Source organism: Anaerophilus nitritigenes (genome assembly GCF_004138215.1).
Taxonomy (GTDB): Bacteria; Bacillota; Clostridia; order Peptostreptococcales; family Thermotaleaceae; genus Anaerophilus; species Anaerophilus nitritogenes.
On record NZ_RYYS01000020.1, the window covers coordinates 57,672 to 115,342 of the forward strand.

General features: G+C 30.5%; 54 protein-coding genes, 1 pseudogene, 2 riboswitches and 1 other annotated feature (2 of these 58 cut by a window edge). Of the genes and pseudogenes, 44 read left to right on the forward strand and 11 right to left on the reverse strand.

Features of this window, described 5'->3' with window-relative positions; translation table 11 throughout:
• The 13 genes in view from cbiE to EK368_RS02560 are tightly spaced (at most 60 nt apart) and all read left to right on the forward strand, a layout consistent with a single transcriptional unit that may run on beyond the window.
• A protein-coding gene (gene cbiE / locus EK368_RS02500; protein ID WP_129596160.1) for a precorrin-6y C5,15-methyltransferase (decarboxylating) subunit CbiE crosses the window boundary here: on the forward strand, nucleotides 1–182 show its end. Its footprint begins 448 nt before the window's first position; only the last 182 of its 630 coding nucleotides appear in the window; the start codon falls outside the window, past its left edge; the stop codon is at nucleotides 180–182.
• On the forward strand, nucleotides 166–756 hold the full coding sequence (gene cbiT, locus EK368_RS02505) for a precorrin-6Y C5,15-methyltransferase (decarboxylating) subunit CbiT (protein WP_129596161.1): 591 nt from the start codon (nucleotides 166–168) through the stop codon (nucleotides 754–756). Before cbiE ends, cbiT begins: the two co-directional genes overlap by 17 nt.
• Nucleotides 756–1,508: a precorrin-4 C(11)-methyltransferase gene (gene cobM / locus EK368_RS02510; protein WP_129596162.1), complete on the forward strand. Its 753-nt coding sequence runs from the start codon at nucleotides 756–758 to the stop codon at nucleotides 1,506–1,508. The genes cbiT and cobM overlap by 1 nt, the downstream gene beginning before the upstream one ends.
• Nucleotides 1,505–2,566 carry a cobalt-precorrin 5A hydrolase gene (cbiG, locus tag EK368_RS02515; RefSeq protein ID WP_129596163.1) on the forward strand — a complete coding sequence of 354 codons (1,062 nt, stop codon included), beginning with the start codon at nucleotides 1,505–1,507 and terminating at the stop codon, nucleotides 2,564–2,566. Before cobM ends, cbiG begins: the two co-directional genes overlap by 4 nt.
• Entirely contained in the window at nucleotides 2,535–3,827 is a 1,293-nt protein-coding gene (hemA, locus tag EK368_RS02520; RefSeq protein WP_129596164.1) for a glutamyl-tRNA reductase, read from the forward strand. Before cbiG ends, hemA begins: the two co-directional genes overlap by 32 nt.
• Entirely contained in the window at nucleotides 3,820–4,557 is a 738-nt protein-coding gene (gene cobJ / locus EK368_RS02525) for a precorrin-3B C(17)-methyltransferase (RefSeq protein ID WP_129596165.1), read from the forward strand. Before hemA ends, cobJ begins: the two co-directional genes overlap by 8 nt.
• A complete protein-coding gene (locus tag EK368_RS02530; RefSeq protein WP_129596166.1) occupies nucleotides 4,554–5,318 on the forward strand; it encodes a cobalt-precorrin-6A reductase in 765 nt (254 codons plus the stop codon). Before cobJ ends, EK368_RS02530 begins: the two co-directional genes overlap by 4 nt.
• On the forward strand, nucleotides 5,311–5,952 hold the full coding sequence (locus EK368_RS02535) for a precorrin-2 dehydrogenase/sirohydrochlorin ferrochelatase family protein (RefSeq protein WP_129596167.1): 642 nt from the start codon (nucleotides 5,311–5,313) through the stop codon (nucleotides 5,950–5,952). Before EK368_RS02530 ends, EK368_RS02535 begins: the two co-directional genes overlap by 8 nt.
• Before the next feature lie 13 nt (nucleotides 5,953–5,965).
• Nucleotides 5,966–6,883, forward strand: coding sequence for a hydroxymethylbilane synthase (gene hemC / locus EK368_RS02540; protein WP_129596168.1), 918 nt, complete (start codon nucleotides 5,966–5,968; stop codon nucleotides 6,881–6,883).
• A gap of 12 nt (nucleotides 6,884–6,895) precedes the next feature.
• Nucleotides 6,896–8,407: a uroporphyrinogen-III C-methyltransferase gene (gene cobA, locus EK368_RS02545; protein WP_129596169.1), complete on the forward strand. Its 1,512-nt coding sequence runs from the start codon at nucleotides 6,896–6,898 to the stop codon at nucleotides 8,405–8,407.
• Nucleotides 8,408–8,418: 11 nt separating this feature from the next.
• Complete coding sequence (gene hemB, locus EK368_RS02550; protein WP_129596170.1) at nucleotides 8,419–9,393, forward strand: porphobilinogen synthase; 975 nt, start codon at nucleotides 8,419–8,421, stop codon at nucleotides 9,391–9,393.
• 4 nt (nucleotides 9,394–9,397) lie between these two features.
• The gene (hemL, locus tag EK368_RS02555; protein ID WP_129596171.1) at nucleotides 9,398–10,687 is read left to right on the forward strand and encodes a glutamate-1-semialdehyde 2,1-aminomutase; all 1,290 of its coding nucleotides are present in this window, start codon (nucleotides 9,398–9,400) and stop codon (nucleotides 10,685–10,687) included.
• Nucleotides 10,688–10,747: 60 nt separating this feature from the next.
• A complete protein-coding gene (locus tag EK368_RS02560) occupies nucleotides 10,748–11,245 on the forward strand; it encodes an SEC-C metal-binding domain-containing protein (RefSeq protein ID WP_129596172.1) in 498 nt (165 codons plus the stop codon).
• Between the two features lie 72 nt (nucleotides 11,246–11,317).
• On the opposite strand, the gene EK368_RS02565 is transcribed toward EK368_RS02560, so the two are convergent.
• Entirely contained in the window at nucleotides 11,318–12,514 is a 1,197-nt protein-coding gene (locus tag EK368_RS02565) for a pyridoxal phosphate-dependent aminotransferase (RefSeq protein ID WP_129596173.1), read from the reverse strand.
• 300 nt (nucleotides 12,515–12,814) lie between these two features.
• Between EK368_RS02565 and EK368_RS02570 the strand changes: the two genes are divergently transcribed.
• Nucleotides 12,815–14,146, forward strand: a complete 1,332-nt coding sequence (locus tag EK368_RS02570; protein WP_129596174.1) for a replication-associated recombination protein A — start codon at nucleotides 12,815–12,817, stop codon at nucleotides 14,144–14,146.
• 8 nt (nucleotides 14,147–14,154) lie between these two features.
• On the opposite strand, the gene EK368_RS02575 is transcribed toward EK368_RS02570, so the two are convergent.
• Together EK368_RS02575 and EK368_RS02580 are read right to left on the reverse strand one after the other, a co-directional pair.
• A complete protein-coding gene (locus tag EK368_RS02575; protein WP_129596175.1) occupies nucleotides 14,155–15,432 on the reverse strand; it encodes a homoserine dehydrogenase in 1,278 nt (425 codons plus the stop codon).
• Nucleotides 15,433–15,813: 381 nt separating this feature from the next.
• Complete coding sequence (locus tag EK368_RS02580; protein ID WP_129596176.1) at nucleotides 15,814–16,743, reverse strand: DUF2971 domain-containing protein; 930 nt, start codon at nucleotides 16,741–16,743, stop codon at nucleotides 15,814–15,816.
• A 426-nt stretch (nucleotides 16,744–17,169) separates the two neighbouring features.
• Between EK368_RS02580 and EK368_RS02585 the strand changes: the two genes are divergently transcribed.
• The 13 genes from EK368_RS02585 to grdD all read left to right on the forward strand — a co-directional run bounded on the left by EK368_RS02585 (nucleotide 17,170) and on the right by grdD (nucleotide 30,219).
• Nucleotides 17,170–18,102 carry a DUF362 domain-containing protein gene (locus EK368_RS02585; RefSeq protein WP_243109339.1) on the forward strand — a complete coding sequence of 311 codons (933 nt, stop codon included), beginning with the start codon at nucleotides 17,170–17,172 and terminating at the stop codon, nucleotides 18,100–18,102.
• A 107-nt stretch (nucleotides 18,103–18,209) separates the two neighbouring features.
• Nucleotides 18,210–18,671, forward strand: a complete 462-nt coding sequence (locus tag EK368_RS02590) for a chemotaxis protein CheX (RefSeq protein ID WP_129596177.1) — start codon at nucleotides 18,210–18,212, stop codon at nucleotides 18,669–18,671.
• Between the two features lie 5 nt (nucleotides 18,672–18,676).
• A complete protein-coding gene (gene trmL / locus EK368_RS02595; protein ID WP_129596178.1) occupies nucleotides 18,677–19,147 on the forward strand; it encodes a tRNA (uridine(34)/cytosine(34)/5-carboxymethylaminomethyluridine(34)-2'-O)-methyltransferase TrmL in 471 nt (156 codons plus the stop codon).
• A gap of 251 nt (nucleotides 19,148–19,398) precedes the next feature.
• Complete coding sequence (locus tag EK368_RS02600) at nucleotides 19,399–21,030, forward strand: Na/Pi cotransporter family protein (protein ID WP_129596179.1); 1,632 nt, start codon at nucleotides 19,399–19,401, stop codon at nucleotides 21,028–21,030.
• Nucleotides 21,031–21,125: 95 nt separating this feature from the next.
• On the forward strand, nucleotides 21,126–21,974 hold the full coding sequence (locus EK368_RS02605; RefSeq protein WP_129596180.1) for a DegV family protein: 849 nt from the start codon (nucleotides 21,126–21,128) through the stop codon (nucleotides 21,972–21,974).
• Nucleotides 21,975–22,127: 153 nt separating this feature from the next.
• Nucleotides 22,128–22,231: riboswitch (glycine riboswitch) on the forward strand.
• Between the two features lie 161 nt (nucleotides 22,232–22,392).
• Nucleotides 22,393–22,779: a GrdX family protein gene (locus EK368_RS02610; RefSeq protein ID WP_129596181.1), complete on the forward strand. Its 387-nt coding sequence runs from the start codon at nucleotides 22,393–22,395 to the stop codon at nucleotides 22,777–22,779.
• 29 nt (nucleotides 22,780–22,808) lie between these two features.
• Entirely contained in the window at nucleotides 22,809–23,753 is a 945-nt protein-coding gene (gene trxB / locus EK368_RS02615) for a thioredoxin-disulfide reductase (protein WP_129596182.1), read from the forward strand.
• Between the two features lie 16 nt (nucleotides 23,754–23,769).
• Entirely contained in the window at nucleotides 23,770–24,090 is a 321-nt protein-coding gene (gene trxA / locus EK368_RS02620; protein WP_129596183.1) for a thioredoxin TrxA, read from the forward strand.
• A gap of 66 nt (nucleotides 24,091–24,156) precedes the next feature.
• Nucleotides 24,157–25,443, forward strand: a complete 1,287-nt coding sequence (locus EK368_RS02625) for a glycine/sarcosine/betaine reductase component B subunit (RefSeq protein WP_129596184.1) — start codon at nucleotides 24,157–24,159, stop codon at nucleotides 25,441–25,443.
• Nucleotides 25,444–25,467: 24 nt separating this feature from the next.
• Nucleotides 25,468–25,938 carry a glycine/sarcosine/betaine reductase complex selenoprotein A gene (grdA, locus tag EK368_RS02630; RefSeq protein WP_129596185.1) on the forward strand — a complete coding sequence of 157 codons (471 nt, stop codon included), beginning with the start codon at nucleotides 25,468–25,470 and terminating at the stop codon, nucleotides 25,936–25,938.
• 37 nt (nucleotides 25,939–25,975) lie between these two features.
• Nucleotides 25,976–27,286, forward strand: coding sequence for a glycine reductase complex selenoprotein B (gene grdB, locus EK368_RS02635; RefSeq protein WP_129596186.1), 1,311 nt, complete (start codon nucleotides 25,976–25,978; stop codon nucleotides 27,284–27,286).
• Nucleotides 27,287–27,492: 206 nt separating this feature from the next.
• The gene (gene grdC / locus EK368_RS02640; RefSeq protein WP_129596187.1) at nucleotides 27,493–29,031 is read left to right on the forward strand and encodes a glycine/sarcosine/betaine reductase complex component C subunit beta; all 1,539 of its coding nucleotides are present in this window, start codon (nucleotides 27,493–27,495) and stop codon (nucleotides 29,029–29,031) included.
• Nucleotides 29,032–29,043: 12 nt separating this feature from the next.
• Nucleotides 29,044–30,219, forward strand: a complete 1,176-nt coding sequence (gene grdD, locus EK368_RS02645) for a glycine/sarcosine/betaine reductase complex component C subunit alpha (protein ID WP_129596188.1) — start codon at nucleotides 29,044–29,046, stop codon at nucleotides 30,217–30,219.
• A 40-nt stretch (nucleotides 30,220–30,259) separates the two neighbouring features.
• On the opposite strand, the gene EK368_RS02650 is transcribed toward grdD, so the two are convergent.
• From EK368_RS02650 to EK368_RS02660, 3 genes are all read right to left on the reverse strand, one after another.
• On the reverse strand, nucleotides 30,260–31,918 hold the full coding sequence (locus tag EK368_RS02650; protein ID WP_129596189.1) for a ribonuclease J: 1,659 nt from the start codon (nucleotides 31,916–31,918) through the stop codon (nucleotides 30,260–30,262).
• 201 nt (nucleotides 31,919–32,119) lie between these two features.
• Nucleotides 32,120–33,598, reverse strand: a complete 1,479-nt coding sequence (locus EK368_RS02655) for a SulP family inorganic anion transporter (protein ID WP_129596190.1) — start codon at nucleotides 33,596–33,598, stop codon at nucleotides 32,120–32,122.
• A 41-nt stretch (nucleotides 33,599–33,639) separates the two neighbouring features.
• Nucleotides 33,640–33,831: a hypothetical protein gene (locus EK368_RS02660; RefSeq protein WP_129596191.1), complete on the reverse strand. Its 192-nt coding sequence runs from the start codon at nucleotides 33,829–33,831 to the stop codon at nucleotides 33,640–33,642.
• Between the two features lie 184 nt (nucleotides 33,832–34,015).
• On the opposite strand from EK368_RS02660, the gene EK368_RS02665 reads away from it, so the two are divergent.
• The 11 genes from EK368_RS02665 to EK368_RS02715 all read left to right on the forward strand — a co-directional run bounded on the left by EK368_RS02665 (nucleotide 34,016) and on the right by EK368_RS02715 (nucleotide 47,329).
• Nucleotides 34,016–34,216 (forward strand): helix-turn-helix domain-containing protein, encoded by a 201-nt coding sequence (locus tag EK368_RS02665; protein ID WP_243109340.1) that lies wholly within the window; start codon nucleotides 34,016–34,018, stop codon nucleotides 34,214–34,216.
• Nucleotides 34,217–34,427: 211 nt separating this feature from the next.
• Nucleotides 34,428–35,468: a BMP family lipoprotein gene (locus EK368_RS02670; protein WP_129596192.1), complete on the forward strand. Its 1,041-nt coding sequence runs from the start codon at nucleotides 34,428–34,430 to the stop codon at nucleotides 35,466–35,468.
• A gap of 128 nt (nucleotides 35,469–35,596) precedes the next feature.
• Nucleotides 35,597–37,093, forward strand: a complete 1,497-nt coding sequence (locus EK368_RS02675; RefSeq protein ID WP_129596229.1) for an ABC transporter ATP-binding protein — start codon at nucleotides 35,597–35,599, stop codon at nucleotides 37,091–37,093.
• Nucleotides 37,090–38,160: an ABC transporter permease gene (locus EK368_RS02680; RefSeq protein WP_129596193.1), complete on the forward strand. Its 1,071-nt coding sequence runs from the start codon at nucleotides 37,090–37,092 to the stop codon at nucleotides 38,158–38,160. The genes EK368_RS02675 and EK368_RS02680 overlap by 4 nt, the downstream gene beginning before the upstream one ends.
• Entirely contained in the window at nucleotides 38,160–39,122 is a 963-nt protein-coding gene (locus EK368_RS02685) for an ABC transporter permease (RefSeq protein ID WP_129596194.1), read from the forward strand. Before EK368_RS02680 ends, EK368_RS02685 begins: the two co-directional genes overlap by 1 nt.
• Nucleotides 39,123–39,287: 165 nt before the next feature.
• Nucleotides 39,288–40,691, forward strand: coding sequence for an RNA polymerase factor sigma-54 (gene rpoN, locus EK368_RS02690; protein WP_129596195.1), 1,404 nt, complete (start codon nucleotides 39,288–39,290; stop codon nucleotides 40,689–40,691).
• 139 nt (nucleotides 40,692–40,830) lie between these two features.
• A riboswitch (SAM riboswitch) is annotated at nucleotides 40,831–40,932 on the forward strand.
• A gap of 103 nt (nucleotides 40,933–41,035) precedes the next feature.
• Entirely contained in the window at nucleotides 41,036–41,929 is an 894-nt protein-coding gene (metF, locus tag EK368_RS02695; protein WP_129596196.1) for a methylenetetrahydrofolate reductase [NAD(P)H], read from the forward strand.
• A gap of 15 nt (nucleotides 41,930–41,944) precedes the next feature.
• Nucleotides 41,945–42,613 (forward strand): vitamin B12 dependent-methionine synthase activation domain-containing protein, encoded by a 669-nt coding sequence (locus tag EK368_RS02700; protein ID WP_243109341.1) that lies wholly within the window; start codon nucleotides 41,945–41,947, stop codon nucleotides 42,611–42,613.
• Nucleotides 42,603–45,002 (forward strand): homocysteine S-methyltransferase family protein, encoded by a 2,400-nt coding sequence (locus EK368_RS02705; protein WP_129596197.1) that lies wholly within the window; start codon nucleotides 42,603–42,605, stop codon nucleotides 45,000–45,002. Before EK368_RS02700 ends, EK368_RS02705 begins: the two co-directional genes overlap by 11 nt.
• Before the next feature lie 334 nt (nucleotides 45,003–45,336).
• Nucleotides 45,337–46,035: a response regulator transcription factor gene (locus EK368_RS02710; RefSeq protein ID WP_129596198.1), complete on the forward strand. Its 699-nt coding sequence runs from the start codon at nucleotides 45,337–45,339 to the stop codon at nucleotides 46,033–46,035.
• Nucleotides 46,028–47,329 (forward strand): HAMP domain-containing sensor histidine kinase, encoded by a 1,302-nt coding sequence (locus EK368_RS02715; protein ID WP_129596199.1) that lies wholly within the window; start codon nucleotides 46,028–46,030, stop codon nucleotides 47,327–47,329. Before EK368_RS02710 ends, EK368_RS02715 begins: the two co-directional genes overlap by 8 nt.
• A gap of 28 nt (nucleotides 47,330–47,357) precedes the next feature.
• Here the strand turns inward: EK368_RS02715 and EK368_RS02720 are convergent, their stop codons facing one another.
• From EK368_RS02720 to EK368_RS02740, 5 genes are all read right to left on the reverse strand, one after another.
• On the reverse strand, nucleotides 47,358–48,215 hold the full coding sequence (locus EK368_RS02720) for a DMT family transporter (protein ID WP_341472766.1): 858 nt from the start codon (nucleotides 48,213–48,215) through the stop codon (nucleotides 47,358–47,360).
• Nucleotides 48,216–48,221: 6 nt separating this feature from the next.
• Entirely contained in the window at nucleotides 48,222–48,992 is a 771-nt protein-coding gene (locus tag EK368_RS02725; RefSeq protein WP_129596201.1) for an ABC transporter ATP-binding protein, read from the reverse strand.
• On the reverse strand, nucleotides 48,992–50,053 hold the full coding sequence (locus tag EK368_RS02730) for a FecCD family ABC transporter permease (RefSeq protein ID WP_129596202.1): 1,062 nt from the start codon (nucleotides 50,051–50,053) through the stop codon (nucleotides 48,992–48,994). Before EK368_RS02730 ends, EK368_RS02725 begins: the two co-directional genes overlap by 1 nt.
• A 40-nt stretch (nucleotides 50,054–50,093) precedes the next feature.
• Nucleotides 50,094–51,248 carry an ABC transporter substrate-binding protein gene (locus EK368_RS02735; protein ID WP_202976410.1) on the reverse strand — a complete coding sequence of 385 codons (1,155 nt, stop codon included), beginning with the start codon at nucleotides 51,246–51,248 and terminating at the stop codon, nucleotides 50,094–50,096.
• Between the two features lie 282 nt (nucleotides 51,249–51,530).
• On the reverse strand, nucleotides 51,531–51,941 hold the full coding sequence (locus tag EK368_RS02740; protein WP_129596203.1) for an MGR2/ROMO1 family protein: 411 nt from the start codon (nucleotides 51,939–51,941) through the stop codon (nucleotides 51,531–51,533).
• A gap of 240 nt (nucleotides 51,942–52,181) precedes the next feature.
• On the opposite strand from EK368_RS02740, the gene EK368_RS02745 reads away from it, so the two are divergent.
• The 6 genes and pseudogenes from EK368_RS02745 to EK368_RS02775 all read left to right on the forward strand — a co-directional run.
• Nucleotides 52,182–52,376 (forward strand): MBL fold metallo-hydrolase, encoded by a 195-nt coding sequence (locus tag EK368_RS02745; RefSeq protein ID WP_243109343.1) that lies wholly within the window; start codon nucleotides 52,182–52,184, stop codon nucleotides 52,374–52,376.
• A 497-nt stretch (nucleotides 52,377–52,873) separates the two neighbouring features.
• The gene (locus tag EK368_RS02755) at nucleotides 52,874–53,482 is read left to right on the forward strand and encodes an IS607 family transposase (RefSeq protein ID WP_129596204.1); all 609 of its coding nucleotides are present in this window, start codon (nucleotides 52,874–52,876) and stop codon (nucleotides 53,480–53,482) included.
• Nucleotides 53,475–54,650, forward strand: coding sequence for an RNA-guided endonuclease InsQ/TnpB family protein (locus EK368_RS02760; protein WP_129596233.1), 1,176 nt, complete (start codon nucleotides 53,475–53,477; stop codon nucleotides 54,648–54,650). The genes EK368_RS02755 and EK368_RS02760 overlap by 8 nt, the downstream gene beginning before the upstream one ends.
• A gap of 177 nt (nucleotides 54,651–54,827) precedes the next feature.
• Nucleotides 54,828–55,526 (forward strand): annotated as a pseudogene (locus tag EK368_RS02765) (MBL fold metallo-hydrolase); the annotation flags it as partial.
• A 102-nt stretch (nucleotides 55,527–55,628) separates the two neighbouring features.
• Nucleotides 55,629–55,870: a binding site (T-box leader), on the forward strand.
• Nucleotides 55,871–56,031: 161 nt separating this feature from the next.
• Complete coding sequence (trpB, locus tag EK368_RS02770; RefSeq protein ID WP_129596206.1) at nucleotides 56,032–57,210, forward strand: tryptophan synthase subunit beta; 1,179 nt, start codon at nucleotides 56,032–56,034, stop codon at nucleotides 57,208–57,210.
• 347 nt (nucleotides 57,211–57,557) lie between these two features.
• Nucleotides 57,558–57,671: the 5' end (the start) of a GNAT family N-acetyltransferase gene (locus tag EK368_RS02775; RefSeq protein WP_129596207.1), read on the forward strand. Its footprint extends 114 nt past the window's final position; 114 of the gene's 228 nt are visible here — the first part of the coding sequence; its start codon is at nucleotides 57,558–57,560; its stop codon lies beyond the right edge, outside the window.

Consider the following 57,671-nt stretch of genomic DNA (forward strand, 5'->3'; position numbering starts at 1 on the left):
ATTCTCCAAAGGAAATTGCAAGAAAAATGATCAATGATCATATACAAGGAAAAATCATGATTATAGGAGAAAATCTTTCTTATCCAAATGAAAAAATTACGATTGCTTCTTTAGAAGAAGTAATTCATATAAGTGAATTTAATATGTGCGTGGTGGTGATTGTAGATGAATTGGAAATTTAAAACTCCTGGAATACCAGATGAACATTTTATTAGAGGAAAAGTTCCTATGACAAAAGAAGAAGTACGAGCTCTTACTATTTCTAAACTTAGATTAAAAGAAGATCTAGTTATGATAGATATAGGAGCAGGAACAGGATCTATTTCGATTGAATCAGCTCATATTTGTAAAAAGGTAATAGCTATTGAAAGAAATCCTGAAGGAATAGAACTCATAAAAAAAAATAGTGAAAAATTTAATGTATCTATAGAAATTATTCACAACAATGGAATAGATGCCCTAAAAGAAATAGATACCTTTGATAGAGCTTTTATTGGGGGTAGCGGAGGAGAGTTAGAAGAAATTATAAAGTTATGTTATGAAAAATTAACAAATGAAGGAATTTGTGTAGTCAATTGTATTACTATTGAGACTTTATATAAGTCTATGGAGTTTTTGAAGTCTACTGGATTTAAAGATATAGATCTAAGTTCTATCAATATATCCAAAGGAAAAGCATTAGGAAAATATACACTTATGGAAGCTTTAAATCCTATTTATATTATAGCAGCTAAAAAACAAAAGGAGGAAATATAATGGTATATTTCATAGGAGCAGGACCAGGAGATCCAGATTTAATCACAGTAAAGGGAAGAAAAATTGTAGAAAAAGCAGATGTGATTATTTATGCAGGATCTTTAGTAAACAAAGAAATCATTAATTGCAGAAAAGAAGAAGCACAAGTTTATAATAGTGCATCTATGACACTAGAAGAAGTTATTGAGGTTATAGAAAAAGCAGAACTAGAAAAACAATTAGTAGCCAGAGTTCATACAGGAGATCCAAGTATTTATGGTGCCATAAGAGAACAAATAGATATATTAGAGGAAAAGAAAATTTCTTATGAAGTGATTCCAGGAGTAAGTTCTTTTGTAGGAGCAGCAGCGGCTATCGGCAAAGAATTTACTTTACCAGGAATTACTCAAACTGTTATTCTTACAAGAATGGAAGGAAGAACTCCAGTTCCTGAGAAAGAAAGCTTAGAGAGTTTAGCTAAGCATAAGGCTTCTATGTGTATATTTTTATCTGTTCATATGATTGGTGAAGTAGTTAAAAAACTTTTAACTCATTATGAGAGTCATACACCTATTGCAGTGATTCAAAAGGCTACTTGGGAAGATCAAAAAATTGTATTAGGAACATTAGAAGATATTGAGAAAAAGGTGAAAAAAGCAGATATTAAAAAGACAGCTCAAATATTAGTAGGTCATTTTCTAGGAAATGAGTATGAATATTCTAAGCTTTATGATAAGACATTTTCTCATGAATATAGGAATGCAAAGAAATGAAAGCAATTATAACCCTTACAAAAGGAGGGGCTTGTTTAGGATATAGATTATTAAAGAATATGGATAATACTGTATTGTATGTAAATTCTAAATTTATAATAAAAGAAGATAATATATATCCTATCAAAGAAAAATTTTCCGATTTTGTATCAAAACTATTTAATCAATATGAATGTTTGATATTTATTATGGCTACAGGGATTGTAGTAAGAACTATTGCTCCAAATATAAAAGATAAAAAAGCAGATCCAGCAATCCTTGTTTTAGATGAAAAAGGAAAAAATGTGATTAGTCTTTTATCTGGACATATTGGAGGAGCTAATGAGTATACAAAACATATTGCTATAATATTAGGGGCTAACCCTGTGATTACTACAGCTTCAGATGTAAATGACTCAATAGCAATAGATACTTTATCTATGATGATCGGTGGAGAAATTGAAAATTTTAGTGATGCTACAAAGATTACAGCTCATATTGTCAATGGGGAAAAGGTAGGGATTGATTCAGATATTCCAATAAACATCCCTTTACCTGAGAATATAGTATATATTAAAGATCATATAAAAAACTGTATAGGAATGATTTATATTACAAATAAAGAAAAAATAAAACCTATTGCAATAGATCAGGTAATCATAAGACCCAAAAATATTATACTAGGGATAGGTTGTAGGAGAAGAAAATCAAAAGAAGAAATATTAAAGGCCATTGATGATTGTCTAGAAAAGCTTAATATTTCAAAAAAATCTATCAAACATATAGCAACTGTAGATTTAAAAAAAGATGAAAAAGGACTTATAGAAGCAGCTAAAGAATTAAAAATTCCACTTATGATTATAGCTAGAGAAGAGATCAAAAAAGTACAAGATCAGTTTGAAGGATCTGAATTTGTAAAAAAAATTACTGGAGTGGGAGCTGTTTGTGAGCCAGTAGCTTATTTAAGTGGTAAGGATGGGAATTTTATTCAAAACAAAAAAAAGTATGATGGAATAACCATAGCAGTCTTTGAAGAAGGTGATAATAATGGAAATCGTAGTAGTAGGTGTAAATCATAAAAATGCACCTGTTGAGATTAGAGAAAAAGTATCTTTTGGTAACAATGATTTACAAAATGCATATGAATATTTAGAAGAAAATTCTTATATCGAAGAAGTAGTGATCTTATCTACTTGTAATAGAAGTGAGATTACCGCTTTTGTAAAAGATGAAGAAAAAGGAATTGAAATTCTAAAAAATTTTTATAAAGACTTTTTTTCATTAAAAGATATGATGGATGATTATTTTTTTGTGAAAAATTCAGATGAAGCTGTAAAACATGTATTTCAATTAGCAGCTGGGCTTGAATCTTTAATTTTAGGAGAAGATCAAATTTTAGGACAAGTAAGAAATGCTCATGAATATGCTTTAGAAATAGGAAAAACAGGAAAAGTTTTAAACAAACTTTATAGAGAAGTCATTACTACTGCTAAAAAAATTAAAAGGGAAACAGCTATTTCACAAAATTCTCTATCAATTAGTTCTATAGCAGTAAAATTTATTGAAGAAATATTTGAGGATTTAAAAAAGAAAAAGGTGTTAGTCATCGGTGTTGGAACTATGAGTCGTATTGCTATTGAAAACTTAATTGCTAAGGGAGTAAAAGAAATATATGTAACAAATAGAACTGTAGGACATGTGATTGATTTATCAGAGAGATATAAAGAAATTCAGGTAGTAGAGTTTTCTAAAAGATATGAATGGATTTCAAAAGTGGATATTATTATAAGTTCTACAAGTGCGCCTCATTATGTTTTAAAGAAAGATAAATTTATGAAATATCATGATGGAGAAAAAGTCTGTATGGTGGATATTGCTATCCCTAGAGATATTGAGCCTCAAATAGGAAAATTAGAAGGGGTATCTTTATATGAGTTAGATGCTTTAAAAAGAGTATCTCTTGAAAATATGGAATCACGATTAGAAGCAGCAAAAGATGCTATTAAAATAATTATTGAAGAATGTATTGAATTTGAAAATTGGTACAATTGTCTTTCTATTTTTCCTGTTATAGAAGAACTTCAAGAATATAGTACAGAAATTTTAGAGACAGAAATAGAAAGTTTAATAAATAGACTTGAAGATGCTTCACAGAAGGATCAAGAATTAATTCAAATTGTTATGAGAAGTCTTACGAAAAAATTGTTAAAAAGACCTATTCTTAATTTAAAAAGGGCTGGAGAAGATCGAAAAGGAAGATTGTATGCTCAAATTGCTAGTGAATTGTTTGGAATGAATATATACAGTTGTAAAAAAGACAGGAGGCAAACAAATGAATAAAGGTAAAATATATGTAGTTGGATTAGGACCTGGAAGCTATGAACATATGAGTCATAGAGCTAAAAAAGCAATAGAGGATTCACAAGTAATTGTAGGGTATAAAACTTATATAGACTTAATCAAAGATTTATTACATGAAAAAGAGGTCATTGATTCTGGAATGAGAAAAGAAGTAGAGAGATGTAATATTACTTTAGATGAGGCTTTAAAAGGAAAAAATGTTTCTATTATAAGTAGTGGGGATGCAGGAATTTATGGAATGGCAGGAATTATGTTAGAGGTAGTCAATGAAAAAGATGAAGATATAGAAGTGGAAGTAGTTCCTGGAATTACAGCTTCGAATGCAGCAGCATCTACTTTAGGAGCTCCGATTATGCATGACTCGGCTGTTATTTCTTTAAGTGATCTTTTAACAGATTGGGAATTGATTAAAAAAAGGATTGAATGTGCTTCAATGGGAGATTTTGTTATATCTTTATATAATCCTAAAAGTAAAGGAAGAATCCATCAAATAGAAGAAGCAAGAGAAATCATGTTAAAATACAAATCTCCAGATACACCAGTTGGAATTGTAAGAAATGCAAAAAGAGAAGAGGAAGAAGTTTTTATTACCGATTTAGAACATATGTTGAGCTATCCAATTGATATGCTTACAGTTGTGATTATAGGAAATCAAAAGACTTATGTAAAAAATGGAAAAATGATCACACCTAGAGGCTATGTATTATGATCATGATTCTTAGTGGTACACAAGATGGAAGAGAAATTGTAGATATGTTGCAAAACTTGAAATATCCACTTTTAGTGACCACAGCCACAGCTTATGGAGCAGAATTAATTCCAAAGAACAACAGATCTATAGTCATTCACAAAAAACTTTCAAAAGAGGAAATGCAAGAGATGATTATCAATAAGAATATAAAAATTCTTATTGATGCAACTCATCCTTATGCAGTAGAGGTTTCGCAAAATGCAATAGAGGTTTGTAAAAAAAAGAATGTTCTTTATATTCGATTTCAAAGAAAAGAAAGTCTTTTATCTCAATATGAACATAGAATTTATTATGCTTCTGATTATGAAGAAGCAGCAAATAGGATAAATACTTTAAAAGGAAATGTACTTCTTACGACAGGAAGCAAAACACTAGAAATTTTTACACAAAGTGTGGATACTAATAGACTTTTTCCAAGAGTGTTACCTGTAAGTGATGTCATTAAAAAATGTGAAAATTTAGATATAAAACCTTCTCATATTATTGCTATGCAAGGACCTTTTTCTACTCAAATGAATGTAGAAATCATAAAAAAATGCAAAATAGATATCTTAGTTTCTAAAGATAGTGGAGATTATGGAGGAACCATGCAAAAGCTAGAAGCAGCTAAACTTATGAATATATTTGTAGTGATGATTCAAAGGCCAAAGCTTAATTATCCTCATGTATTTGATAATATAGAAGATATGATAAATAAAGTGAGGATAGCTTATGAATAAATATTATCCTATGATGTTAAATATTTATAATAAACAATGCTTAGTAATCGGAGGAGGAGAAGTTGCTCAAAGAAAGATATTTTCTCTTTTGCATTATGGTGCAAATGTAACGTTAATAAGTCCTTATATAACCTATCAATTAGATCATCTTGTAAAGGAAGAAAAAATTAAGTATATAAAAAGAGAATATAAAAAGGGAGATATAAGGGGTTATTTTTTAGCTTATATTACTACAAATCATAAACAAATTAATGAGTTATGTATAAAAGAAGCAAGAGAAGAAAGAGTTTTAATCAATGTAGCAGATGATCCAAAAAAATGTGATTTTGTTATACCATCAACCTTTAATAGAGGAGATCTTCAAGTTTGTATTTCTACCAATGGAAAAAGTCCTATGCTTACTAAAAAAATGAAAGAAGACTTAAAAGAGATTTTTCCTAAAGAATATGAAGAATTTATTAATGCATTAGGAGAGATAAGACAAATAATTATAAAAGAAGTAGATAATATTCATCTAAGGAAGGAAATTTTTGAAAAATTAGTGTATAATGATGTATTAAAGAAATATATAAACAAAGAAGTTAAAGATATAAAAAAAGCTTTAATTTCTTTGTATAATGAAAATATAAAGTGAAAAGGTGAAAAAAATGAAAAAAAGGATTGTGATTGGTTCTAGAGCAAGTGATCTAGCTTTAAAGCAAACTTATTGGATCGTAGAATGTCTCAAAGAAAAATATCCTGATCTAGAATATGAAGTAGTAAAAATTAAAACTATGGGCGATCAAATTTTAGATCAAACATTAAGCAAAATTGGAGGCAAAGGACTTTTTGTAAAAGAAATTGAAGCAGCACTTCTTGAGAATAAAATAGATTTAGCAGTACACAGTATGAAGGATGTTCCTACTCAAATGATAGATGAATTAATTATTGGGGCTATTACAGATAGAGAAGATCCAAGAGATGTACTTATTACTAAAAATCATATTAAATTAGATGACTTAAAACAAGGAGCCAGAATTGGTACAAGTAGTTTAAGAAGAGCAGCTCAAATTCTTGCATATAGACCAGATATTTCTATTGAACCTATTAGAGGAAATATTAAAACAAGAATAGAAAAAATAGAAACTATGAATTTAGATGGAATTATTCTAGCTGCTGCAGGAATTATTCGTATGGGATGGCAAGATAAAATTACAGAGTATCTTTCTACACAAATATCTACTCCAGCCGTAGGACAAGGAACATTAGCTATTCAAATCAGAAAAGACGATCAATGGGTGCAGTCTATTGTGAAGGCATTAAATAACGAAGAAGTTCAAATGAGTGTATTAGCAGAAAGAAGTTTTATGAAAAAATTAAATGGTGGATGCCATGTACCTATTGGAGCTTTTGCCAAAGTAGACGGGGAAAAAATTCATATGACTACTATAGTGGCAAATGAAGATGGAAAAAAGATAATAAAACTTAAAAATTCTTGTAGAAAATGGGATGCAGAACAATTAGGAGTCCAAATGGCACAAGAAACACTAGAAAAGGGCGGTCAAGATATATTAAAAAATTTGTAGGCAGGTGATAAGATGAATAAAGGAAAGGTTTTCTTAATTGGAGCAGGTCCTGGAGATTATAAACTCATTACTATAAAAGGGTTAGAGTGTATTAAAAGGGCAGATGTAGTACTTTACGATCGATTAGCAAGTCCTAGACTTTTATCTTTTGCAAAAGAAGATTCAGAAATGATTTATGTAGGAAAAGCTCCTAATAATCATGCCTATACTCAAGATGAAATTAATGAATTGATTTTAAAAAAAGCTTTAGAAGGAAAAGTTGTTGCAAGACTTAAAGGGGGAGACCCTTATGTATTTGGAAGAGGTGGAGAAGAAGCAAAGGTTTTAAAAGATCATCAAGTGCCTTTTGAAATTGTACCAGGTATCACATCTTCTATAGCGGTTCCATCCTATGCTGGCATTCCAGTAACCCATAGAAATGTAAGTTCTTCCTTTCATGTGATTACAGGAAATGAAGATCCTACAAAAGAAGAAAATGTAATTGATTATGAAGCATTGGAAAAGGTAGAAGGTACTCTTATTTTTTTAATGGGTATTAAAAATTTAGATAAAATTTGTAAAAGTCTTATAAAATTTGGACAAGATCCGAATAGACCAGTAGCTGTAATTATGAAAGGAACTACTTCAAATCAAAAAATGGCAAAAGGCACATTGTCTGATATTTATCAAAAAGTGAAAGAAAATAATATTCAAAATCCGGCTATTATTATTGTAGGAGAAGTAGTAAATTTATCTGAAACGTTAAATTGGTTTGAAAACAAACCATTATTTGGAAAAAACATATTAGTTACAAGAACGAGAACACAAGCAAGTGCTTTGTCTGAAAAATTGGAGGATTTAGGAGCAAATCCAATAGAGTTTCCTACGATTCGAGTTGAAAAACCTAAAGAATATGAAAAAATTGATAAAGCCATAAAACAAATTGACAAATATAAATGGATTATATTTACTAGTGTCAATGGAGTATATGCCTTCTTTGAAAGATTAAAAGAGTTAAAGATAGATGTGAGAAATCTGTATAATGTGAAATTAGTAGCTATAGGAACTGCCACTCAAAAAGCTTTAGAAGATAAAGGATTATTGGTAGAGTATGTACCAGATGTATTTAGAGCAGAAGCTATCATAGAAGGATTAAAAGATAAAATCCATAAAGGAGATCATATTCTTTTACCAAGAGCAGACATTGCAAGAACTATTTTAATTGAAGAATTAGAAAAAATGGGTGCTTTGGTAGATAATATATCTATTTATCATACAACAATTCCAAATGTAGATAAAGAAAAATTAATCAATATATTAAAAGAAGGAATAGATCTAATTACTTTTACTAGTTCTTCTACTGTTAAAAATTTCATAGAGATTTTAGGAGAAGAAAATAAAAAATTATTAAAAGATATAACTATTGCAGTTATAGGACCTATTACAGAACAAACTGCAAAAGATATGGAACTAAAAGTAGATATTAGTGCAGATGAATTTACAATTGATGGACTTGTAGATTCTATTTTAAAATGGAATAAATAGGAGAGATAAAAATGGATTTTATTCACAGACCAAGAAGATTAAGAACAAATAAAGCTATAAGAAGTTTAGTAAGAGAGACTATACTTAATGTAGATGATTTTATTTATCCTTTATTTGTAGTAGAGGGAGAAGGAATCAAAGAAGAAATTGAAAGTTTAAAAAATAATTATCATTTCTCAATAGACATGTTAAAAGATGAGATCCAAGAGATTGTAAGTCTTGGAATAAAAGGAGTTATTTTATTTGGACTACCAAATAAAAAAGATTCTTATGGAAGTGAAGCTTATAGTGATGAAGGAATTGTACAAAAGGCTATAAGAGAAATAAAAAAAATAAATGAAGATATTTTAGTTATTACAGATGTTTGTATGTGTCAATATACAGATCATGGTCATTGTGGAATCATAAAAAATAATTATGTACAAAATGATATGACTTTAGAATATATTGCAAAAATTGCCCTATCTCATGCTAAAGCAGGAGCAGATATGGTAGCACCATCAGATATGATGGATGGAAGAATAAAAGCTATTCGAGAAGAATTAGACAATAATGGATTTGAGGATGTATCTATTATGGCTTATAGTGCAAAATATGCTTCAGCTTTTTATGGACCTTTTAGAGCTGCAGCTCATTCAACTCCTAGCTTTGGAGATCGAAATACTTATCAAATGGATCCTGCAAATACAGATGAAGCCATAAGAGAAGTTAAATTAGATATAGAAGAAGGGGCAGATATTGTCATGGTAAAACCGGCGCTTTCTTATCTAGATGTAGTAAGGAGAGTAAAAGATACATTTGATGTTCCACTAGCTGTTTACAATGTAAGTGGCGAATATGCAATGGTAAAAGCGGCTTTTGAAAGAGGTTGGATTGATGAAAAAAGAATTGTCTTAGAAAAATTACTATCTATGAAAAGAGCAGGAGCAGGAATAATCATTACTTACCATGCAAAAGATGCAGCTAGATGGTTAAGAGAGGAGTGAGCATATGGAGTTTACAAAATCAAAAGCTTTATTTGAAGAAGCAAAAAAGTTTATCCCAGGAGGAGTAAATTCTCCTGTAAGAGCATTTCCTTCTGTCAATATAGATCCTCCCTTTATTCAAAGAGGTAAGGGAAGCAAAATATATGATGTAGATGGAAATGAATATATTGACTATGTAGGATCATGGGGACCTCTGATATTAGGACATGCTCATCCTGAGGTGATAAGTGCATTAAAGGATGTTATGGATCTAGGAACAAGCTATGGAGCTCCTACAGATCTTGAAACAAGACTCTCAAAGCTTGTTTGTGAAGCTGTACCGTCTGTTGAAATGATAAGAATGGTAAATTCAGGAACAGAAGCAACTATGAGTGCCCTAAGACTAGCAAGAGGATATACCAAAAGAGATATTATTGTTAAATTTGAAGGAAATTATCATGGTCATTCAGATAGCTTGCTGATTAAAGCAGGATCAGGAGCGTTAACATTTGGAGTTCCTAATAGTCCTGGGATTCCACAAGATATTGCAAAAAACACTATTACAGCAAAATATAATGATATAGAGGGCATTACAAATATATTTGATAGATTTGGAAAAGATATAGCAGGAGTAATTATTGAGCCGATCTCAGGAAACATGGGGGTAGTTCCTGCTACAAAGGAATTTATGAATCATCTTAGAAAAATTACGAAAGAATATGGATCACTTCTCATTATCGATGAGGTAATGACAGGTTTTAGAGTTTCTTTTCATTGTGCTCAAAGCTTATATAATATAGATCCAGATATTACAACTTTTGGAAAGATCATTGGTGGAGGACTTCCTGTAGGCGCTTATGGAGGGAAAAGAGAAATTATGAAGCATATTTCTCCAATAGGAGATATTTATCAAGCTGGGACTTTATCTGGAAATCCATTAGCTATGACAGCAGGATATATAACTTTGAAAATATTAAAAGAAAATCCTTATATTTATGAAGAATTAGAAGAAAAGTCTAAAATGTTAGAAAATGGTTTTGTAGAGAACACAAAAAAAATAGGAGTAAAAGCCACATTTAATAGAGTAGGATCCATGCTTTGTATGTTTTTTACAGAAAAGAAAGTCGTAGATTTTTCATCTGCTATGACGAGTAATACGAGTCAGTTTGCTATCTATTTTGAGGAAATGTTAAAACAAGGGATTTATTTAGCACCTTCTCAATTTGAAGCAACATTCCTAAGTGCAGTGCATACAAAAGAAGAAATACAAAAGACAATCGAAGCAAATTATCATGCACTCAAAAAAGTTATTTGATAGATATGAAATAGATGATATAATGAATGATGAAAATTTAACGAAGAAGGAGAATTAAATATGAGTATATATGAACAATGGAAAGCTATAGCATATGAACATGAAAGTCAAGAGAGTTTTAATAAATTTTGGGACAAATATGCTATTACAGAAAAAAGAATTTATGAAGATGTGTTAACAAATTATAAAGAGAATGTACTAGGAACTATAAAAGAATTAGTAGAAAAATATGACACTACAGGACCAGATTTTATGGGATTTTTGGATGGAATTAATGAAAGTTTAAAAAAATCTTTAAACTTAGAAGAAATTAATGAAGACAGCTCTATTCATCTTGAAATTGATTTTGAAAAACTTTACTATAATATGTTAGAAGCAAAAGCTGATTATCTATATACACTACCACAGTGGGATGTTATTTTAGATGAAGAAACAAGAAAAGCAATTACAAAAGAACAAAGGAATTCTAAAACTATCATAAAAGAAGATAAAATAGGAAGAAATGATCCTTGTACTTGTGGAAGCGGTAAAAAATACAAAAAATGTTGTGGAAAATAAAATTTAAATAAAAAGACTACTGCATTAGGGGTTACTTTAAGGCAGTAGTCTTTTGTTGTTAAGGAAAGTTAATTATTTTTTGTTTGGATACTTTTCAAGGGCTATTTTTAAAATTTCCATAGCTCTTTTTAAATCTTCTTCTTTTAAAATATGTGCAATCCTGACTTCATCTTTTCCCATGCCTTTTGTTGTATAAAAGCCTTGACCAGGAGCAAACATGACTGTTTCATTATTTAAGTCAAAATCTTTCAAAAGCCATATTACAAATTCTTCAGCATCTTGTACAGGAAGCTTTGCGATTACATAAAAAGCTCCTTTTGGTTTTTGACAAAAAACTCCTGGAATTTTTATAAGCCCTTCATAAACTGCATTTCTTCTTTTTTGGTATTCACATAAAACTTTTTCAAAATAATCTGTCTCTACATGATAAAGCTCTGTAGCTCCTATTTGTTCAAGGGTTGGACAACAGAGTCTTCCTTGACATAGCTTTAAAATTTGTGCAATCAATGCTTTGTTTTTACTTAAAATAGCACCTATTCTTGCACCACAAGCGCTAAATCTTTTAGATACACTATCTACTAAAATTACTTGTTCACAAATATCTTTCATATCACAAAAGCTTGTAAATTCTAGATCATCATAAACAAATTCTCTATATACTTCATCAGAAATAATGAAAAGACCATGCTCTTTTGCCACATCAGCTAAAAGTCTAACTTCTTCTTTTGTATAAACTACTCCAGTAGGATTGCCTGGATTAGAAAGAAGAATAGCTTTTGTACGAGAAGTAATTAATTTTTCAATATTTTCTTTAGGTGGAATATGAAAGCCATCTTCAGCTTTTGTAACAAGAGGAATAGTTTTGATTCCTGCAATAGTAGAAAAGCCTGCATAATTAGAATAAAAGGGTTCAGGAACAATTACCTCATCTAAGGGATCAGCTACAGCTTGAAGTGCAAAGGATAGAGCTTCACTTCCTCCATTTGTGATTAAAATTTCATCTTTTTCAAAAAATAAATTGTATTTTTCATAATAATCTATCATAGCAGCAATTAGTGTTGGCATTCCTTCAGAATATGAATAAGCTAATATTTTTTCATCAAAGTTTTTAATTGCTTTCATAAAACCTTCAGGAGTAACAATATCTGGTTGTCCAATATTTAAATGATAGATTTTTTTCCCATTCGATTTTGCTTCTTCAGCATAAGGAGTTAACTTTCGAATAGGAGATGCGCCCATAGTTATGATTCTTTTAGAAAAATTTTTCATAGGTCCTCCTAATTGGTATAATATTTTGTGAATTTTTTATAATTTAGTCGAAATATAAAGAATAATGTAAAATATATAATATTATTATATTAGCAAAATCAAATGATACAGTCAAGAAAAAAGAAAAGCAAACTACTATCACATCCACCAAATAATCCCCCAAAGCTAGATTGTGTATCCGTCATATTCAAGTACCCCTTTTTAAGAAGATAACATATTTTTTCTATATTAAAATACGCAATAAGAAAGATATATGTTACACTTTAAATAGATTTTTTATTTAATTAAGAGGTGAGAAGAGTGGATTTATTTGAAATATTAAAAGAAAAAAATATGAAAAAAGATGCTCCTTTAGCAGAGCGAATGAAGCCAGAATCTTTAGATGAATTTTTTGGACAAGAACATATATTAGGACAAGGAAAATTGTTAAGAAGAGCTATACAAGCAGACAAAATTACTTCTTTGATTTTACATGGATCACCTGGAACAGGAAAAACTAGCTTAGCAAAAGTTATTGCTAATTCTACAAAGTCAAATTTTGTAAAGTTAAATGCAGTTACATCAGGAATAAAAGAATTAAAAGAAGTTGTCAAAGAAGCAGAAAATGCATTAGGTATGTATAATAAAAAAACTATTCTTTTTATAGATGAAATTCATAGATTTAATAAATCACAACAAGATGCATTGCTTCCCTATGTAGAAAATGGAACTTTGACTTTGATTGGAGCAACTACAGAAAATCCATATTTTGAGGTAAATGCTGCACTTTTATCTAGATCTATGCTTTTTTCATTAAAACCCTTAGATAAAATATCTATAAAAAAAATGATTCAAAAAGCACTGACAGATTCGGAAAAGGGAGTAGGTATGCTTCCTATTTATATGGAAGAAAAGGCATATGAATTTTTAGTAGATATTTCTAATGGAGATGGAAGAAGAGCTCTAAATACTTTAGAGTTAGCAGTACTTACTACACCAAAAGGAGAAAATGGAAAAATTCATATTACATTAGATATTTTGCAAGAATGTGTTCAAAAGAAACATATTACTTATGATAAAAATGGAAATGAACATTATGATGTGATTTCTGCCTTTATTAAAAGTATGAGAGGATCAGATCCTAATGCAACTATACATTATTTGGCTCGAATGTTATATGCAGGTGAAGACCCTGTATTTATTGCAAGAAGAATTGTAATAGCAGCAGCAGAGGATGTAGGGCTTGCAGATCCAAATGCATTAGTTATTGCTAATAGTGCAGCACAAGCTATAAAGTTTGTTGGAATGCCTGAAGCTAGAATTATATTAGCAGAAGCTGCATTATACACAGCTACTGCGCCTAAAAGCAATAAAGGATATGAAGCAATCAATCAAGCATTAAAAGACATAGAGAGAAAGGATATTGGACAAGTTCCTCCTCATTTAAGAGATATGACTTCTCAAAATATACAAAATAAATATAATAATAAGATACAAAACAGTTATCTTTATCCCCATGATTATAAAGGAGCATATGTAAAACAGCAATATATGCCTGATCCATTAAAAAATACAAAATATTATAATCCTAAAGAAAATGGATATGAGAAAAATATTTTTGAAAGGTTAAAGAAATTAAAAAGTCAGCTTTAGCTGACTTTTTAACTTAAATTCTCTACTTTTAATATACTAGAGATTTCAATTACCATTTGATTTTTAAGAATTTCTTCTAAAGCTTTATTTAATATAGATTTTTTTACTTCATGAGTAACCACTACCAAAGGAATGGAGAAACCTTCTTTTCCTCTTTGAACAACAGAAGATAAACTAATACCATATTTTCCGAAAGTAGATGAAATTTTTCCGAGCATTCCTGGCTCATCATCCACTAAAGTTCGTATATAGTATTGACTAAGTCCTTCTTCTATTTTTGGAAGATTTTCACAAGGAGTAGGGCAAATTAAAAGATGATCTTTGTTTACAATACCCTTAGCAATTTCTAATACATCTCCCATTACAGCACTTCCAGTAGGCAGAGAGCCTGCTCCTTTTCCATAAAGCATTAATTCTCCTACAGCATTTCCTTTTACAAACAATGCATTAAATTCATCGTTAACAGAAGCTAGTGGATGATTATTAGGAATAAGTGTAGGATATACATAAAATTCTAGTTGATTATCCATCTTTTTTGCTGTAGCAAATAATTTAATTCTATAATCTAATTGTGTTGCGTAATCTATATCTTTTTTAGATATTTTGCTAATTCCTTCTTTTTGAATTTGATTTGGAGAGACATAAATACCAAAAGCTATAGACATCAAAATAGATAATTTAAAGGCAGCATCTTCTCCTTCTATATCGGATGAAGGATCCGCTTCAGCATATCCTTTTTCTTGTGCGAGTTTTAGAGCCTCATGAAACTCCATTCTATTTTCTGTCATCTGTGTAAGAATATAATTTGTTGTTCCGTTAATGATTCCTACCATTTCTTCTATTTCGTTGGCTGCAAGACTTTTGGTTAAAGTATTGATAATAGGAATCCCACCACCTACACTTGCCTCATATCTTAAAGCTACTTTATGTTTATGAGAAAGAGCATGAAGAGTTTCTCCATAAGTTGCAATAACTGCTTTATTTGCTGTAACTACATGCTTATGATTTTCAATAGCTTTTTTTATATACGAAAATGCAGTATCTATACCTCCTATAAGTTCAATGATTAGATCTATCTCAGGATCTAGAAGTATTTCATCAGCATTTGTAGTTAAAATTTCTTTAGGAACTTCATTATGTTTAGCTGGATTTCTTACAAGTATTTTTTTTATTTCCAACTTAGCACCTGTATAAGATTGAATCTTTGACATGTTTTTTTTTGTAATATCCCATACACCTTTTCCTATATTTCCTAATCCTAATAATCCTATTTTTATTGTTTGCATAATTAGTGCCTCCTATTTTAAGTGTTTGCATAATAAAAACAAATGTATTTGTTTTAAAAACTATAGGATTAATAGTACCATATTTATGAAAGATAGACAATAGATTTTGTGAAAAAAGGAAAAATGGTAAAGAAAACGGGACGGTTAAACATTAAGAATAAAAAATAAATAAAGATAAAAACTATTATTATGTTAGATAAATTTTTAAGAAGTGTGTAAATTGAAATAAATACTAGATAAAGTGAAGGGGTTATTGAGTGTGCCTAAAAATAAAATAACAGCAAATATAGGAATATTTTACCTAAAGATAAAGGATTTTTTAATTGAATAATCAATAGAAATTATTAACCGTATTCCGTTTTTCCTCGTTCTTCATTTTTTTTAGAAATCTCGCCTCATGCTTGTTTCCACAGTATCTACGATTACTTTAGAATATCCATGAAAATCTAAAAATCGTTTTAAACCACTATACAAAGTTTCGGTTTCATTAAAGGGAGAGATAATAACTCTTTTAATAGGAAGCTGTTTATTTCCTCGAAGCTTGATGACTGGTCTTATAGTATCATTAGTATTATAAAAACCTAGTGATAAATTTTTTGTAATCTGTTTTTCTTCTTTATCAAAATTACATTGTTCTTCAAAATATTTTTTATCTAATCGAATTACAAATCTTGTTTCTCGTTCATATTTAAAAATTTCATCTTTGAATGCATAGGAATATTTTAATGCAGATTTCCAAAAGTGTGGTTGCATTTCTTTGATTCTTTCTATAATATAGGTTCTTAAGATATTATATTTTTCTTCTTTTTCATAAATACATTTATAATCTACAAATATTGATTCACCACAATCTTTGATACAGTACTCAAAAAAATTACGCAATTGATGGAGATCAAATTCTATGCATATCCCTGAACTTTGAGAATAATAATTCCACATGGGTATTGAATTATCATATTCTGATGCAGAAAATATAAAATATGAAGCATGATAATAGTAATCAGTGTGTTTTTGCTCATTTCTTTCTAGAGCTTTTTTATATTCTTCTAACAAAATTTTATAATTATTTTTGATTTGCTCATCTTGTTCTGTATCAATTAAATTTCTTACAGTATCACACATGGAATGTAAAAAATCTGCGAATTCATTTCTATCGTTTAAATACATGGAATTAGTCAATCGTAAAGAATGGGTTTTGATCATTGAATATAAGGCTGATACAGAAGTAAAATGAAATACTGTAGTTGCATTGGACTTAGAAATTTTTTCTCCTAATACATCATCAATAATATGTTCATAAAAAGATAGCATATCTAATCACTTCCTTCTCTATAATTTTTTTTGTTCAATAATACTCTAATTTTTTTGAAAAAAGTCTAGTTTTTTATAGCTTGAAAGTTAGTATCACTATATTAAACTTATAAATTTATTAACCGTCCCCAGTGTTTCAGTGTTTTACCCTTGTCTAAAAAATAAGATAGATTATTTCTATTATAAAATGTATTGTAAATATTGGCAAATGAATGTTTTGATCAAAGTAAATATAATAAAGATTTATAAATTATTTCATAAAAACAAGGGTATCTTTTTTCGCGTGAAATGAAATTTTTGGCATGAAGTGTGCAAATAAAAAATATAAGGAGGGGTGTGAGGATTGCTCGCAGCTATTTTTGTTGATTTTGTATATTTTTATGATGATATGGCTAGTGTATAGATATTGATAAAAGGAGTGATCATGTGAGAAAAGATAGAAAAATAAAAGAACCTATTATTGCAATTATGAAAGATACAAAAGAAGAAGAGTCTCTTACAAAGGCTTTAGATTTACTTCCTATGAACAAAATTATCCATACAAGTGATATAGTATGTATTACTCCTAATTGGGTAAAAGCAAAGCCTCCTTATACAGCAACAGTAGTAGGACCATATACATTACAAAGATTAATACAATATATAAAAAAAAGAAACCCTAAAAAAATATATATTGCCACAGGCTCAGGAGGAGATCCTACACCTAAAGTTATGAGTACTATAGGTTATGATAAAATTATAAAAAAAGAAGAAGTCGAATTTATTGACTTAAATTATGGTCCATATACAGAGGTTTTTTTAGACCATGATCAACCGATTAGTACCAAAATAAATCAATTAATCGAAAAAATAGATGTTTTAATATCTTTTACACAACTTAAGTATCATGAAGAAGCTACTATAAGTGCTGGAATGAAAAATATTGCTCTTGGATGGCCACCAGCAGAAATTCATGGTTTTCCCAAAAAAAAATTAGGAATTCACGAAGATTTACATGGGTTTATAGAAGCTATGATAAAAAAAATTCCTATTGATCTTACAATTGTGAGTGCAGACAAAACTATGATTGGAACAGGTCCTTCGTCAGGAAAAGCCATAGATACACCAGGACTTATTATAGCGGGGACAGATCCTGTTGCAGTAGATACTATCGGAGCAAGATTACTAGGATTTTTACCTCAGGCTATTTCCTATTTATATAAACTACATAAAGAAGAGATCGGAACAGCTCTTCCAGAAAGAATGGATTTAAGGGGAATTTCATTAGAAGAAGCTGAAAGGATATTTAGTAAAGCTGCATTTGGACAAGAAATTATATTAGATAAAGGGCATATAAAAAATATACATGGAAATAGATAAGTAAGAAACAAATAGTAACCTAGTTTGAAAAATGTAAAAAAAATACGTAAAAATATGATATAATTACAAAAATGTATAAGATAAGTGAAAAAAGGAGGGAATTTAAAATGAAGGTAGAATGGGTAAATCCTTTTATTGAAGCAAGCCAAATGATTTTAAAGCAAATGGCGAATATATCTTGCGAGAAAGGTACAATTCATATAAAAGATGGATCTTTTGATGCTCCAGATGTAATGATTTTAATAGGACTTACAGGAAAACTCAAAGGACAAGCTATTTTAGGAATGAATGAAGAAATGGCAAAAAAAATCGCTTCTCATATGATGTGTGGTATGCTTGTAGATGAATTAGATGAAATGGCAAGAAGTGCTATTTCGGAACTTGGTAATATGATTTTAGGAAATACAGCTACCCTCCTTAGCAACCAAGGTTTTGAGGTAGATATTACACCTCCAACACTATTGGTTGGCAAAAAAGTTTCAATTTCTACAAATTCTAATCAAACAATTACTGTACCTCTAAATACAGATTATGGTATAATTGAACTAGATATTGCAATAAAGGAGTAATGCATATGGCGATTAATGTAGTTTTATTTGAACCGGAGATCCCTCCAAACACAGGAAATATTGCAAGAACTTGTGCAGCCACAGGGAGCAGTCTTCATTTAATTGAACCTTTAGGATTTTCAGTAGATGATAAGCATTTAAAAAGAGCAGGACTTGATTATTGGGATTTGTTAGATTTGAATATTTACCCAAATATAGAAGAATTTCTAAAAGCACATCCACAAGGAAAATTTTTCTTTTCCACTACAAAGGCAGAGAAACTTTATACAGATGTGACTTATGAAGATGAATGTTTCTTAGTATTTGGAAAGGAAACAGCAGGATTACCTAAGGAACTACTTCATAAAAATATGGACAAGGCCATTAAAATTCCTATGATTGAAAATGAAAAAGCTAGATCTTTAAATCTTTCCAATTCGGTAAATATTGTACTCTATGAAGCTTTACGACAAACTGGGTTTATGCATTTGAAATAGAGAGGTAAAACTCTCTTTTTTTGTGAAAGGTAAATGATTCTAAAAATTCAAACAATCAAAATGATATTTTGATTGATATATGCTAAAAAACTCTAAAAAATTAGAATAATGAGTTTTATAAACTCTATTTTAAACTTATCAACATAATACGACATATTTTAATAAATTTAACATAGATTTAACAAAACTAATAAAAAATAGTGTATTATAGATAAGGTGTGAATGCATAATAGAATATAGGAGGGGCATAAATGGAAATATTTTTTGGAGTACTTGGAGGCTTAGGGTTATTTCTTTATGGAATGACCATTATGGGAGATGGTTTGCAAAAATCTGCTGGAGATAAGATGAAGAGAATCATCGAGGTACTTACAAATAACAGAATCATGGCCGTAATTGTTGGATCATTGGTGACTATGATTATTCAAAGTAGTAGTGCGACGACTGTAATGGTAGTGGGATTTGTAAATGCAGGAATCATGAATCTTACACAAGCTACTGGAATCATTATGGGAGCGAATGTTGGAACAACTGTAACGGCTCAAATTGCATCTTTAGAACTTAGCTATATTGCTCCTGCTGTAGTAGGACTTGCAGTTGTAGTTTGGTTATTTACAAATAATAAAAAAACTAAAAATATGGCAGAAATTTTTATAGGTTTTGGTATATTATTTATTGGAATGGATTTTATGAAAGAAGCTGTAAAACCTCTTCGAGAATATTCAGGGTTTAGAGACATGCTATTATCCTTTGGTAGTGGGAATTTTACAGATTCTTTGATGGCTATATTTACAGGGTTTTTTATTACTGCTGTTGTTCAGAGTAGTAGTGCAACTACAGGGATTTTAATTGCGTTAGCTAGTGAAGGCCTTCTTCCTATAGAAGCTTCTTTGCCTGTTATATTTGGAACAAATATAGGAACTTGTGTGACGGCTATGTTATCTAGTATTGGAGCAAATCGTACAGCAAAAAGAGCTGCATTTATCCATTTTACTTTTAATGTGGTTGGAACGCTTCTTTTTATGTTACTTTTTAAGAATATAACAGTGGCTTTTGTACAGAAAGTTTCTCCTACAGATGCAGCAAGACAATTGGCCAATGCCCATACATTATTTAATATTATGAATACGGTGTTGTTGCTTCCATTTGCAGCAATATTAGTAAGATTAGCAAATAAAGTAATTCCTGTGAGTTTAGCAGAACAGAAACAACAAATTGGTATCAGTCATTTAGATGACAGGATGTTAGAAACTCCATCTATTGCTATTGTACAGGTTATAAAAGAAATTTTAAATATGGGAGATTTAGTATTAGAAAATTACAAAACTTCTATGGAAGCTTTCTTTGCACAAAGTGAAAAATTAGCAGACACAACTTTTGAAACAGAAAAAATGATAAATAGAATGGAAAGACAAATTGCAGAATACTTGGTAAAATTATCAAGTACACCTTTATCTGGAAAACAACATGAATTAATAGATGGTCTTTTTAGTACTATTAATGACATTGAAAGAGTAGGAGACCATGCAGAAAATTTAGCAGAACTAGCTGTATTTAGTTCAGATAATAGGCTCATGTTTAGTGAGAAAGCTTTTAAAGATCTACAACATATGCATGATCGAGTAATTAAATCTTATGAGCAAGCAATATTAGCTTTAAGAATAGGAGATGTAAATCTTGCAAGAAGAGTTGTAGAAAGAGAAGGGGAAATTGACCATATGGAAAAATCCTTAAGAGCAAATCATATTGCAAGATTAAATAAGCAACAATGCGCACCGAGTGCAGGAATTATATTTTTAGATATTATTAGTAATTTAGAAAGAATTGGAGATCATGCAGCAAAAATTGCTTTTTCAGTAATTGATTCAGTAGATAAAAAATAGACTTCTTTTCATAAAGAAGTCTATTTTGTTGTAAAATTTCTACATAAATAATAAAATATAAAGAAGGAAACAATGCACTAGGGGAGGAGATCAAAGTGAAACCTATAAAAATTATGACTACGAGTCTAGCAGATGTACCAAAAGAATTAGCAAAAGAATATGATATTACCATATTACCACTGTGTATAAGATTTGGAGAGGAAGAATTTAAAGATGGTGTAGATTTGCATTCAGAAGAATTTTTTCAAAGATTAAAAGATACTGGGGAAGTTTCACAAAGTTCTCAGATTCCTCCAAGTATTTTTATAAAAGAGATGAAAACACTTTTAGAAAAAGGGTACCAAGTCATTTTAGTTAATGGTTCCTCTAAAGTAAGTGGTACTCATCAATCATCTATTATGGCTCAAAATGAGATAGGAAATGAAGATATAACTATCATTGATACTATGGCTTTATCGTATGGATGTGGAATGATTGTAGTAGAAGCTGCCAAGATGGTCAAGGAAGGAAAATCAAAAGAAGAAATTATCAACAGGATAGAAGAAATGAAAGATAAGGTAGATCATATTTTTTCTGTGGATACATTAGATTACTTACAAAAAGGAGGCAGACTAAGTGCAACAAAAGCTACAATAGGAAAAATTTTAAATGTAAAGCCTATTTTAACTATACAAGATGGAATAGTAGAGCCTTTTGATAAAGTAAGAGGAAGTAAAAAAATTATTCCAAGAATGATAGAACTTGCACAAGAAAGAGGTCTTAAAAAAGGATCTGAATATATTTGTGTAGCCCATGGAGGAAACAAAGAAAATTTTAAAAAATTAAAGGAAGAAATAGTACAAGTTTTTGAGACTGAAAATATGATAGAAATGGAAATAGGATGTACCATAGGAACTTATACAGGACCAGGATTTTTAGCTATTATATATATAAAAAATGAATAATAAATTTCCACATTCCTATAATTGTATAGTCCATATAAAAGTAAAATATGAAAAAAATGTTAAAATGTATTGTCAATAGAACTACTTTTATAATATAATGATTATAAAGAAAGTTAATAATAAAAAAAAATAAATGAATATTCTTAATTCTGAATGAAAAATGCGGGAGAGAATCCATAGAGGATCGCCGAAGGGACAAGCAAAAGATATTGCCTATCTTTTGTGAAATTCTCAGGCAAAAGAACTGTATTTGGACAGAACTCTGGAAAGCTTATGAATGGCATCAAAGGAGTATATTTCAATTAAGGAGAAATTCTTAGGGTAAAGACAGAGACATATGGCAATCTAATATTTGTCATATGTCTTTTTATATTCATTAGGGAATTTGATAAACGTTTTCATAAGTTGAGGTGAAAAAATGAAGAATACTATCATTACAAATAATCCTAAAGTTTTTGAAGGAAAGCAGGATAAAACGGATATAATTTATTTAAAGGACGATTCTTATCTTTCAGTACTTTTGTTAGCAAGAGATAAGATACATAAAGGACATAAACTTTTAACACATCCCTTATCTGGAAGTGTAAAGCCCAATGAAACCCCTTATAAATCTATTATAGTAACAGAAAAAAAGAAAGAGGTAGATATAGATTCTATAAGAATAATAGAAGAAAGTATTCAAACGGTTAAAAAGTTTTTGAGTACAAAAAAAACTCCTCTTTGGACAGACAAAATTTTAAAAGACTTTCAATTGATTGATTATTGTTTGATTCAAAGTGCAATTGAAAGTATGACTCAATTTTAGTAAAATTTCAATATGAAGGAGGTAATGAAATGGAAAATTTATATGATGTAGTAATTATTGGAGCAGGACCTGCTGGTCTTTCAGCTGGTCTTTATGCAGCAAGAGCAAAAATGAAAACATTGATACTAGAAAAAGAAAGAGTAGGTGGGCAAATTGTTACTACAAATGAGGTGGTTAATTACCCAGGTTCTATAAAAGATGCTACAGGACCTAGTTTGGTTGCTAGAATGTTAGAACAATCAGAAGAATTTGGAGTGGAAAGAAAAAAGGATACTGTAGTAGATGTAGATTTTACACAAAAGATTAAAGTAATTAAAGGAGAACAAGGAGAATATAATGCTAAAGCTGTAATTATAGCTAGTGGAGCAAAGCCTAAATTGATTGGATGCCCTGGAGAAAAAGAATTAACTGGAAAAGGGGTATCTTATTGTGCAACTTGTGATGCGGATTTTTTTACAGATCTTGAAGTTTTCGTAGTAGGAGGAGGAGATTCGGCTGTTGAAGAAGCTCTTTATCTTACTAAGTTTGCAAGAAAGGTAACTATTGTACATAGAAGAGATGAGTTAAGGGCTGCAAAATCTATTCAAGAAAAAGCTTTTAAAAATTCAAAGATTGAGTTTATGTGGGATACAGGAATTGAAGAGATTAAGGGAGATGGAATTGTAGAATCTGTAGTATTTAAAAACAAAAAAACAGGAGAAGTAACAGAATATCAAGCAAATGAAGAGGATGGAACTTTTGGAATATTTCCTTTTGTAGGTTATCAACCACTAAGTGAAGTTTATAAAGGGAAGATAAATATGAATGATGTAGGCTATGTTATTACAGATGTAGAAATGAAGACAAATGTAGAAGGAGTTTTTGCAGCAGGAGATATTAGAGAAAAATCATTAAGGCAAGTAGTAACTGCAACAGCTGATGGAGCAATAGCAGCTGTGAATGCAGAAAAATACATAGAAAGTCATTTTGAATAAAAAAGGAGGTAGTAGTATGTTATCTGTGAACAAAGAAACTTTTCAAGGAGAGGTACTAGAAGCAAATGGCTATGTTTTAGTAGATTATTGGAGTGATGGATGTGAACCTTGCAAAGCATTAATGCCTGATGTAGAAGAAATTGCTAAGGAATACGAAGAAAAGGTAAAATTCACAAAATTAAATACTACAAAGGCTAGGAGATTGGCTATATCTCAAAGAGTATTAGGACTTCCTACAATTGCTTTATATAAAGATGGTCAAAAGGTAGATGAAGTAACAAAAGAAGATGCAACAAAGTCAAATATTCTTTCTATGCTTCAAAAACATGTGGATTAGAAAATAATCTGTACAGGGGAAACATTTCCCCTGTTGCAGGTTAAAATATAAAGGGAGGTGAATGATGTGCGCCTAGAGTTAGGAAAAATTAATATTTCAGATGTCCAGTTTGGAAGTATTACCAAATTGGAAAATGAAACCTTGTATGTAAACAAAGATGAGATCATAAGTCTTATAATGCAAGACGATCACATCAAACATGTAGAGGTAGAGATTGCAAAACCAGGGGATGAAACTAGAATTACTCCTGTAAAAGATGTCATAGAACCTAGAGTAAAGGTTTCTGGAGAAGGGGGGATATTTCCTGGGATTGTAAACAAAGTTACTACAGTAGGTTGTGGTCGCACACATGTATTAAAAGGAGTTTCAGTAGTTACCTGCGGTAAAATTGTAGGTTTCCAGGAAGGTATTATTGATATGAGTGGTCCTGGTGCAGACTACACTCCATTTTCTAAACTAAACAATATTTGTTTAGTCATTGATCCCATTGATGAACTTAAACAACATGAATATGAAGCTGCTGTAAGAATGGCAGGTCTAAAAGTTGCTACCTTAATAGGGAAAGCAGGAAAAGAAGTAGAGCCTAATGAAGTAGAAATTTATGAAACAAAACCATTGTTAGAAAGTATTGATGAATATCCTGATCTACCTAAGGTTGGATATGTTTATATGCTTCAGACACAAGGACTTTTGCATGATACGTATGTATATGGAGTAGATGCTAAAAAAATTGTTCCCACAATTCTTTATCCAACAGAAGTAATGGATGGGGCAATTCTTAGTGGAAATTGTGTATCAGCTTGTGATAAAAATACCACTTATCATCATCAAAATAATCCTATTATCCATGATTTATATAAAAAGCATGGAAAAGATATCAATTTTGTAGGTATAATTATTACAAATGAAAACGTATATCTTGCAGATAAAGAAAGATCTTCAAATTGGACTGCAAAACTTTGTAAATATCTTGGATTAGATGGAGTGATTGTATCTCAAGAAGGTTTTGGAAATCCAGATACAGATTTAATTATGAACTGTAAAAAAATTGAATCACAAGGAGTAAAAACTGTTATTGTTACAGATGAATATGCAGGAAGAGATGGAGCATCTCAATCTTTAGCAGATGCAGATCCTTTGGCTAATGCAGTTGTAACAGGTGGAAATGCCAATGAAATTATTGTACTTCCACCAATGAAAAAAGTGATTGGAATGTTAGATTATGTAGATAAAATTGCTGGAGGCTTTGATGGAAGCCTAAGAGAAGATGGAAGTATTGAAGTTGAGCTTCAAGTGATTACAGGAGCTACTAATGAATTAGGGTTTAATAAATTATCCACTATAGAATTTTAATAAAAAAAAGAGAGGATGGTAAATATGGGTATGTTTGATGGCAAGAAAGTCATCATCATCGGTGACAGAGATGGTATACCAGGACCTGCTATTGAAGAATGCCTAAAGGCAACAGAAGCAGAAGTGGTATTTTCTTCTACTGAATGCTTTGTCTGAACGGCTGCAGGCGCAATGGACCTAGAAAATCAAAATAGGGTAAAAAATATGACTGAAAAGTATGGTGCTGAAAATATTATCGTACTTGTAGGTGCAGCAGAAGCAGAATCAGCAGGATTAGCTGCTGAAACTGTTACAAATGGAGACCCTACTTTTGCAGGTTCATTAGCAGGAGTCCAGTTAGGACTCAGAGTATATCATGCAGTAGAGCCAGAGTTTAAAGAAGCTGTAGATGAAGATGTATATGAAGAACAAATAGGAATGATGGAGATGGTTTTAGATGTAGATGAAATCATTTCTGAGATGTCATCTATTAGAGAACAGTTTTGTAAATATTAATAATTCCCGTTCAAAAGCCGAAAGGGGGGAAACATGAATGAGCAAAATTAGAGTTGTTCATTATATTAATCAATTCTTTGCAGGAATTGGTGGAGAAGAAAAAGCAGATACAAAACCTGAATTAAGAGAAGGTATAGTAGGACCAGGGATGGCTTTAAAGGCTGCATTTAAAGAAGAAGCAGAAGTTGTAGCTACAGTAATTTGTGGAGATTCTTATTTTAATGAAAACTTAGAAGAAGCTAAGGCTGTTGTTTTAGATATGGTAAAAAAATATGATCCAGATTTATTTATTGCAGGACCTGCTTTTAATGCAGGAAGATATGGTGTAGCTTGTGGAACAATTAGTAAAGCTGTGCAAGATGAATTAGGTATTCCAGTTGTAACGGCCATGTATCCAGAAAATCCTGGAGTAGATTTATTTAAAAAAGATGTATATATTGTACAAACAGGAAATTCAGCTGCTACTATGAGAAAAGCAATTCCTGTTTTATCAAAATTAGCTTTAAAATTAGGAAAGAAAGAAGAAATAGGTTCACCAAGTGAAGAAGGGTATATTTCTCGTGGAGTAAGAAAAAATATTTTTAGAGAAGAAAGAGGATCAAAACGTGCAGTAGATATGCTGATTCAAAAACTTAAAGGAGAAGAATTTGTCACAGAATACCCAATGCCAAACTTTGATCATGTTACACCAGGTAAAGCAGTTGAAGATGTTTCTAAAATAAAAATTGCACTAGTTACTTCTGGTGGAATTGTTCCAAAAGGAAATCCAGATCATATTGAATCTTCAAGTGCATCAAAATATGGAAAATATTCTATTGAAGAATTTGATGATTTAACACATGAAACACATGAAACAGCTCATGGAGGATATGATCCTGTTTATGCCAATGCCAATGCAGATAGAGTACTCCCTGTAGATGTTTTAAGAGATTTTGAAAAAGAAGGGAAAATTGGTAAACTACACAAATATTTTTATACTACTGTAGGAAATGGTACCTCTGTTGCTAATGCTAAAAAGTTTGCAGCACAATATGCAAAAGAATTAATAGCAGATGGAGTAAAAGCTGTTATTCTCACATCTACCTGAGGTACCTGTACACGTTGCGGTGCAACAATGGTAAAAGAAATAGAAAGAACAGGCATTCCAGTAGTACACATGTGTACAGTTGTTCCAATATCGTTGACAGTTGGGGCAAATAGGATTGTACCTACTATTGCTATACCTCATCCACTAGGCAATCCATCCTTAGATCCTATAGATGAGAAAAAATTAAGACGTAAATTGATTGAAAAAGCATTAAAAGCATTAGAGACTGAAGTTGTGGATCAAACTGTTTTTGAAGATTAATCATAAGGCCAGCTGTGTTTTACAGCTGGCAGCTACTTGACTAAAAATAAATGGGTGGTTTTTGATCACCCATTTTATTTTAAATAATATATTTTTACAAAAGCAATTATCAGAAATTTCAATATTTATACATGTAGTCTGTGGCTGCGAGCTGAGAAAGCCTTGCGGCATATGAAATTTTCAAACTATATGGAGGTGGAGAAAAAATGAGTTATGCAGTAATAAAAGGTGCTGGATATGCACTAATCCATACACCAGATATGATTATTCATAATGGAACAACTCAAACAACAGAAAGAAGTACAAATCCTGATTCTGAATATTTAAAAGAATTAAAAAAGCATATCAGAACTTATGAAGAAGCACTGAAATATCCTCCAAATCAAGTTTACATAGGAAATATGACACCTAATGATTTATCTACTTATGAAATGCCATGGTATGATAAGGAAGCCGATATAAAAGAAAGATTTGGAAAGCTTGGAGAAATAATGCCCCAAGATGAATTTATTACTTTGATGAAATTAGTAGATGTTTTTGATTTGGTAAAGCTTGAAAATAATTTTATGCAAGACGTAAAGAAAAAGCTTTTAGACCATCCTTTATTCAAAGAAGATGCAGAAAAATTAAAAGAAGGAGAAACCATAGAAGAAATAGAAAAATTTATTCAATCACAACATGCAGAGGCAATTTACAATGAAGGGAAATTAGTAGGGTGTGTAAAAAGAGCTCATGACCTAGATCATAACTTAACGAGTCATATTTTATTTGAAAATTTAGTTGTAAAAGCATCTGGAGTACTAGCTTTTAAACATTTGATTGATAAAAATAATATTCCTATTGAAGATATAGATTATGTTATTGAATGTTCAGAAGAAGCTTGTGGAGATATGAATCAAAGAGGAGGAGGAAATTTTGCAAAAGCTATTGCAGAGTGTTCAGGGGCTAGTAATGCAACAGGATCAGACACAAGAGGATTTTGTGCAGCGCCTACTCATGCTTTGATTTTAGCAGCTTCATTAGTAAAAGCAGGAACTTATGAAAATGTAGTTATTGTAGCAGGGGGAGCTACTGCAAAGCTTGGTATGAATGGAAAAGATCATGTTAAGAAAGGACTACCTATACTAGAAGATGTGGTTGGAGCATTTGCAATTTTAGTAAGTAAAAATGATGGAATTCATCCTATACTTCGTACAGATTTAGTGGGAAGACATACGGTAGGAACGGGTTCATCTCCACAAGCTGTTATTACATCTTTAGTTACTGCTCCACTGGATAAGGGAAACTTAAAAATAACAGATATCGATAAATACTCTGTAGAGATGCAAAATCCTGACATTACAAAACCAGCAGGAGCAGGAGATGTACCAGAAGCAAATTACAAGATGATAGGTGCATTAGGAGTAAAAAGAAAAGAATTAGATAGAAAAGATCTTTTGAGCTTTGTAAAAAAACATGGTATGGTTGGATGGGCTCCTACTCAAGGACATATTCCTTCTGGTGTTCCTTATATTGGATTTGCTAAAGAAGATCTGACCAATGGGGAATTGAATAAAGTTATGATTGTAGGAAAAGGTAGCTTGTTTTTAGGACGTATGACCAATTTATTTGATGGGGTATCTATTGTCATAGAAAGAAATAATGGAAAAGTGGAAAATGATAGTCAACAAGTATCAGAAGAAAAAATAAAAAGCTTCATAGCAGAGGCTATGAAGGATTTTGCATCACATCTACTTAAAGAATAGGGGGTGATGATTATGAGTGAAAAAATAATAAAGCAAATGATCGGAAAAGCATTTTTAGAGATAGCAGATTCTTTAGAAACAGGAAGTTTTGAAAAAAAAGTAAAGATAGGAGTAACTACTTTAGGAAGTGAGCATGGAGTAAAAAATATGATAAAAGGTGCAGAGTTAGCTAAAAAAGAAGAAAATGTAGAAGTTGTACTTATAGGACCAAAGTTAGAAACTTCATTAGAACTAATAGAAGCAAATACAGAGGAAGAAGCTCACAAAAAAATGGAGGAACTTTTAGATAGTAAATATATTCAAGGTTGTGTAACTATGCACTATAATTTTCCTATAGGAGTTTCTACGGTTGGAAAGGTTATTACTCCTGGATTTGGAAAAGAAATGTATCTAGCAACTACTACTGGAACTTCAGCTACTAATAGAATAGAAGCAATGGTAAAAAATGCTCTATATGGGATTGTTACTGCAAAAACTATGGGAATTTTAAAACCTACTGTAGGAATTTTAAATCTTGATGGGGCAAGACAAGTAGAAAGAGTATTAAAAGAATTAAATTATAATGGTTATGAAATTCATTTTGCAGAGTCTATGCGCTCAGATGGTGGAGCCATCATGAGAGGAAATGACCTTTTAGGTGGTAGTGCAGATGTTATGGTCACAGATACATTGACAGGAAATATTATGATGAAAGTATTTTCATCCTATACAACAGGAGGAAGTTATGAAGCCTTAGGATATGGTTATGGTCCTGGAATAGGAAAAGATTATGAAAGAGTCATATTGATTTTATCAAGGGCATCAGGTTCTCCTGTAGTTTGTAATGCTATAAAATATGCATCTAAGCTTGCTCGTGGAAATCTAGTAGATATAGCAAAAGAAGAATTTGAAAAAGCGAGTAAAGCAAGGTTAGATGATATTTTAAAATCTTTTAGCAAAGAAAATAAAAAAGAAGATGAAAAAGATATAAAAGTACCTCAAAAAGAGGTAGTTACAGGTTCTATAGCTGGAATAGATATTATGGATTTAGAGGAGGCAGTAAAAGTTTTATGGAAAAAAGGAATTTATGCAGAGAGTGGCATGGGTTGTACAGGACCTATTGTACTAGTCAATGAACAAAAGTTAATAATAGCTACAAAAATTTTAGGAGAAGCGGGATTTGTTGCAAAAAAGGGTGATATTTGTTAGAAAATATAAAAATGGCTAAGTAATTTTTACTTAGCCATTTTTATATTTCAATAATAATTGGTAAGATCATAGGCCTTCTTTTGGTTTGACTATAAAGATATTCTCCTAATGATTTTTTAACATTATTCTTAATCGTACTCCAGTCTGAACCTTGGAATTTTTCAGTTGTATTTTTAGTGATATGTCTCATCTCTGATATTAAATCCTCTGATTCTCTTACATAAATAAATCCTCTAGATATAATGTCAGGAGTATTCATAGACATGCCTGTTTCTTTATCAATAGTGATCATAACAATTACCATACCATCTTGGGATAAAAGCTTTCGATCTCGTAATACAATGTTTCCTACATCTCCTACTCCAAGTCCATCTACAAAAACTTGCCCAGAAGGAACACTACCAGTAATTTTTGCATTGAAAGAATCTAATTCCAATACTTTACCAATATTCATAATAAAAATATCTTCTATGGACATTCCTAATTGAAGAGCCAAAAGTGCATGATGTTTAAGGTGCTTGTATTCACCATGAACAGGCATAAAAAACTTTGGTTTCACAAGACTATGAATTAATTTTAATTCTTCTTGACAAGCATGTCCTGAAACATGAATATCTGCAAGAGATTCATATATAACGTCGGCCCCTTGCTGAAATAATTTGTTAATAGTTTTTGAAATCATTTTTTCATTTCCTGGTATAGGTGTTGCTGAGATGACAACCAAATCTCCAGGAATAATTTCTAATTGCCTATGGGTAGAGGATGCCATTCTAGATAATGCAGACATTGGTTCTCCTTGGCTTCCTGTAGTGATAATCATTAATTTTTCTGGTGGATATTTATTAATATCTTTAATATCAATAAATAGTTCTTCAGAAGCACTTAAATAACCTAGTTCAAGTGCAACATTCACTACATTTACCATACTTCTACCACAAACAGCTATCTTTCTATTAAAGTTTATGGCGGCATTGACAATTTGTTGTATTCGATGAATATTGGATGCAAAAGTAGCAACGATAATTCGACCTTCTATATTTATGAATATTTTTTCAAAAGTCTCACCTACAGTTTTTTCAGACATAGTATAACCTTCTCGTTCTGCATTAGTACTATCAGACATAAGAAGCAATACTCCTTTTTTTCCTAGCTCTGCAAAACGTGCTAGATCTATAGGTTTTCCTTCTATAGGAGTATAATCAATTTTAAAATCTGAGGTATGTACTATTACACCGATAGGTGTGTGGATAGCTAATGCTGCTGCATCGGCAATGCTATGACAAGAACGAATAAACTCTACTTGAAATACTCCTAATGAAATCGTTTCACCAAATTGAACAGTTTTAAGTGTTGTATCAGAGAGCATTCCATGTTCTTCAAGTTTGGTTTTTAGTAAGCCTAAAGTAAGTTTTGTTCCAAAAACAGGTACATTGATATCTTTTAATACATAGGGTAAAGATCCTATATGATCTTCGTGTCCATGTGTTAAAACAATACCTTTAATTTTTTTTTGTTTACTTTTCAAATAAGTAATATCTGGAAGAACCAAATCAATACCCAACATTTCATCTTCTGGAAAAGCTATACCACAATCTACTATGATAATATCCTCATCATATTCAAAAACAGTAATATTCTTTCCTACTTCACCTAGTCCGCCAAGAGGTATTACTTTTAAATTTTCTTTGTTTTTAGACATATGAACCTCCATGTTAATTATATTTTTATATAGTATTAATTCAATATTTATTATTGAATAAGAATAAAGGGAACTTTATATTTTGAAACATCATGATCTACATTTTTAGGAAATATTTTAAAATTATCTCATATATAGTATTACCCATTATATCACTATAAAAATTATTTTTATTTTTAAATTTTATAAAATATTTAATAGCTAATTATTATTTGTTTGTGTAAGAGTATTTCTTGTAGTATAAGTAGAAAGTTTATCAAATAAAGTAGAACAGTTTTTATTTAATCCAATAATATTTACTTTTATATTATTTTGATTGAATTTCATCAAAATCTTATCTATAGCACCTACAGCTGAGTCATCCCATAAACGAGCATGTGTAAAATCTATATCTATTTCACTTATCTTTTCTTTAAAATCAAAAGCTTCTATAAAGTCTATAGTAGAAGCAAAAAATATTTGACCCGTAACTGTATAAACTTTTTTATCTTCTTTTTCTGAGTAAAAACTTATAATATGTAGTTTAGATATTTTAGAAGCAAAAAAAAGTCCACTAAGAATAACTCCTATAAAAACACCTATTGCTAAGTTATGAGTAAAAACTACAGTTACAACAGTAACAATCATTACAAAAGCATCACTTTTAGGCATTTTATATAAATTTTTTAAAGAATGCCAATCAAAAGTTCCTATAGAAACAACAATCATAACAGATACTAATGCTGCTATTGGAATTTGAAGTACAAAACTTTTTAATACTAGGATCAGAAACATTAAAAATACACCTGCTGATAATGATGATAAGCGTCCTCTACCTCCTGAGTTTATATTGATTAAAGATTGTCCTAACATAGCACAACCAGCCATTCCTCCCAAAAATCCTGTTACAATATTAGATAGTCCTTGACCTATACATTCAATATTTTTATTGGTAGTTGTATCAGTAAGATCATTTACTAAAGAAGAAGTTAATAATGACTCCAATAACCCAACGATACATAGAGAAACAGAATAAGGAAGTATAACCTTTAAGGTCTTTAGATTAAAAGGAACTTTAGGGATAGAAAATTTAGGGAGTGTTGTTGGAAGACTTCCCATACTTCCAACTGTTCTGACAGAAGCATGTGTATAAATAGAAAAAATGGTGATAGCAATAATAGCTACTAGTGGAGCAGGAATTTTTTTGGAAAACTTAGGAAATAGATAAATAATCAAAAGACCTGCCCCTACCATAAGATACATATTTAAAGAAGCACCTTTAAAATGTGATATTTGAGAATCAAAAATTAGAATTGCTAATGCGTTTACAAATCCTATCATAACAGGACGAGGAATAAACTTCATGAGATTACCAAACTTAAAAAAACCTGCAATGATTTGAATTATCCCAGTGAATAAAGTGGCTAAAAATAAATATTCTACGCCATAATCTTTAACTAATGAAACTACTAAAAGAGCCATAGCTCCAGTAGCAGCAGAAATCATACCAGGAGTAGAACCAGTAAAAGCAATGATTGTTGCTATACAAAAAGATGCATAGAGTCCAACCATTGGATCTACTCCTGCTACGATAGAAAATCCAATAGCCTCTGGAATAAGAGCAATAGCTACTACGATTGATGATAGTAAATCTCCCTTTATATTGTGAAACCATTCTTTTTTATATTTAATTAGATTCAATGTTTGACCTTCTTTCTATAAAATTTGAAATGTAATAGCAATTATTTTTTACAAACAGCAACCATTAGATAATATTTTTTATCTATTTTAGGTATTTCTAATTCTATATCTCTTTGGTGATACATAGTAACTTTTGTAAAGGGCTTTAATATATCTATAAATTCGTATTCTGTGTATTGATAGACATGATATGGATTAGAGCAAGAATGATTTTTTCCCCCAGTATATTTCATTTCACTATCCTTTCTATTTATAATTATTTATAATGAATTATAATTATAACAAATAATGAACAATGTATCAATATGACTTATAAATTTTCTTGTCTCATTATAATAAGTTATATATAATAGGTTTAGTAAATAGTAAAAAGAAGAGGTGGTTTAAAAATCCAATTTGAAGAAAGGGAGATATAAATTGAAGAATGATCAACATCAAGAAGATGAGATTATGACTGTAAGTGAAGTCGCTGAGTATTTGAAAATTAGTGAAGTGACAACTTATAAGTGTGTTCAAGAAGGAAAAATACCAGGCTTTAAGATTGGACGTCATTGGAGAATAAAAAGAAGTGATTTAGTAGAGTTTATTGAAAAACAAAAGCAGGGAGAAAGATTATAGATAAGATATATGATTAAGAAATTAATCCTATTTATTTTGAAGTGAGAAAATTTATAGATATAAGATACTTGATATTTAAACAGTCTGAAACTTCGGCATAGCCGAAGTTTCTTTTGTATATAATAACAAAAGATAGGAAAAGAGAAGGAATTTTAAATATTTTGAAGAATACTAATATTGTAAGAAATGAAAAATATAGGGAGGGGTTTATATGTTTAAAAGAGGGGGTACCTTATTATTGGTATTGCTTTTAACGATGGGTATATTTACAGGGTGTGGAGGGCAACAACCACAACAAAAAAATGAATCAGAAGATAGTCAAGAAAGAGAAGTCTTAAAAATAGGAATGGTAACAGATGTAGGCGGAGTTTATGATAAAGCATTTAATCAATCTGCTTGGGAAGGATTACAAAGGGCAAGAGATGAGCTAGGAATTGAAATAGGATATCAAGAATCTAAACAAGAAGCAGATTATGAAGATAATCTAGAGAGATTAGTAGAACAAGAAAACGATTTAGTATGGGGCGTTGGATATATTATGGGTAAGCAAGTTAAAGAAGCAGCTCTTAATTATCCTGATATAAAATTTGGTATTATTGATAATACATATGATGAGATTCCTAAAAATTTACAACCTGTAATATTTAAAGATCAAGAATCTTCATTTTTAGTTGGATATATTGCAGGAAAGATGACTAAAACAAATAAAGTAGGTTTTATTGGAGGCGTAAAAGGTGATGTAATTGATCGATTTGAATATGGATATATGACAGGAGTAAAATATGCAAATTCTGATTGTGAATTATTATCACAATATGCTGGAGCTTTTGATAAACCAGCAATAGGAAGAAGTATTGCTGAATCTATGTATGGAAAGGGAGCAGATATTATTTTCCATGCATCAGGAGATACAGGAAATGGAATGATAGCCGTAGCCCAGGAAAAAAATAAATATGCTATAGGAGTAGATAGAGATCAAAGTAAAGAAGCTCCGGACCATGTGATTACTTCTGCTATAAAAAAAGTAGACAATGCTATGTTTAATGTGGCTAAAGATTTAAAAGAAGGAAAATGGAACGGAGGAGAAACAATTGTGTATGGATTATCAGAAGGTGGTGTAGATATTGCCCCTACATCTGATAAACATGTTCCAAAAGAAATTTTAGATGAAGTAGAAAAATTAAAGAAAAAAATTATTGATGGAGAAATAAAAATTCCTCAAAATGAAGCGGAATATAAAGCAATGAAATAGTTTCATAGCCCAGAACTATAGTTCTGGGCTTATTCCTTAGAATGTAAAGATCTAATAAATGAAGAAAAGGAGGATTTGATTTGGATTACTTAAAAAGCCATATAGATTTAAATGAGCTAGTGATAGATATGAGAAAGATTACAAAGAAATTTGGAGATTTTGTTGCAAATGATTGTATTGATTTAAAAGTTTATAAAGGAGAAGTACATGCTCTTTTAGGAGAAAATGGAGCTGGAAAATCTACACTTATGAATATATTGTATGGCTTATATACACCTACAAATGGAGAAATCTATATTAAAGGAAAAAAAGTAGATATTAAAAATCCTAATGTGGCCATTCACCATGGAATAGGAATGGTACATCAACATTTTATGCTCATAAAACCTTTTACTGTAGCAGAAAATATTATATTGGGAATAGAGCCTATTACTTCTTTTTATCAATTAAATATGAAAAAGGCTATTGAGGATGTAGAAGAGATTTCAAAAAAATATGGACTTTATGTAGATCCAAGGGCAAAGATAGAAGATATTTCCGTAAGTATGCAACAAAGAGTTGAAATTTTAAAAGCTTTATATAGGGGAGCAGAAATATTAATATTAGATGAACCTACAGCAGTACTTACCCCTCAAGAAATTAAAGAACTTATTCAAATTATGAGAAATTTAACAAAACAAGGAAAATCTATTCTTTTAATTACTCACAAATTAAAAGAAATAAAAGAAGCTGCTGATTTTTGTACCATTATCAGAAGAGGAAAGAAAATAGATATGGTAGAAGTATCTAAAATAGATGAAAATCAATTGGCAGCTATGATGGTAGGAAGAGAAGTAAATTTTAAAGTACACAAAGAAGAAAAAAGACCAGGAAAAGTTATACTACAAATTAAAGAGTTAACGGTAGAAGACAATAGAGGTATTTCTACTGTAAAGGATTTGAATTTAACAGTACAAGCAGGAGAAGTGCTAGGGATTGCTGGAGTAGATGGAAATGGACAGACAGAACTTATAGAGGCTATTACAGGGCTTCGAAAAGCAAAGTCAGGACAAATTTTAATCAAGGATTATGATATTACAAATAAAACCCCAAGAGAAGTTTTTGAATCTGGAATTTCAAATATTCCAGAAGATCGACAAAAACATGGGTTAGTTCTTGATTTTACAGTTTATGAAAATATGATATTAGAAAATTTTAGAAAAAAACCCTTTTCAAAGAAATTTAAATTGCAGAAAGAAAACATTATAAATTTTTCAAAAAAATTAATAGAAGAATTTGATATACGTCCAAAAGATGAGAATAATTTAGCACGTTCTTTATCTGGAGGAAATCAACAAAAGGTAATTATTGCAAGAGAAGTAACAAATGACCCAGAACTTTTGATTGCAGTTCAACCTACAAGAGGACTTGATGTGGGAGCTATAGAATTTGTGCATAAGTCTTTAGTGGATCAAAGAAATAAAAATAAAGCTGTACTTTTAGTTTCTTTTGAATTAGATGAAATTATGAGTGTTTCAGATAGGATTGCAGTAATTTATGAGGGGAAAATTGTAGGAATTGTAGATGCTAAAAAAACTACTGAGAATGAATTAGGACTTATGATGGCAGGAGGTGGCTATAAGTGAAGCAAAAGATCATAAACGAAACTTTTTTATTTACTATTTTAGCCATTGTTATGGGACTGTTAGTAGGAGCTGTTGTGATTTTTATTTCTGGATACAATCCTATTGAAGCGTATGGGCTTATGATCAAAGGAATTTTTTCAAAACCTAAGTATATAGCAAGAACTATTATTCGAGCGACTCCATTAATTCTAACAGGATTGTCCGTAGCTTTTGCTTTTCGAACAGGGCTTTTTAACATTGGAGCAGAAGGACAATTTATTATAGGAGCACTAACGGCAGCCTTATTAGGATATTTCATACAGCTACCCATGATTCTTCATGTTCCTATTGTATTTTTAGGATCTGTATTTATTGCTTCTTTATGGGGAGCTATGGCAGGTTATATGAAGGCAAAATTTGGGGTACATGAGGTAATTGCAACAATCATGCTAAACTGGATTGCCCTTTATACTTCAAATTATATAATATCTTTAGAAAAAGTAAAAATGCCTGGAAGTGAATCTTCTTACGACATTCAAGAAACAGCAAGAATGAGTATAGATTGGTTTAAAGGGATTGTAGGAGCCTCTACAAAAGTAAATTTTGGAATGGTCATTGCAGTGTTAGCTTCCATTTTAATTTATTATATATTATTTAAAACTACTTTAGGATATGAATTGAGGGCTGTAGGCTATAATAAGGATGCAGCAGAATATGGAGGAATTCATATAAAAAGAAATATTATTGTTTCTATGAGCATAGCGGGTGCCCTAGCAGGAGCTGCAGGAGCTGTTCATGTGATGGGAGTTTCTTATCGTGCATCCACATTAGCAGCTATGGAAGGATATGGATTTAATGGAATAGCTGTTTCTCTCATTGGTAATAATTCTCCTTTTGGAGTTGTTCTTTCATCATTTTTATTTGGAGGTATTACTTATGGGGGAGCAAATATGCAGCTTTTAGGAATACCTACAGAAGTGATTAATATTGTAATTGGATCGATTGTTTTCTTTGTAGCTGCGTATAGAATATTTCAGTGGATTACTATATTTTTCAATCATGAAAAACCTCAAAAGGAGGATCGATGATGCTTAAAGATATAGCTTTTATATTTGGAACGACTTTTATGTATGCTACCCCTTTACTTTATGGTGCTTTAGGAGGAGTTTTCTCAGAAAATAGTGGAGTTGTAAATATTGGAATTGAAGGTATGATGACAATTGGTGCATTTAGTGGAGCTGCATCTACCTTTATACTATTAGAATTATATGGAAATGCATTATGGGTACCTTGGGCAGGGTTTTTGATTGCAGGGTTAGCAGGTTGTTTTTTAGCACTATTACATGCAATTGCTTGTATTACTTTTCGTGCAGATCAAGTAGTATCAGGAATAGCTATAAATTTTTTAGGACCAGGCCTGGCTATGTTTTTAGGAGGAAGAATATTTGGTGGTTCAGGTACAACTCCTACTATTCCATTAGAAGCAAAATTAATAAGACCCTTTGATACCATATTAAAAGGAAAACCATTATTAGGGATGATGTTGAATCAATACATTTCAGTATATATTGTATTTTCTCTGGTAGGTATATCTTGGTATATCTTATATAAAACTAAGTTTGGAATTCGACTAAGAGCAGTAGGAGAACATCCTAAAGCTGCTGATACCTTGGGAATAAATGTATATCAAATGAGATATATTGCAGTGCTCATATCTGGATTTTTATCAGGACTTGGAGGAGCTTCTTTGAGTATGGCGATTATTGCTAACTTTAGACCTACTCTCGTATCAGGGCAGGGATTTATTGCATTAGCTGCTATGATCTTTGGAAAATGGAAGCCTCAGGGTGCTATGTGGGCATGTCTTTTATTTGGAGTTACAACAGCTTTGCAGATTTATTTAGGAAGTCCAGCAGTAGGACTTAAGATTTCTACTCATTTATTATCTATGATTCCATATATTATTACATTGATTGTATTGATGGGATTTGTAGGAAAATCTAGCGGACCTGCTGCAAATGGCATACCTTATGAAAAGGGAAAGAGATAAAATAGGCAAAATACAGCCTATTTTTTGTTATGATAGAATGTTAATATACAATTATTTGTTGAAACTTTATTTACAGTCTATTTAATGTTATAATGATATAAATCGGTGAAATGATTTACAAAGGAACGATATAAATTTGAACTAGGGAGTGGGTGAGGGTTTAAGATGAGACTAGGATTTCAATTAAATATTGAACAGGTACAAAAGTTGGTGATGACTCCTGAATTAAAGCAAGCTATTCAAATCTTACAGTTTAATCATCAAGAATTAAATGAATTTATTGATGAGCAAGTACTCACCAACCCTGTTCTAGAGATAGGTTTACCTAAAGATGTAGATATAAAAAAGAAAGAAGAGACAGTTGAAAAAATAGAAAAAGTAGAAAAAGAGGATATAGATTGGAAAGAATATATTAGAGAATATGATGATATAAGCTATAGACAATATAATTCTTATCAAGAAAAAGAAGACACATCCTTTGAACAATTTGTATCAGCAGATATTACTTTAACAGAGCATTTATTATTTCAATTACAGTTTGCTGTATTAAAAGAAAAATATAAAAGTATAGGAAGATATATTATTGAAAGTTTAGATGTAAATGGATATTTAAATACAAGCATTTCTGAGATCGCAGAGTGTTTTCATACAGATGAAAATATGATAGAAAATATTTTAACGGTGATCCAAACCTTTGAGCCCACTGGAATTGCTGCTCGCAATTTAAAAGAATGCTTATTGATTCAAGTAAGGCAAAAAGGAATAACAGATCCATGTATTATAAAAGTTATTTCAGAGCATTTAGATGATGTAGCTCAAAATAGATTATCTAACATTGCTAAGGTAGTAAATGTTTCTACAAAAAAAATACAGGAAATAACAGATTTTATAAAGACATTGGAACCAAAACCTGGAAGAGCGTTTGCTTCAGGAGAAGAAATAAAATATATTACTCCTGATGTGACTGTTGAAAAAATCGATGGAGAGTATTTGATTTGGGTTAATGACACAACAGCTCCTAGACTATCTATTAGTTCTTATTATAGAAAAATACTTTTATATGAAAGTAAAGATTCCAATACGTCAAAATTTTTAACAGGAAGATTAAACTCAGCTATGTGGTTGATTAAAAGTATAGAGCAAAGAAGACAAACGATTTATAATGTAGTAAAAGCGATTGTAGATTATCAGATGGACTTTTTTGAATACGGAAGAAAGCATTTAAAACCCCTTACCTTAAAACAAATAGCTGATGAAGTAGGAATTCATGAATCTACTGTAAGTAGAGCAGTCAATGGAAAGTATATGCAGTCTCCTATGGGAGTATTTGAAATAAAATTCTTTTTTACCAGTGGGGTTTCTAATGATATGGGAGAAGGAATTGCATCGGAAAGCATTAAGACTATGATTAAAGACTTAATTGAACAAGAAGATGTTAAAAAGCCTTTAAGTGATCAAGCTATATCTGATGTATTGCAAGTAAAGGGAATTCAGATTTCTAGAAGAACGGTTGCAAAATATAGAGATGAAATGAAGATATTATCTTCATCTAAAAGAAAAAGATTTTAAAATCACGTGAGGATCACGTCTAGGACAAACGCATGAAATAAATTTAATTTAAAATCTCCTTTCTAAATTATATTGACAAATTTACAAAACTTATATATAATCATATTCAATAAATTTTAAATAAAATATCAATTGAATACTCTTATCAAGAGAAGTGGAGGGAACGGGCCCATTGAAGCTTCAGCAACCAGCATTATGCCAGGTGCTAAATCCTGCAGAACGTTGTTCTGAAAGATGAGAAAAGGTGTATATTATGCTCATAGAGCGATATTAGGTAAAGACCTCTTCATCTTAGAAGAGGTTTTTTTGTTTATAAATTTATTTTATTATGAGGAGGAGTTTTTATGTACATAAAAGATATTTTTACAAAGAAAAAACCAGTTATTTCGTTTGAAATATTTCCACCAAAACCATCGGCTTCGATTCAAACCATCTATAATACGATTGATGCTTTGGCACCTTTACGACCTGATTATATTAGTGTGACCTATGGAGCAGGGGGAAGTACAAGTAAAAAAACTGTTGAAATTGCATCTATGATCAAAAATACATATGATATAGAAGCTTTGGCACATCTTACTGGGATTACATATAATAAAAAAGAAATTGATCATATATTAAAAGAATTAAATGAAAATAATATTGAAAATGTATTGGCTCTAAGAGGAGATTTGCCACAAGATCCTGAATTTAAATTATCAGAAGAATTAGATTTTAAATATGCTTCTCATTTGGTAAAACATATAAAGCTTAATCAAAAATTTTGTATAGGAGGAGCTTGTTATCCAGAAGGACATATGGATACAACAAAAGAAGAAGATTTGTCCAATCTATGTAAAAAAGTAGATGCTGGAGTGGATTTTCTTATTACTCAATTGTTTTTAGATAATCATTTTTTCTACGAATTTAAAGAAAAAACTATCAAAAGGAATATCAATATTCCTATACAAGCTGGGATTATGCCGGTGATTAATAAAAATCAGATTCGTCGTATTATATCTTTGTGTGGTGCATATATTCCTAAAAAGTTTTTAAAAATTATAGACAAATATGAAAACAATCCTGAAGCATTAAAGGATGCAGGAATTGCTTATGCTACAGATCAAATTATAGATTTATTATCTTCAGGAGTAGATGGCATACATATTTATACTATGAATAATCCGGAAGTAGCAAAAAGAATTGTATCAAACACTAGCTCTATTGTATACGCTCTCAATAAAAAGCATGCAGTGTAAGGGAGATGAACGAAATTGCATATTCATAAAGATGAAGTACTACGGTATTTAGGATATAGACATCAAAATATAGATGAAAATTTAGATAGGTTGATGGATACATGTATAGAGGAAACAAAACAATGTGTACAATGTAAATATGTAATAAAAGTTTTTGATATAGAAAAAGATGATAAACATATTGAACTATTAGGGAGTAGACTTATCTTTAGAGGAAAAGATATTATAAATCATCTACAGGATTCAAATACTTGTGCCATTATGGTTGTAACTCTTGGAAATCATATAGAAAATAAAATCAAATTATATGAAAAAACAAATTTAACAAAAGCTGTTATTTTAGATGCTTGTGCTACTACAGCTGTAGAGAGTCTTTGCGATGAGGTGCAAAAGGAAATAGAAAAGCAAGCAAATAGCAGAAATTTAGGAATTACCCATAGATATAGTCCAGGGTATGGAGACTTTTCTATAGATATACAGCCTATGATTTTAGATACTTTAGAAGCATATAAAAAAATTGGACTTACTTGTACGAAAGAAAAGATTTTAATTCCTAGAAAATCTGTAACAGCTATTATTGGCTTTAAAGACAATAATATTACCACAAAGTACTCAAGTTGTAAGGAATGTAGTAAATATAGAGATTGTACATTTAAAAGAGAGGAGAATTTTTGTGGGAATTAAAGATATATTAAAAACAAAAAGATTATTTTTTGACGGTGCTATGGGTACACAATTGCAAAAAAGAGGATTATGTGCAGGAGATATACCTGAAATTTATAATTTTACTCATCCAGAGATCATTACAGAAATTCACCAAAACTATATTCAAGCAGGTGCAGATATTATAACAACCAATACCTTTGGAGCTAATGAACTAAAGCTTGAAAAAACCACATATACAGTAGAGAATGTGATCACAAAAGCAGTAAATGTAGCAAAGGATTCTATAAAAGATATGAAAGATAAGTATATTGCATTAGATATAGGTCCTATTGGTCAATTACTGGAACCCATTGGAACACTAAGCTTTGATAGAGCATATGAGATTTTTAAAAGACAAGTAAAGGCAGGGGCTAAAGCAGGATGTGACTTAATTTTGATTGAAACCCTATCTGATATTTATGAAGCAAAGGCTGCTGTTCTTGCTGCAAAGGAAAATAGTGATTTACCTATATTTTGTACTATGACTTATGATGATACAGGAAGAACATTTACTGGAACAGATCCTCTCACAATGGTTATGGTCCTTGAAGGATTAGGGGTAGATGCTTTAGGAGTAAACTGCTCTTTTGGACCAAAAGAAATACTGCCTATTGTTGAAGAAATTATAAAATATGCATCTATTCCAATTATGGTACAGCCTAATGCAGGTCTTCCAAAAGTAGATAGGGGTAAAACTGTATATGATATTGATCCTTGTGAATTTGCTTTTTATGCAAAAAAAATTGCAGAAAACGGAGTAAATATTATAGGCGGATGTTGTGGTACGGATGAACTTTTTATCAAAGCTATGATAGAAGTAGTAAAGCCTGTTCCTTTTGTCATACCAAATAAAAAGCATATAACAGCAGCTTGTTCTGCCAATCAGACAGTTGTACTAGGAAATGAAGTGAAGATTATAGGGGAGAGAATAAATCCTACAGGAAATAAAAAGTTAAAAGAAGCATTAAGAAATTATCATATGGATTATATATTAAATGAAGCTATTCTTCAAATGGAAGCAGGTGCAGATGTATTAGATGTAAATGTGGGGCTTCCTGAAATTGATGAACAAAAAACAATGATTCATTTAATTAAAGAGATACAATCTATCATTCATATTCCTCTTCAAATAGATAGTACAAATAAGGAAGTCATAGAAGCTGCTGCTAGAATCTATAATGGAAAACCCATTATCAATTCAGTGAATGGAAAAGAGCAGGTCATGAAGGAAATATTTCCTATTGTCAAAAAATATGGAGCTTGTGTCATTGGTCTAACACTAGACGAAGAAGGAATTCCTAAAAAGGCAGAAGAAAGAGTAAAAATTGCACAAAAAATTATTCGTACCGCTCAAGATTATGGAATACCTAAAGAAAATATTATGATTGATTGTTTGGTGTTAACAGCTAGTGCACAACAATCTGAAGTTATGGAAACCATTAAAGCTGTAGGGATGGTCAAAGAAAAATACAATGTAAAGACTTCTTTAGGGGTAAGTAATGTATCTTTTGGATTACCAGATAGACAGTTACTCAATCAAACCTTTTTAGCTATGGGACTGACACAGGGGCTAGATGCACCTATTCTAAATCCTTTGGACCAAGGAATGATCAATACCATCCATGCATTTAAAGTACTTTCTAACCAAGATAAGGAGGCAAAAAAATATTTGCAAGAATACGAAAATAGAAAAGGTGAAAAAAGAATAATAGAAAAAGTTCATGTTCATGAAAAAGATTTAAAAGCTATTATTATTCAAGGATTAAAAGATGAGGCAACAAAAGAAGTTACAAAACTTTTAGAAACGATAGAGCCTTTAAAAATTGTAGATGAGTATTTAATTCCTGCATTAGATATGGTAGGAATTAAATTTGAAAAGGGAGATATATTTTTACCACAACTCATTCAATCGGCAGAAACGGTCAAAAATGCTTTTGGGGTGATTAAAGACAAGATGCTCCAAGATGGAGATTGTAAAATTTCAAAAGGAAAAATTATATTGGCTACAGTAAAAGGAGATATCCATGATATAGGGAAAAATATTGTAAAAACAATTCTTGAAAATTATGGATTTGAGGTGGTAGATTTAGGAAAAGACGTTCCGATTGAAACTATTGTAAATACGACAAAAGAACAAGGGGTAAGGCTTGTAGGATTAAGTGCCCTTATGACCACAACAGTAAAAAGTATGGAGGAGACAATTACAGCATTAAAAGAAAGTGGGATAGAGTGTAAGATATTTGTAGGAGGAGCTGTTCTTAACCAAGAATATGCAGATATGATTCAAGCAGATTATTATGCAAAGGATGCACAAGTAGCTGTTGAAATTGCTAAAACTGTATTAGGAAGTTCATCAATAGATATATAGTTTGAAAAATAAAAAATTTGAAAACATATTTTCATACAATAAAGAGATCAGAAGGTGGATTGAATTATAAAAGATTTTAAAAAATCAAAAGAATCAATAGAACTAGCAAATAGGATAGCTCAAGCAATGAATGAAAATCAGTACACGATTCACTATGGAATATAAAAAAATTGGTACTATAAAAGCTTTTATTTATTGTATAATATAATAAAGAAAAAAATAGAGAATAGAAAGATGTTGTGATAGGTTTTGAAAATAGAACGTATTGTTATCCTATTGTGATATGCAGGAGTCTATGAAAGATAAAACTATTTAGATGGTGGTATAAATAATCATGAGCAAAAATTTAAATATTCTTGTAATAGATGATAATGAGGAAATATGCGAAATTATAAATATACTTTTAACCAAGGAAGGTTTTTGTGTTTATACGGTTAATAATAGCACCATGGCTATGTCATTGGTAGATAAATCAATAGACCTTATAATTTTAGATATTATGATGCCAGATAAGTCAGGATTTGAACTATGTAAGGAAATTCGTGCAATAACAATGGCACCAATTATGTTTTTATCTGCTAGGTTTCAGGATGAGGATAAAACCTATGGACTTTCTTGTGGTGGGGATGATTATATAATAAAACCATTTTCTTCAAAAGAGCTTATAGCTCGTGTTAAAGCATTGTTAAGAAGGTATTTAATATATCAAGGAAATAACCAAAAACATAGAGAGAATGGAGTCGAAATAGGGGAGTTGTGGTTTGATGCTTCAAAGAAACAACTAACAAAGAAGGGGAAGGATATCAAACTTACAGACATTGAGTATAGGATATTTGAACTTTTTATGAAAAATAGACAAAGGGTTCTATCTGCAAAATATATATATGAGCAAATATGGAATGAAAAATATTTACCAATATCCAACAATACAGTTATGGTACATATAAAAAATCTTAGAAAAAAGATAGAAAATGACTGTGAAAATTTAAAATATATTACAACAGTATGGGGAAAGGGCTATAGAATTGATTAAATATAAGGACTCTATGAAATTAGCACATAAACTGATAATAGGAGTGATAATAGCCTTTTTTATATCTTCTTTTTTGTTTATGCTCTTTAGATTCATGGGAAATATGATACTTCATAACTATTGTAAAAGAACTGAGGTTATTTTAGACAATGAGCAAAAAGCAATAAGTGATATGCAAAGATACATATTTGATCATAAATTGGGGATAGAAGATGTCCAACATATTGATAGATGGATACAGCAAAGAGAGTTAATAATGGTATCGATATATAATAATGATACACTTATATATAGTTCTTATTTTAATAACAATGATGACAAATCTATTAAAAACGTTGTGCCATTAAAAAACTCTTATAAGCTATATTTTAAAGATGAAAAGGTTGATGTATTGATATTGTATTTATTTGAACATCACTATAGAGATTATGTAATGTATTTTGGTCTTTTGATATTTTTCTTATTGTTTACAGCTATAATGTTTTTTTTGATAAAGACAAAAGTCAATTATATAAATGAATTAGAAAAAGATATAAAAGTCCTTGAAACCGGAGCTTTAGAGTATGAAATTAGTATTAAAGGCAATGATGAATTATCAGCTTTAGCCAATAGTATTAATGAGATGCGAAAAGCCTTTATAATAAGAGAGGATTATTCAAAAAAGTTAAAGGAATCTACAAATGAGCTTATGGCATATATTTCACATGATTTAAGAACTCCTCTTACTACAATGATAGGATATTTAGAAATTTTAATAGAAGAGGATAATATTAAGAATACAGATGCAGAGAAGTATATAGAAAAATCTAAAGATAGAGCCTATCAGTTAAAGAAATTAATAGATAATCTATTTAAGTATTTCTTTGCATCTATTAAAACAGAGTCACAAATACAGCTAATAACATATTTTGGTACAACTGAGCTATATCCAATGATTGAAGAGAGTATATCAGTTTTAAAGGATGCAGGCTTTAGTGTATATAATAAAACTACTAATGATAATTATTATATACAGATGAATTTGGATCTTATTAGACGAATTTTTGATAATCTACTATCTAATTTTTTGAAATATGCTGATGTCAATGAGCCTATTGAAATAATAAACTATATTGAGAACCACCAAATGATATTTGAGTTTAGAAATAAAATTGCACAAAAAACAAGCATGTGTGAAAGTACAGGACTTGGCATAAAAACCTGCGAGGAAATAATGAAATCTCACAAAGGGACGTTTTACTACGAGGAGAGAAATGATAAATACATATCAAGGTTGATTTTTCCTATAATATAAAGAAACCACAGTATTGTGGTTTCTTTATTCATTTTTGTTTTAATTTGTTTATTAAAATGCAACCTACAACAATAAGTATTCCACCTAGAATAGCATATAAATCAGGGGTTTCATTAAAAAAGGCAAATCCCCAAAAGGCATTATAAACAATGCCGATATATCTTATGATTTCTACTACTACAGGGTTTTCATGAGTAAAGGCTTTAGTTAAGAATACTTGTGCTAATAAAGAAACAACACCTATACATATAAGGTAGAATAATTCTAGTGAGTTTGGTACTACAAAGCTATTCGACATAAGAGGAATAGAGGTTAAAGTTGCTGTTAACATAAAGTAAAAAATTATCTCGTAGGTGTGATGTTTTTCACTCAAAAAACGAATACACACACCTGCAGCACCTGAAAATACTGCTGACAAGATACCAAATATGGCAACAATAGAAAATGTAGAATAACTAAAGGGCTTTATAGTTAATATTGCACCTATAAATACTATGGGCAAAGCACCATACATTTTAGGAGGCAGTTTTTCTTTTAAGAATATACTAGAAAAAAGTAAAACAAATATAGGAGACATATTAACTAGCAGTATGGCATCAAGTAAAGGCATATTTGAAATAGTATAAAAGTAAGCTATCATGTAAAAGGCACCGCAGCAACCTCTAAGCATAAGAATAGGTATGCCAGCTTTGGAGAAAGATACACTATCTTTTTTCATAAGAATCAATATAAGTATTGTTCCTATTATGCTTCTAAAGAAAACAATTTCATTGGAGGATATGGATGAAGCAGTTGCTTTTACAAGTGCATTCATAATACTAAAAGTTAATGAAGATAACAAAGCATATATAATGCCGTTATTTTTAATATTTTGAACTATGATAATCCCCTCCTAGCTTATTAAAGTACTAGGTTTTATTGGGGTAATGGTTGTGTACCCTTTTTTACTTGTGGTTACGTCAACCTCTACTTTATAAGCTTTTTCTAATAAATGTGCATCTAATACATTTATAGGGTCTCCTTGCTTTGACGAATATCCTTCATTTAAAAGAATCATATAGTCACTATATCTAGCAGCAAGACCTAAATCGTGAATAACCACAATAGTAATAGCACCAGTGTCTTTAGTATATTTTTTTGCAATATCAAGAACTTGAAGTTGGTGGCGAAGGTCTAGAGCACTTGTAGGTTCGTCTAAAAGAAGAATTTTGGGAGATGAAACTAGTGCTTGAGCCATTATTACTAATTGTTTTTGACCACCGCTTAGACTTGAAAATGGAGTGTAACACAGATGTATAAGTTCAAGCTCCTCTAATATTTTTGTTACAGCATGAAGATGTATCTCTTCAACCTTCCACGATAAATCCTTAACTCTACCAAGAAGAACCATTTCAAAAACTGACAAATCTGTTGTGGTTACAGTCATTTGTGGAACATATGCAATCTCATGTGTTAAGATATTTGTTCCATCTGTGTTTTTTGCATGAATAGTACCTTTAAATTTAATTAGCTTAGCAATAGCTTTAATGAGAGTGGTTTTACCAGTACCATTAGGACCAATTATCGAAACAAGCTGACCACCATATAAGAGAGAGGAAACACTCTTTAAAACAGATTTGCTTTGATAACTTACAGAGATATCAGATAATTCCATTGAAATCATTATTTTGCCCTCCTTAAAATCATATAAATCAAAAATGGTACTCCAATTAGAGAGGTTACAATACCGATAGGAACAATAATACCAGGTATTACAAGCTTTGATATGATTGAGGCACAAGTCATAAGTAATATACCAAGCAAAGCAGACATTGGAGATAAATAACGTTGATCCTCACCAATCATCATTCTAGCAAAGTGAGGAGCTACAAGACCTATAAATCCAATAGTTCCAACAAAAGCGACAGCACCGGCTGTCATTAAAGCACTTATAATAAAAACATGAAGTCTTAATTTATTTGTATCTACTCCTAAGCTTTTAGCTCTCTCTTCTCCAGCGGATAAGGTAGTAAGCTTCCAAGCATATCTTGTAAGCAACAAAGAACATAATATAAAAATAGCACCACTTACATATACTCCAGTCCAAGTAGCCTTCAATAGACTTCCGAACATCCAATATACGATTTGGGCTGCAACTTCAGGAGTTGAGCGAAACTGTACCAGTGATAAAAGTGCTTGAAACAAGAAGTGAATTACTATACCAAATAAAACCATAGACTGTGCTTGCATTCCCTTTACCTTTCCTAAAAAATAGATAGCAAGGCTTGATAGTACTGTCATGAAGAAAGCAAGAAAAGGTGCATTAATCCAAGAATAATTTCCTCCAAAAGGGAAACCAGTTATAAAGGCAATTGCAGCTCCAAATCCAGCAGCAGAGGAAACACCAAGAGTATATGGACTTGCTAGCGGATTTGAAAGTATGGTTTGCATTTGTGTTCCTGATAAACCTAAGGAGGCTCCTACACATAAGCAAATAAGTGTCATAGGTAGTCTAACCTTCCATATTATAGTAGATTTAATAGTATCACCATTAGGACCATTAAATAGGGATGTGAAAACATCTGATATGGTAAAACCAGAAGAACCTACTGCAAGATCTATAAATAAAGCAAGTAAAATAGATATTATGGTTATTATAACTATAGTATTTCTCTTTTGATTTATTTTTTTATAAATATCTAGCCCATTTTTTATATTAGGGCTAGAGTTAGATATATGTTGCATAATGGCTCCTTTCTAAGACTTTTTCAAAAAAGCCCAATTATTATTTTTCGTATTTTGTCATGAAGCACCCAGTTGCTTTAATTGGAAGATAATTTTCATAGAATTTAAGAATGTTTTCTTCTGGATTTACATCCTTAAATAAATCAGGGTACATAGATTTTGCAATAAATTGCAAGTAAACATAGTCATAAATACTTCTAAGTCCTGCGTGGTCTACAGCATAGATATTATCATTTTTAATAGCGGATATTTTATTCCACCCTGGTCTTTTTGTATAGGGTTCAATACGATTATTTGTTTCTTTTGAATCAACACCATAACCTATTTTAACTCTATTTCCAGTATCATTTGACCATATCGATCCTGCTAGGAATATATATTCTGGGTCAGAGGATAAAATATATTCAGGGCTTAGAGGACCATAACTTTCTATTTTTCCAAAAGCAATATTGTTTCCACCTGCAGTTATTGCAAGACCACCCCACATATAATCTCCATAGCTGTTACCATATTCTTGCGCTCCTAGATTTCCAAGTTCTATGTATACTCTTCTTTTTTCATTATCATTAAGATGTGCTACACGATTTTTTACATCTTCTACAGCAGCTACATATTCATCAGAAAGCTCTTTTGCACGCTCAGTTTTACCAGTAATCATACCGATTATTTCAGTACTTAATACATGTCTATCAACTTTTTGAGCATTATAATCTACTACAACAATCTTTGTTCCTGCTTCCTCTAGCTTCTTCACATTTTCTCCAAGGGTTTCAAACTGAAAAGGAGCTAAGATTGCAACATCTGGAGCTAGGCTTATTGTTGTTTCCATACTGAAGGAACCTTTATATATAGAACCTGTATCGATTATATTTTTTAACTCAGGAACACTTGCTTCATAAGCTTTATACTGTGCATTAAAAAACTCTGACCACTCTGCTTTAGAAATACATACTACATTATCAACTCCACCATTTATAGCTATGAAACTTTCTGCATAAAAGCCTAAAAAAATTCTTTTAGCAGGTCCATCCAGCTCTACCTTTCTTCCTGAAAGATCAGTGAAGCTTATTTTGCTTTTTTCTGAAGTTGTAGCAGTACTAGAATTAGATTTACTTGCTGGACTGCAACCTGCGATACTAATTATCATTATCAATGACAAAATAGAAATCCAGATTGATTTTTTTGATTTAAACATTAATTAATACCTCCTAAAAATAAATTATTTTACAATAACATTGTTAGTGCTATCTAACTTTACTAAAATTATATAAACTTAGCAATATTATTTGCTTATTCTTCAGATTTCTTCATAATTAGCAAAGTATACTTTATATTGGTGAAGTTTGTAAAAGTTACATGAAAAACATCTCATAAAAAATTTTTATGAGATGTTTTTCAAATGATTTAGTGAACTGCAAACATGGATTTTGGCAGTGTTTGTCTAGTAATATTTGTTGTTCATTATCTTTATACTCCATTATGATGCTTTATCTTGAATCACTTGTTTATCTTTAGTCAATTTATCTGTTTCCCATGCCTGATAAGTGTTAAGTAGATTTAATGCTCTTTGAATTGTTTTATCATGTACTTTGGATCGGTTTTTAAGAATATTTGACATTTGCATTAATTGAATGTTTACATATTTAGGATTGTTAAGTTTATTGGAAATAGAATTTTTATCTTTTTTGTTTTTTGATGACAAAAGAGATTCTTTAAACATCAGTAGTACAAAACTATTTTTCTTTTGTTTTGGGATTTGCTTTGTCATTTCATATGTTTGAGTGAATAACTTTTCTAAATTTCGCTTTTTGTAACGAAAAAATGTAAAACCTCCTCCAATTGCTAAACCGACAATTGCTCCAACAGCAAATAAATGCGTAATGTCCATTAATATCACTCCTTTATAAAATATACTTTATCATTTTATCATAAATCATTTGTAAATACATCATCTATAAATGATATAATAATTTATCATGCTAGTTTTATAAGTATTAGATAAATAGATAAACCTTAGAAAAAATATATTTAAAAAACAAGGGAGTTCTATTTTTATTGTGATAGAATTAAAAATATCATAGATAAAAATTGTACTTATAATTGTACTTGCAAGGAAGGAGAAATTGAATTGGATATACTAAAAGTTAAGGGAAATACTTACTGCATTGATACTGGAATGATTTATATACCATTTTATAAAATGAATGATCAAGAAATTATTATGTTAGATACAGGGTTGGAAAAAGAAGACCGTCAGGGTATAGAAGAAGTTTTGGAAAAAAACAATTTTAAGGTTACAGCTATTTTAAACAGTAAACAATAGTTTATAAAATCTTATAAAAAGATTATAAAAATATAAACTATACTGCGTATGTAGAGAAATCTGCATAGGACACCACTTTAAAACCAGTAAATCCTAAAGCCTTACTACCACAATAAGAGATAGAATCAGAAACTCTTATGAAGGTGTGAAAACATAACAAGTGTAAGGATAGCATATGGTTAAATCCTAAGTGCTGATACAATGGAAATTTGGTCGCCAAGCCTAGAAATAGGAAGGTCAAACGACTATTCCGAGAGGAAGTAAAGCCCTAAGCGATTGAGGGAGGAAATGGGTGGCTCTTAACGGGTAATGCCGAAGATGAAGAAATAGTCTTTGCACGTTCTGAAAGGAAGTGGTCATTAGCGTGAGCGAAATGGCATCTATGAGGTAGCGTTCATAGATAAAAGAGTATAAACTTTATAAAAAATATAAATACTTTATAATTTTTATAGACTTCTTTCTGTAGTTATATTAATATAATTGTAGGAGGTGGTCTTGTGAGAAAATATTCGATTGGTCAATTTGCTAAAAAAATAAATAAGACACAACAAACTCTCCGAAATTGGGATAAAAGTGGAAAACTTAAACCTCAAATAGTTGATGAAAATACAGGATATAGATACTATACTGAAAAACAACTTAAAGAATTTTATGGAGAAGTGAGCAACAAAGAAAGAATAGTTATAGGATATTGTAGAGTTTTTAGTGCTAAACAAAAAGAAGCACTTGAAAGACAAATAGAAAATGTAAAAACTTATTTAATCTCAAAAGGATATCAGTTTAAAATAATATCCGATATTGGAAGTGGGATAAATTATGACAAAAAAGGCTTAAACCAACTAATTCAAATGATTCTACAAGATGAAGTTTCTAAGGTTGTTGTGCTATATAAAGATAGACTTGTTAGATTTGGATTTGAACTTATAGAAAATATATGTGAATTTAAATCAATAGATATAGAAGTTATAGATAGCACAGAAAAATCAGAAGAACAAGAAGTTGTAGAAGATTTGATACAAATAATCACAGTTTTTAGTTGCAGACTTCAAGGTAAAAGAGCAAAGAAAACTAAAGATATGATTAAGGAGTTGGCGAATGATGATTAAAGCTATTAAAGTTAGACTATATCCTACTAAAAAACAAGAAGAATTGATGTTTAAAAGTGCAGGTGTGGCTAGATTTTCTTATAATTGGGGACTTTATTATCTTAATAACTGTTATAAAGATAATAAAAAATCTTTATCAATAGGTGAATTAAGAAAAGTTTTCACTAAATTAAGAAATAGTAATGAATTTCCTTGGCTAAAAGAAGTATCAGCAGAAATACCACAACAAGCACTTAAAGATTTAGGAGAAGCTTTTAGTAAATTCTTCAACAAAGAAGCTGATTATCCTAAGTTTAAGAAAAAGGGAAAATGTGAAGTTTCATTCTTTCATTTAAATAACAAATTCAAAGTTGAAAATAAACATATCAGCCTTGAAAAAATAGGCTATGTAAAAATGAAAGATGAAGACAGACTTCCTGTTGGTAACTATAAAAAAGATAAAATTAAAGTCTTAAATCCGAGAATAAAGCATAACGGAAAGTTTTGGTATCTATCATTAGGATTAGAATTTGATGATATGGAGAAACAAAAACTTACTAATGAAAGTATTGGAGTGGATTTAGGAATCAAGGATTTAGCAATAGTTAGCAACATAAATAAACCTTTTAAAAACATTAATAAATCTAAAGAAGTTAAAAGATTAAATAAGAAACTTAAAAGACTACAAAGAAAAGTTTCAAGAAAATATGATAAGTTGAAATCTGAAAAAGCCTTCCAAAAAGGTGAAAGACTTACTAAAACCCAAAATATCATAAAACTTGAAAAAGAGATAAAACTTGTTCATAAAAGAATTGCAGATATACGCTTAAATCATATACATCAAACTACTAATGCGATAGTGAAAACCAAACCGTCAAGAATAGTAGTTGAGGATTTAAATGTAAAAGGAATGATGAAGAACAAACATCTATCTAAGGCAATTGGGGAACAAGGTTTTAATAAATTCCTAACTATTCTTAAATACAAGTGTGAGTGGAGAGATATAGAATTTATAAAAGCAGATAAATTCTTTCCAAGTAGTAAAATGTGTTCTTGTTGTGGAACTATCAAGAAAGATTTAAAACTTAAAGATAGGACTTATAAGTGTCCTAATGAAAAATGCAATCTTGTGCTTGATAGGGACAAAAATGCAAGTATTAATTTAGCAAATTATAAATTAGTAGTTTAATCACTAAAAAGATACTACTAATATGTAGACATTGACGAGGTCGAATTTAAGCCTTTCGAGTGTTACATCAAACCAAAGTAGCTAATGCAAAATGGGACACGATGAAGAAGGAAATAAATCTATAAAAATTATAAAGTATTTATAAAAAAATTATAGAGTTTATACGTCAGTCATGCTCATATAGATCATATTGGGAATAATGCATATTTTAAAAATAAATATAATTCTATCGTTGCTATGTCTGTTTATGAAGCTCTTATTTGTAGTTCAGAGGTTAATCTTAAGCTTTTTTATGGAAATTATACCCTAGAATCTATAAAGAGATATTATGGGCATATGGTTTGTAAAACAGACATTACAATAGAGGATAGTCAAGATGAAATATTATTATGTGGTGTTCATTTTAAAATTATGCATACACCAGGGCATAGTCCTGCTCATATATGTATTATAACCCCTGATGATGTTGCTTATATAGGAGATGCTCTTATAAGCTATGAAGTAATGGAGAGGGCAAAAATGCCATATGCATATATATTAAGTGAGGACATAAAGAGTAAGAGAAAACTTTATAACCTAAATTGTAGCAAATATATAGTTGCCCATAAAGGAATATATAACAATATTACAAAATTAATAGATGATAACATAAATTGTTATGAAAGTAGAGCAATGAGAATATATGAAGCAATAGACGGATCTATGAAGATGGATGACATTTTGAAAAGTGTCATTAAAAGGTTTAATATTCATGTAAATAATATATATAGATATTATTCTATAGAAAGAAAGCTAAAATCTTATGTGGAATATTTATATGAAATTAAAAAGCTTAAGTTAATTATGGAAAATGGATTTCTTAAATATACAAAATAAGATCTAAGGTTGCTTATATATTTATAATCTAATAAAAATAATTTTACAAATTTTATTGACAAAATAACAAAATAATCATATAATTATTTTCAACATCATAAACTTAAATCGATGAATAAGAGTAGTAAGTATATTGAAGGATTGTAGAGAGTCGGTGTTGGTGAAAATCCGATATTTGTAGATATACTGAATGGACTTATGAGTTGGAGCTGAAAAGTTTAGTAGGCAACACGGGTATCTCCCGTTATAGAGATAAGATATCGGAACAATTCCCGTATCTGAGAAAGTGGGTTATTTATTTTGATAACCAATTGAGGTGGCACCACGTATATAGCGTCCTCTATGTGTTTGTATAAACATGTAGAGGATTTTTTAATTTCCGGAAATGATTATTTTTAAACGCTATATTCATACTTAATTATAATGACAATAGTATGTATGGTCTTTTTATGAACTATTTCTAACTGGTATTTTTAGAATATTCAATCAATAGGAGGTTTTTTATATGATTAAAAACAATAATGGTTATTTTGGAGAATTTGGAGGAAGCTATGTTCCTAAAATATTAAAAGAAGTTTTAAAGGATGTAGAACAAAACTTTTATCACTTCATTAATGATTCTACATTTATGGAAGAATTAGCTTATTATCACAAGCAATATATTGGTAGAGAAAATCCTCTTTATTTTGCTGAGAGATTATCCAAAAAAATAGGTGGAGCCAAAATTTATCTTAAAAGAGAAGATTTAAATCATACAGGTGCTCATAAAATTAATAATGCTATTGGACAAGCTCTTTTGGCAAAAAAAATGGGAAAGAAAAGAATTATTGCTGAAACAGGAGCTGGACAGCATGGCGTTGCTACTGCGACCGTTTGTGCTTTATTTGGAATGGATTGTACTGTTTATATGGGAGAAATTGATATCAAAAGACAATCTCTAAATGTGTTTAGAATGGAGCTTCTAGGAGCCAAAGTTGTTCCTGTAACAAAAGGATCAGCTACATTAAAAGATGCTGTAGATGCTGCTTTAGAAGATTTTGTTGAAAATGCTAGTGATACCTTTTACTTGTTAGGATCGGCAGTTGGTCCTCATCCTTACCCTACTATGGTAAGGGAATTTCAAAGTATTATTGGAAAAGAAGCAAGAAAACAAATACTGGATATGGAGGGAAAGCTTCCTAATTATGTTGTTGCAGCTGTAGGTGGTGGTAGTAATTCTATAGGTCTTTTTTATCCATTTGTAGAAGATAAAGATGTAAAAATAATTGGAGTAGAGCCAGCTGGTAAGGGCCTTGATACACCTGATCATGCAGCATCCATCATAAAGGGAAGTGTAGGAATTATCCACGGTTTTAAATGCTATACACTTCAAGATGAAAAGGGAGAGCCTCTTCCAGTTCATTCTATAGCAGCAGGACTTGATTATCCTGGAGTAGGTCCTGAACATAGTTATTATCATTCTATTGGAAGGGCTAATTATGTAGGAATTACAGATGATGAAGCTTTAGATGCATTCTTTGAACTGTCTAAAACAGAAGGTATTATCCCTGCTATTGAAAGTGCACATGCTGTTGCTTATGGGATGAAGCTTGCAAAAGATTTAGATAAAGATAAAATTATTATTATTAGTCTTTCGGGCAGAGGAGATAAAGATGTAGCACAGATCAAGGAAATAATGCAATAATATATTTACAACAGGGTGATTTATAATCACCCTGTTGTAAAATAGTGAGTTGTATAATAATATTTAAATAACGTATGATAAATTAAGGTATTCTTAAGGTAATAAAATGATTTCTAGTATAGGGTAATTAGTTATTGAAAAGGGTGAAAAAATAATGGCTAAAGGTCTTTGAATTACTAATGTGGGTATAGAAAAAATAAATTATATTAAGAGGAGAATCAGTGCATGGTTTGTTATAGGGACATATCATTTAATGAGGTTTCAAAGATTAAAGAGGTATGGGAGAGAAATAGAAAATTCCATGAAGAGATATCAAAAATTTTCAGTAATCTGTATTCAGATATTGTATTTCTACCTTTGAAGGAAATCATGGACAGCCACAAACTCTTCATGTTATAGAAGAAGCTAGAGGAAGAGGAATAGGCAAAGAGCTTATGAATCGCAGTATAGAATGGCTAAAA

Excerpts from the sequence above, each read along its gene's own strand:
- cbiT (WP_129596161.1), top strand. The coding sequence starts at position 166 with ATGAATTGGAAATTTAAAACTCCTGGAATACCAGATGAACATTTTATT.
- cobM (WP_129596162.1), top strand. The coding sequence starts at position 756 with ATGGTATATTTCATAGGAGCAGGACCAGGAGATCCAGATTTAATCACA.
- cbiG (WP_129596163.1), top strand. The coding sequence starts at position 1,505 with ATGAAAGCAATTATAACCCTTACAAAAGGAGGGGCTTGTTTAGGATAT.
- hemA (WP_129596164.1), top strand. The coding sequence starts at position 2,535 with ATGGAAATCGTAGTAGTAGGTGTAAATCATAAAAATGCACCTGTTGAG.
- cobJ (WP_129596165.1), top strand. The coding sequence starts at position 3,820 with ATGAATAAAGGTAAAATATATGTAGTTGGATTAGGACCTGGAAGCTAT.
- EK368_RS02530 (WP_129596166.1), top strand. The coding sequence starts at position 4,554 with ATGATCATGATTCTTAGTGGTACACAAGATGGAAGAGAAATTGTAGAT.
- EK368_RS02535 (WP_129596167.1), top strand. The coding sequence starts at position 5,311 with ATGAATAAATATTATCCTATGATGTTAAATATTTATAATAAACAATGC.
- hemC (WP_129596168.1), top strand. The coding sequence starts at position 5,966 with ATGAAAAAAAGGATTGTGATTGGTTCTAGAGCAAGTGATCTAGCTTTA.
- cobA (WP_129596169.1), top strand. The coding sequence starts at position 6,896 with ATGAATAAAGGAAAGGTTTTCTTAATTGGAGCAGGTCCTGGAGATTAT.
- hemB (WP_129596170.1), top strand. The coding sequence starts at position 8,419 with ATGGATTTTATTCACAGACCAAGAAGATTAAGAACAAATAAAGCTATA.
- hemL (WP_129596171.1), top strand. The coding sequence starts at position 9,398 with ATGGAGTTTACAAAATCAAAAGCTTTATTTGAAGAAGCAAAAAAGTTT.
- EK368_RS02560 (WP_129596172.1), top strand. The coding sequence starts at position 10,748 with ATGAGTATATATGAACAATGGAAAGCTATAGCATATGAACATGAAAGT.
- EK368_RS02565 (WP_129596173.1), bottom strand. The coding sequence starts at position 12,514 with ATGAAAAATTTTTCTAAAAGAATCATAACTATGGGCGCATCTCCTATT.
- EK368_RS02575 (WP_129596175.1), bottom strand. The coding sequence starts at position 15,432 with ATGCAAACAATAAAAATAGGATTATTAGGATTAGGAAATATAGGAAAA.
- EK368_RS02580 (WP_129596176.1), bottom strand. The coding sequence starts at position 16,743 with ATGCTATCTTTTTATGAACATATTATTGATGATGTATTAGGAGAAAAA.
- EK368_RS02590 (WP_129596177.1), top strand. The coding sequence starts at position 18,210 with ATGAAGGTAGAATGGGTAAATCCTTTTATTGAAGCAAGCCAAATGATT.
- trmL (WP_129596178.1), top strand. The coding sequence starts at position 18,677 with ATGGCGATTAATGTAGTTTTATTTGAACCGGAGATCCCTCCAAACACA.
- EK368_RS02600 (WP_129596179.1), top strand. The coding sequence starts at position 19,399 with ATGGAAATATTTTTTGGAGTACTTGGAGGCTTAGGGTTATTTCTTTAT.
- EK368_RS02610 (WP_129596181.1), top strand. The coding sequence starts at position 22,393 with ATGAAGAATACTATCATTACAAATAATCCTAAAGTTTTTGAAGGAAAG.
- trxB (WP_129596182.1), top strand. The coding sequence starts at position 22,809 with ATGGAAAATTTATATGATGTAGTAATTATTGGAGCAGGACCTGCTGGT.
- trxA (WP_129596183.1), top strand. The coding sequence starts at position 23,770 with ATGTTATCTGTGAACAAAGAAACTTTTCAAGGAGAGGTACTAGAAGCA.
- grdC (WP_129596187.1), top strand. The coding sequence starts at position 27,493 with ATGAGTTATGCAGTAATAAAAGGTGCTGGATATGCACTAATCCATACA.
- grdD (WP_129596188.1), top strand. The coding sequence starts at position 29,044 with ATGAGTGAAAAAATAATAAAGCAAATGATCGGAAAAGCATTTTTAGAG.
- EK368_RS02650 (WP_129596189.1), bottom strand. The coding sequence starts at position 31,918 with ATGTCTAAAAACAAAGAAAATTTAAAAGTAATACCTCTTGGCGGACTA.
- EK368_RS02660 (WP_129596191.1), bottom strand. The coding sequence starts at position 33,831 with ATGAAATATACTGGGGGAAAAAATCATTCTTGCTCTAATCCATATCAT.
- EK368_RS02670 (WP_129596192.1), top strand. The coding sequence starts at position 34,428 with ATGTTTAAAAGAGGGGGTACCTTATTATTGGTATTGCTTTTAACGATG.
- EK368_RS02675 (WP_129596229.1), top strand. The coding sequence starts at position 35,597 with ATGAGAAAGATTACAAAGAAATTTGGAGATTTTGTTGCAAATGATTGT.
- EK368_RS02685 (WP_129596194.1), top strand. The coding sequence starts at position 38,160 with ATGCTTAAAGATATAGCTTTTATATTTGGAACGACTTTTATGTATGCT.
- rpoN (WP_129596195.1), top strand. The coding sequence starts at position 39,288 with ATGAGACTAGGATTTCAATTAAATATTGAACAGGTACAAAAGTTGGTG.
- metF (WP_129596196.1), top strand. The coding sequence starts at position 41,036 with ATGTACATAAAAGATATTTTTACAAAGAAAAAACCAGTTATTTCGTTT.
- EK368_RS02710 (WP_129596198.1), top strand. The coding sequence starts at position 45,337 with ATGAGCAAAAATTTAAATATTCTTGTAATAGATGATAATGAGGAAATA.
- EK368_RS02725 (WP_129596201.1), bottom strand. The coding sequence starts at position 48,992 with ATGATTTCAATGGAATTATCTGATATCTCTGTAAGTTATCAAAGCAAA.
- EK368_RS02730 (WP_129596202.1), bottom strand. The coding sequence starts at position 50,053 with ATGCAACATATATCTAACTCTAGCCCTAATATAAAAAATGGGCTAGAT.
- EK368_RS02735 (WP_202976410.1), bottom strand. The coding sequence starts at position 51,248 with ATGTTTAAATCAAAAAAATCAATCTGGATTTCTATTTTGTCATTGATA.
- EK368_RS02740 (WP_129596203.1), bottom strand. The coding sequence starts at position 51,941 with ATGGACATTACGCATTTATTTGCTGTTGGAGCAATTGTCGGTTTAGCA.
- EK368_RS02760 (WP_129596233.1), top strand. The coding sequence starts at position 53,475 with ATGATTAAAGCTATTAAAGTTAGACTATATCCTACTAAAAAACAAGAA.
- trpB (WP_129596206.1), top strand. The coding sequence starts at position 56,032 with ATGATTAAAAACAATAATGGTTATTTTGGAGAATTTGGAGGAAGCTAT.